This window comes from Pseudomonas soli (assembly GCF_900110655.1).
GTDB lineage: Bacteria > Pseudomonadota > Gammaproteobacteria > Pseudomonadales > Pseudomonadaceae > Aquipseudomonas > Aquipseudomonas soli.
The window spans coordinates 168,427-217,632 of sequence record NZ_FOEQ01000001.1 but is presented as its reverse complement, the minus strand read 5'-3'; the positions used below and the strand labels follow the sequence as shown (position 1 = coordinate 217,632).

At 62.8% G+C, this 49,206-nt stretch carries 41 protein-coding genes and 1 pseudogene (1 of these 42 only partly in view); 23 read left to right on the top strand and 19 right to left on the bottom strand.

The features are described 5' to 3' along the window. The 9 genes from BMY03_RS26270 to BMY03_RS00935 all read left to right on the top strand — a co-directional run. Window positions 1-11,078, top strand: an 11,078-nt coding sequence (locus tag BMY03_RS26270; RefSeq protein WP_177182871.1) for a hemagglutinin repeat-containing protein, incomplete at its 5' end; no start/stop codon positions are given. A 12-nt stretch (window positions 11,079-11,090) separates the two neighbouring features. Then, on the top strand, window positions 11,091-11,366 hold the full coding sequence (locus tag BMY03_RS00965) for a hypothetical protein (RefSeq protein ID WP_094010016.1): 276 nt from the start codon (window positions 11,091-11,093) through the stop codon (window positions 11,364-11,366). Between the two features lie 499 nt (window positions 11,367-11,865). Next, entirely contained in the window at window positions 11,866-12,300 is a 435-nt protein-coding gene (locus BMY03_RS00960; RefSeq protein ID WP_094010015.1) for a hypothetical protein, read from the top strand. Between the two features lie 338 nt (window positions 12,301-12,638). Further along, window positions 12,639-13,088 carry a DUF2247 family protein gene (locus tag BMY03_RS00955; RefSeq protein WP_094010014.1) on the top strand — a complete coding sequence of 150 codons (450 nt, stop codon included), beginning with the start codon at window positions 12,639-12,641 and terminating at the stop codon, window positions 13,086-13,088. Window positions 13,089-13,343: 255 nt separating this feature from the next. Then, a complete protein-coding gene (locus tag BMY03_RS26265) occupies window positions 13,344-13,490 on the top strand; it encodes a hypothetical protein (protein ID WP_177182870.1) in 147 nt (48 codons plus the stop codon). A gap of 465 nt (window positions 13,491-13,955) precedes the next feature. Continuing rightward, on the top strand, window positions 13,956-14,315 hold the full coding sequence (locus BMY03_RS00950) for a DUF596 domain-containing protein (protein ID WP_094010013.1): 360 nt from the start codon (window positions 13,956-13,958) through the stop codon (window positions 14,313-14,315). 453 nt (window positions 14,316-14,768) lie between these two features. Further along, window positions 14,769-15,125, top strand: coding sequence for a hypothetical protein (locus BMY03_RS00945; protein WP_094010012.1), 357 nt, complete (start codon window positions 14,769-14,771; stop codon window positions 15,123-15,125). A gap of 98 nt (window positions 15,126-15,223) precedes the next feature. Further along, complete coding sequence (locus tag BMY03_RS00940; RefSeq protein ID WP_094010011.1) at window positions 15,224-15,499, top strand: colicin immunity domain-containing protein; 276 nt, start codon at window positions 15,224-15,226, stop codon at window positions 15,497-15,499. Window positions 15,500-15,540: 41 nt separating this feature from the next. Beyond that, window positions 15,541-15,993, top strand: a complete 453-nt coding sequence (locus tag BMY03_RS00935; protein WP_143067505.1) for a hypothetical protein — start codon at window positions 15,541-15,543, stop codon at window positions 15,991-15,993. Between the two features lie 35 nt (window positions 15,994-16,028). On the opposite strand, the gene BMY03_RS00930 is transcribed toward BMY03_RS00935, so the two are convergent. The 3 genes from BMY03_RS00930 to BMY03_RS00920 all read right to left on the bottom strand — a co-directional run bounded on the left by BMY03_RS00930 (window position 16,029) and on the right by BMY03_RS00920 (window position 18,416). Next, the gene (locus BMY03_RS00930) at window positions 16,029-16,586 is read right to left on the bottom strand and encodes an RNA 2'-phosphotransferase (protein ID WP_094010009.1); all 558 of its coding nucleotides are present in this window, start codon (window positions 16,584-16,586) and stop codon (window positions 16,029-16,031) included. Between the two features lie 123 nt (window positions 16,587-16,709). Next, window positions 16,710-17,600 carry a dihydrodipicolinate synthase family protein gene (locus BMY03_RS00925; RefSeq protein ID WP_094010008.1) on the bottom strand — a complete coding sequence of 297 codons (891 nt, stop codon included), beginning with the start codon at window positions 17,598-17,600 and terminating at the stop codon, window positions 16,710-16,712. A gap of 33 nt (window positions 17,601-17,633) precedes the next feature. After that, complete coding sequence (locus BMY03_RS00920; protein WP_046855471.1) at window positions 17,634-18,416, bottom strand: aldolase; 783 nt, start codon at window positions 18,414-18,416, stop codon at window positions 17,634-17,636. Window positions 18,417-18,570: 154 nt separating this feature from the next. Here BMY03_RS00920 and BMY03_RS00915 point away from each other — a divergent pair, with 154 nt between their 5' ends. Together BMY03_RS00915 and BMY03_RS00910 are read left to right on the top strand one after the other, a co-directional pair. Beyond that, window positions 18,571-19,113, top strand: coding sequence for a helix-turn-helix domain-containing protein (locus tag BMY03_RS00915; protein ID WP_038706211.1), 543 nt, complete (start codon window positions 18,571-18,573; stop codon window positions 19,111-19,113). 10 nt (window positions 19,114-19,123) lie between these two features. Next, window positions 19,124-19,900 carry an AraC family transcriptional regulator gene (locus BMY03_RS00910; protein WP_094010007.1) on the top strand — a complete coding sequence of 259 codons (777 nt, stop codon included), beginning with the start codon at window positions 19,124-19,126 and terminating at the stop codon, window positions 19,898-19,900. A 50-nt stretch (window positions 19,901-19,950) separates the two neighbouring features. Here the strand turns inward: BMY03_RS00910 and BMY03_RS00905 are convergent, their stop codons facing one another. The 6 genes from BMY03_RS00905 to BMY03_RS00880 all read right to left on the bottom strand — a co-directional run bounded on the left by BMY03_RS00905 (window position 19,951) and on the right by BMY03_RS00880 (window position 25,113). Next, complete coding sequence (locus BMY03_RS00905; protein WP_094010006.1) at window positions 19,951-20,532, bottom strand: LysE family translocator; 582 nt, start codon at window positions 20,530-20,532, stop codon at window positions 19,951-19,953. An 86-nt stretch (window positions 20,533-20,618) separates the two neighbouring features. Further along, window positions 20,619-20,831, bottom strand: coding sequence for a DUF2790 domain-containing protein (locus tag BMY03_RS00900; RefSeq protein ID WP_094010005.1), 213 nt, complete (start codon window positions 20,829-20,831; stop codon window positions 20,619-20,621). A 98-nt stretch (window positions 20,832-20,929) separates the two neighbouring features. Further along, window positions 20,930-21,562, bottom strand: coding sequence for a hypothetical protein (locus BMY03_RS00895; RefSeq protein ID WP_023632648.1), 633 nt, complete (start codon window positions 21,560-21,562; stop codon window positions 20,930-20,932). Window positions 21,563-21,780: 218 nt separating this feature from the next. Continuing rightward, complete coding sequence (locus tag BMY03_RS00890) at window positions 21,781-22,914, bottom strand: HlyD family secretion protein (protein WP_094010004.1); 1,134 nt, start codon at window positions 22,912-22,914, stop codon at window positions 21,781-21,783. Continuing rightward, the gene (locus BMY03_RS00885; RefSeq protein ID WP_094010003.1) at window positions 22,911-24,539 is read right to left on the bottom strand and encodes an MFS transporter; all 1,629 of its coding nucleotides are present in this window, start codon (window positions 24,537-24,539) and stop codon (window positions 22,911-22,913) included. Before BMY03_RS00885 ends, BMY03_RS00890 begins: the two co-directional genes overlap by 4 nt. Window positions 24,540-24,603: 64 nt before the next feature. Beyond that, window positions 24,604-25,113: a GNAT family N-acetyltransferase gene (locus BMY03_RS00880; protein WP_094010002.1), complete on the bottom strand. Its 510-nt coding sequence runs from the start codon at window positions 25,111-25,113 to the stop codon at window positions 24,604-24,606. Between the two features lie 135 nt (window positions 25,114-25,248). On the opposite strand from BMY03_RS00880, the gene BMY03_RS00875 reads away from it, so the two are divergent. The 3 genes from BMY03_RS00875 to dksA all read left to right on the top strand — a co-directional run bounded on the left by BMY03_RS00875 (window position 25,249) and on the right by dksA (window position 27,647). Further along, entirely contained in the window at window positions 25,249-25,809 is a 561-nt protein-coding gene (locus BMY03_RS00875; RefSeq protein ID WP_046855480.1) for a gamma carbonic anhydrase family protein, read from the top strand. Between the two features lie 2 nt (window positions 25,810-25,811). Beyond that, on the top strand, window positions 25,812-27,149 hold the full coding sequence (locus BMY03_RS00870) for a dihydroorotase (RefSeq protein WP_094010001.1): 1,338 nt from the start codon (window positions 25,812-25,814) through the stop codon (window positions 27,147-27,149). A gap of 90 nt (window positions 27,150-27,239) precedes the next feature. After that, entirely contained in the window at window positions 27,240-27,647 is a 408-nt protein-coding gene (gene dksA / locus BMY03_RS00865; RefSeq protein WP_023633185.1) for an RNA polymerase-binding protein DksA, read from the top strand. On the opposite strand, the gene BMY03_RS00860 is transcribed toward dksA, so the two are convergent. Then, entirely contained in the window at window positions 27,644-28,357 is a 714-nt protein-coding gene (locus tag BMY03_RS00860; protein WP_038706204.1) for an MgtC/SapB family protein, read from the bottom strand. The two genes, dksA and BMY03_RS00860, sit on opposite strands and share 4 nt — an antisense overlap. A 456-nt stretch (window positions 28,358-28,813) precedes the next feature. On the opposite strand from BMY03_RS00860, the gene BMY03_RS00855 reads away from it, so the two are divergent. Further along, on the top strand, window positions 28,814-29,275 hold the full coding sequence (locus BMY03_RS00855) for a sterol desaturase family protein (RefSeq protein WP_094010000.1): 462 nt from the start codon (window positions 28,814-28,816) through the stop codon (window positions 29,273-29,275). A gap of 93 nt (window positions 29,276-29,368) precedes the next feature. Here BMY03_RS00855 and BMY03_RS00850 read toward each other — a convergent pair whose 3' ends face one another. Further along, on the bottom strand, window positions 29,369-30,103 hold the full coding sequence (locus tag BMY03_RS00850) for a hypothetical protein (protein WP_031315351.1): 735 nt from the start codon (window positions 30,101-30,103) through the stop codon (window positions 29,369-29,371). A 116-nt stretch (window positions 30,104-30,219) separates the two neighbouring features. Beyond that, window positions 30,220-30,918: a pirin family protein gene (locus BMY03_RS00845; protein ID WP_023631092.1), complete on the bottom strand. Its 699-nt coding sequence runs from the start codon at window positions 30,916-30,918 to the stop codon at window positions 30,220-30,222. Window positions 30,919-31,105: 187 nt separating this feature from the next. Between BMY03_RS00845 and BMY03_RS00840 the strand changes: the two genes are divergently transcribed. Next, window positions 31,106-33,610, top strand: coding sequence for a UvrD-helicase domain-containing protein (locus tag BMY03_RS00840; RefSeq protein ID WP_094009999.1), 2,505 nt, complete (start codon window positions 31,106-31,108; stop codon window positions 33,608-33,610). 2 nt (window positions 33,611-33,612) lie between these two features. Here the strand turns inward: BMY03_RS00840 and BMY03_RS00835 are convergent, their stop codons facing one another. Next, window positions 33,613-38,244, bottom strand: a complete 4,632-nt coding sequence (locus tag BMY03_RS00835; RefSeq protein ID WP_094009998.1) for a dermonecrotic toxin domain-containing protein — start codon at window positions 38,242-38,244, stop codon at window positions 33,613-33,615. A gap of 222 nt (window positions 38,245-38,466) precedes the next feature. Here BMY03_RS00835 and BMY03_RS00830 point away from each other — a divergent pair, with 222 nt between their 5' ends. Then, window positions 38,467-38,883 carry a VOC family protein gene (locus BMY03_RS00830; RefSeq protein WP_038706200.1) on the top strand — a complete coding sequence of 139 codons (417 nt, stop codon included), beginning with the start codon at window positions 38,467-38,469 and terminating at the stop codon, window positions 38,881-38,883. 3 nt (window positions 38,884-38,886) lie between these two features. Here BMY03_RS00830 and BMY03_RS00825 read toward each other — a convergent pair whose 3' ends face one another. Together BMY03_RS00825 and BMY03_RS00820 are read right to left on the bottom strand one after the other, a co-directional pair. Then, complete coding sequence (locus BMY03_RS00825; protein WP_094009997.1) at window positions 38,887-39,261, bottom strand: MmcQ/YjbR family DNA-binding protein; 375 nt, start codon at window positions 39,259-39,261, stop codon at window positions 38,887-38,889. After that, the gene (locus BMY03_RS00820; protein ID WP_038706199.1) at window positions 39,254-40,156 is read right to left on the bottom strand and encodes a LysR substrate-binding domain-containing protein; all 903 of its coding nucleotides are present in this window, start codon (window positions 40,154-40,156) and stop codon (window positions 39,254-39,256) included. Before BMY03_RS00820 ends, BMY03_RS00825 begins: the two co-directional genes overlap by 8 nt. A gap of 133 nt (window positions 40,157-40,289) precedes the next feature. On the opposite strand from BMY03_RS00820, the gene BMY03_RS00815 reads away from it, so the two are divergent. Next, window positions 40,290-40,901 (top strand): FMN-dependent NADH-azoreductase, encoded by a 612-nt coding sequence (locus tag BMY03_RS00815; RefSeq protein ID WP_023631820.1) that lies wholly within the window; start codon window positions 40,290-40,292, stop codon window positions 40,899-40,901. A gap of 148 nt (window positions 40,902-41,049) precedes the next feature. After that, window positions 41,050-42,099 carry an alpha/beta hydrolase family protein gene (locus BMY03_RS00810; protein ID WP_094009996.1) on the top strand — a complete coding sequence of 350 codons (1,050 nt, stop codon included), beginning with the start codon at window positions 41,050-41,052 and terminating at the stop codon, window positions 42,097-42,099. Here BMY03_RS00810 and BMY03_RS00805 read toward each other — a convergent pair. From BMY03_RS00805 to BMY03_RS26795, 3 genes and pseudogenes are all read right to left on the bottom strand, one after another. Then, the gene (locus tag BMY03_RS00805) at window positions 42,058-43,224 is read right to left on the bottom strand and encodes an MFS transporter (RefSeq protein WP_094009995.1); all 1,167 of its coding nucleotides are present in this window, start codon (window positions 43,222-43,224) and stop codon (window positions 42,058-42,060) included. The genes BMY03_RS00810 and BMY03_RS00805 overlap by 42 nt on opposite strands. Window positions 43,225-43,395: 171 nt before the next feature. Further along, complete coding sequence (locus tag BMY03_RS00800) at window positions 43,396-44,982, bottom strand: ABC-F family ATPase (RefSeq protein ID WP_023628643.1); 1,587 nt, start codon at window positions 44,980-44,982, stop codon at window positions 43,396-43,398. A gap of 32 nt (window positions 44,983-45,014) precedes the next feature. Beyond that, window positions 45,015-45,435, bottom strand: a pseudogene (locus BMY03_RS26795) (site-specific integrase). A gap of 255 nt (window positions 45,436-45,690) precedes the next feature. Between BMY03_RS26795 and BMY03_RS00790 the strand changes: the two are divergent. Both BMY03_RS00790 and blaOXA read left to right on the top strand, forming a co-directional pair. Beyond that, entirely contained in the window at window positions 45,691-46,350 is a 660-nt protein-coding gene (locus BMY03_RS00790) for a hypothetical protein (protein WP_094009994.1), read from the top strand. A gap of 235 nt (window positions 46,351-46,585) precedes the next feature. After that, window positions 46,586-47,404 carry a class D beta-lactamase gene (blaOXA, locus tag BMY03_RS00785; RefSeq protein WP_094009993.1) on the top strand — a complete coding sequence of 273 codons (819 nt, stop codon included), beginning with the start codon at window positions 46,586-46,588 and terminating at the stop codon, window positions 47,402-47,404. Between the two features lie 71 nt (window positions 47,405-47,475). Here blaOXA and BMY03_RS00780 read toward each other — a convergent pair whose 3' ends face one another. After that, window positions 47,476-47,682 (bottom strand): DUF6434 domain-containing protein, encoded by a 207-nt coding sequence (locus tag BMY03_RS00780; protein ID WP_094009992.1) that lies wholly within the window; start codon window positions 47,680-47,682, stop codon window positions 47,476-47,478. Between the two features lie 684 nt (window positions 47,683-48,366). On the opposite strand from BMY03_RS00780, the gene BMY03_RS00775 reads away from it, so the two are divergent. Both BMY03_RS00775 and BMY03_RS00770 read left to right on the top strand, forming a co-directional pair. Next, window positions 48,367-48,744 carry a hypothetical protein gene (locus BMY03_RS00775; RefSeq protein ID WP_094009991.1) on the top strand — a complete coding sequence of 126 codons (378 nt, stop codon included), beginning with the start codon at window positions 48,367-48,369 and terminating at the stop codon, window positions 48,742-48,744. 142 nt (window positions 48,745-48,886) lie between these two features. Then, window positions 48,887-49,206: the 5' portion of a GNAT family N-acetyltransferase gene (locus BMY03_RS00770; protein WP_094009990.1), read on the top strand. The gene runs 229 nt beyond the window's last position; 320 of the gene's 549 nt are visible here — the first part of the coding sequence; its start codon is at window positions 48,887-48,889; its stop codon lies off the right edge, out of view.

Here is a 49,206-nt window from a genome sequence, read left to right as displayed (position 1 = left end):
TGCAGGGCCAGCGCTGGGACAACCGCGGCGGCAAGATCGAGGCCGACGGCGCACTGACACTGACCATCGACCACCTCGACAACCGCGACCAGGGCCTGGTCAGCGGCCAGGCCGGGGCTCGCTACAGCGGCAGCGAGCTGCTCAACCAGCTCGGCATCCTTGGCGCCAAGGGCAACCTCGACCTGGTCGCCGCGCACCTGGACAACAGTGGCGGCGGCCTGACCAGCGGCGGCGATCTCGATGGCCAGGTCACGCGCCTGGAGCAGCTGGGCGGCAAGCTGTCCGCCGACGGCACGCTGACCCTCAAGGGCAGTACATTGGTCAACCGCCAGGGCGCCGTGGTCGGCGCCGGGCAGGGCATGCGCCTGACCGTGGACAGCGTCGACAACCGCGGCGGCGAACTGTCCGCGGCCAAGGCGCTCAGCCTCACCGGGCAGCGCCTGGACAACACCGGTGGCCAGGTCCTGGCCGATACCGACCTGGCGCTGACGGTGGCCGAGGTCATCAACCAGGCCCAGGGCCTGTTGCGCGGCAAGGGCCAACTGACCCTCGACGGCCAGACCCTGGACAACCGCGACGGGCGTGTTTCCGCCGAGCAGGGCGCACGCCTGCGCCTGAGCCAGGCGCTCGACAACGGCAAGGGGCTGCTGACCAGCGAGGGTGACCTCGACATCGGCGCCGCCAGCCTGGACAACAGCGACGCCGAGCTGAGCAGCGCCGGCAAGCTGACCCTGGCCACCACCGGCAAGGTCGACAACCAGCGCGGCTCGATCACCGCCGACGGCGCCCTCGACCTGCGCAGTGCCAGCCTCGACAACCGCGCCGGCGAGGTCGGCGCCCAGGGGGCCATCGACATCGTCACCGGCACCCTCGACAACCGCGACAGCGGCCATGTGGTCGGCAACGACCGGCTGACGCTCAAGGCCGGCCAGGTCAACAACGCGGGCAGCGACAGCCGCATCGACAGCGATGGCGCCATGCACCTGACCGCCAGCGGTTTCGACCAGCAGGCCGGACGGATGCTGAGCAAGGCCTCGATCACCCTCGACCTGGGCCAGGGCGCGCTGGTCAACCACGGCCTGATCAAGGCCCCGGTGCTGGTACTGAACAACCTCGGCCGCGTCGACAACCAGAACGGCGAAATCACCAGCCCGCAAGGCTTCACCTTTGTGGCCGATTCCCTGGACAACCGCCAGGGCAAGCTGCTCAGCGAGCAGGCGTTGACGGTGCGTATCGCCCAGGCGCTGGACAACACCAAGGGCCTGGTCTCGGCCAAGGGCCTGGACCTGCATGCCGCCAGCCTCGACAACCGCGGGGGCACCGTCAGCAGCCGCGCCGGCCTGGTGCTGACCGTCGACGGTCGCCTGGACAACCGCCAGGGCACCCTGGTGGGCGACACCGCCCTCAACCTTGTGGCCGGGACGCTGGACAACAGCAAGGGCAAGGTCTCGGGCAAAGGCCGGGGCGAGGTCCAGGCCGGCACCTTGCTCAACCACGCCGGTTCGCTGGTCAGCCTCGAGCAACTGCGGATCCAGGGCGGTGAGCTGGACAACCGCGAGGCGGGGCTGCTCGGCAGCAATGGCGCGCTGACCCTGGAAGTCGACCGCATCGACAACCGTGGCGGCGAGATCACCGGCAAGGCCGCTGTCGCGGTCACTGGCACCTCGCTGGACAACAGCGACGGCGGCCTGCTGGTCGCCGGCACCGGCATGACCCTGGCGTTGCAATCGCTGCTCAACCGCAACAAGGCGCGCCTCGAGGCCCAGACCGGCCTGACCCTGACCGGCCTGACCCTGGACAACGACGGTGGCCGCCTGACCAGCCAGCGGGACATGACCCTGACCTTGACTGGCGCGGCGCTCAACCGCCTCGGCCTGCTCAGTGCCGAGGGCCAGCTGGTGCTGGCCGCGCACAGCCTGGACAACAGCACCGGCAAACTGGACAGCGCCGGCAGCCTGAAGCTGACCACGGGCGGCGCGCTGCTCAACCAGGGCGGCGAGCTGCTCAGCGACAGCGACATCACCCTGGCCAGCGCCAGCCTGGCCAACACCGACAAGGGTGTTATTTCCAGCAAGGGCGCGCTGGCCCTCAGCACCGGCCACCTGGACAACAGCCGCCAGGGCAGCATCAGCAGCAACCGCACCCTCGACGTGCACGCGGGCCAGCTCGATAACCGCGACGGCGGCCGCGTGGGCAGCCGCGAAGCACTCACCGCCACGGTCACCGGCCTCGACCAGCAGGGCGGCAAGCTGTTCAGCGACACCTCGGTCCACCTCGACCTGGGCCATGGCCACCTGGACAACCGTGGCGGCCTGATCAATGCGCCGTCGCTGCAGCTGGACAACCTCAAGACCGTGGCCAACCAGGGCGGCGAGATTTCCAGTGCCCAGGCCTTCACCGTCGCTGCCGAGCAACTGGACAACGGCAACGGCCGCCTGCTCAGCGACCAGCGTCTGCTGCTGCGGGTCAGCCAGCGCCTGGACAACCTCAAGGGCCTGATCGGCGCCCAGTCGCTGGAGATTCATGCCGGCGCGCTGAGCAACCGCGACGGCGGCCGCATCGAAGCCAAGGACGCGCTCGCCCTCACCAGCAAGGGCCTGGACAACCACGCCGGCAAGCTGCTCGGCAGCAGCCTCGCGCTGGACCTGGGCGGCGCCGACCTGGACAACGGCGCGGGCCTGATCACCACCGCCGGGCCGCTGACCCTGGTCAACCTGGCCAAACTGCACAACCAGGGTGGCGAGATTTCCACCGCCCAGGCCCTGCAGCTGGACGTCAGCGAGCTGGACAACCGTGACGGCAAGCTGATCAGCGAACAGACGCTGGCCATCACCAGCGGCGCCATCGACAACCGCAACGGCCTGGTCTCGGGCTGGCAGGGCCTGACCGTGAGCGGCCAGAGCCTGGACAACCGCCAGCAGGGCACCCTGTCGAGCCGCTCCGGCGCCGTGCAGGCGACCGTGACCGGCGCGCTGCGCAACAGCGACGGCGGCGCGTTGGTCGCCCAGCAACGCCTGGACGTCAAGGCCGCCAGCCTGGACAACAGCGCCAAGGGCATCCTCTCCAGCGGCAGCGGCCAGCAACTGACCATCACGGCGGCACTGGACAACCATGACGGCGGCCTGATCGATGCCGGGGAAAAACTGGTCATCAGCGCCGGTGCTCTCGACAACCACGGCGGCCGCGTGGCCAGCCGCCAGGACCTGGACCTGACCGCCGCGAGCCTGAACAACACCGACGGCAGCCTCGCCGCCCAGGGCGCGCTGACCCTCGACCTGCTCGGCGAACTGCTTAACCGCCAGGGCAAGCTGTTCGCCGGCAAGGACCTGCTGATCCAGCGCGCCGGCCTGGTCGACAACCAGGCTGGCCAGATCGCCAGCCAGGGCCTGCTCAAGGTGCTGGCCGCCAGCGTCGACAACAGCCAGCGCGGCACCCTGGCCGCCAATGGCCCGCTCACGCTCGACAGCCGCGGGGCGCTCAACAACTCAGGCGATGGCCTGATCTACAGCCAGCAGGGCGACGTAGGCCTGCAGGCGGCCAGCCTGAACAACGCCAAGGGCACCGTGCAGGCCAAGGGCGCGATCACCGCGCAGACCTCCGGCGTGCTCGACAACCAGGGCGGCAAGCTGATCGCCCAGGATGGCGCTCTGACCGTGACCGCCGACACCCTCGACAACCGCGGTGGCATCCTCGCCAGCCTCAAGCAGGCGCTGGGCGTGCGCACCACCGGCGTGCTGCGCAACGGCAGCTACACCACTGGCCAGCGCGGCATCCTCCAGGCGCTGAGCCTGGACGTGCAGAGCGCCAGCCTCGACAACCACGGTGGGCGCATCGCCGCGCTCGGCGGTGATACCGTGATCCGCACCGGGCAGCTGGACAACCGCGATGGCGGCATTTCCGCCAGTGGCCTGCTCAAGGTCACCGGCGCCAGCCTGCTCAACGGCGGCGACGCGCGCGGCGAGATGGTCGGTCAGCGTATCGACCTTGGGCTGAGCGGCGCGCTGGATAACCGCTCCGGCATCATCGAAAGCGCCAGTACCCTCGCCATCACGGCCGCCACCCTGGACAACCAGGCGGGCCAACTGCGTGCACTGGGCACCAGCGGCACTACACGATTCCAGATCGGCGGGCTGCTGGACAACCGCAACGGGACCCTGGAAACCGCCAACACCGATCTTGCCCTGGTCATTAGCGATCTGCTAAATGCCGGGGGCAGCATCACTCACCTCGGCAATGGCGATTTCGGTGTCAGCAGCCAGCAGGTCATGGCGGCGGGAGGCCGCCTGTTGACGCACGGCACCCTGAATCTCAGTGCCGACGACTGGGTCAACAGCAGCGTGCTGCAAGCCGGCACCCTCAACCTCGATGTCAAAAACTTCACCCAGACTTCGAGTGGGCAACTGCTGGCGACGAAGGCGTTGCTGGGCAAGGGCGGCAACTGGCTCAATGATGGGTTGATTGCCAGCGACGGCACGCTGAGCCTGACCTTGGGTGGTACCTATTCGGGCAACGGCCGACTGACCAACCTGGGGAACATGACCCTGTCCGCGGCGCAGATGAGCCTGGGCACCGCCACAAGCATTGCCGGTGGCGACAACATCGTTGTCAACGTCGGCAACCAGCTGAGCAATCTTGGGCGCTTGTCGGCGGTCAACGACCTGACGATCCACGCCGGCAGCCTGTCCAATTACGGGGCATTGGCCGCGTCGGGCAACCTGAACCTGATTGCCCAGTCCGTCCACAACGACCAGGCCGCCGATGGCAGTCGAGGCTTGCTGTTCAGTGGCCGGGACATGTCGATCCACACGGCGGATTTCAGCAACCGTTATGCGGACGTCTACAGCCTGGGCAATCTGCTGGTCGCCGGCGTCACCGCAGGCAGTACTGCGGCAACCTTCCTGAACAGCTCCGGGACTGTCGAGGCGGCCGGCGACATCAACCTGCAGGCAGCCAGCTTCGTCAACAAACGCGATAAGTTCAGCGCCAGCCAGCAGATCACCGACGGCTACATGACCATCTACTGCGTCCAGCATTGCAAAGGGTCGCGGTGGGTGAGGGGGCCGGTGCACATCTACAAGACCCAGGAAACCGTGGTGCTGGAGGATTCGCCAACGGCAACCCTGGCTGCCGGGCGTGACCTGACCATTGGTGGGGGCAGTGTTCTCAATTCTCGCAGCGTGATCTCGGCGGGCAATGATCTCACCATCACGGCCAGCAGCATTACCAACGAGGGCGAGCGTTCCAGGTCGGGAACCGTTGGCAGAGAGGTGGGGGCTGGAACCAAGGTCCCCACGGCGTACTTCTTCCAGTTGATCAACGAGGTAAACGCCTACAACCAGGCCCACCCTCGTTCTGGACCGTTCGATGAAGCAGCCTTCAAGGCCCTGGTCGCGAAGTTCGACCCCGGGATGTTTTATGGCATCAATGAAGCACTCACGCTCAAGGACGATAATCAATTCATTGCTCCGGCGCTGATCCAGGCTGCAGGCACGGCGAAGCTCACCGCGGCAGGCAACGTCAACAATATCGTTGTGCGCAGGGCGCCGGAGGCGACCAGCAGTCGTGCGTTCGATACCCAGGTAGCCAGCGCGACGCAGGCCACGGTGGTCAACCTGAATGCGCAGTTGCCCCCCGATCTGGCCCAGCGACAGGTAGACCCGACCACCCTGCCAGGCTTCAGCCTGCCGGCGGGGCAGAATGGCCTGTTCCGCTTGAGTGGCAAAGGCAGCGATGCGGCAACCGGGCCCACTCAGGGCTGGACATTGGGCAACGCCACCGTCGGCTCTCATGAGCGTCAGGGGCTGGCCAGCTCCCGGCCGGGCGTGATCCAGGCAGTGGATGCTGTCGCATCCAGGGCGAGCGAGCAGGCAATCGATCGCATTGCCCACCAGCGCGTCGAGTCGGCGGCCAAGGCCAGTGCCATCGGGGTCAATGCGCCTGTGGCCGAGGCAGTGGATAGCGGCGTTCGATCGCCAAACCCAGGTGCGCAGGCACATGAACTGAGCGCGCAGGATGCCGGAGTCAGTGCCCCGCCACGGATACCGGGCATCACCCGCCTGCCCGACAGCCAATATACGAGCAAGCCGCACAAGTACCTGATTGAAACCAATCCGGTGCTGACCGACCTCAAGCAGTTCATGAGCTCCGACTATCTGCTCGGCAATCTGGGCTATGACCCGGACAAGAGCTGGAAGCGCCTTGGTGACGGCTTCTACGAGCAGCGCCTGATTCAGCAGGCGGTGGTGGCGCGTACCGGCCAGCAGTTCATCGATGGCCAGACCTCTGGCGAGCAGCTGTACAAGCACCTGATGGACAATGCGATCCGCAGCAAGGATGCGCTTGGCCTGAGCGTCGGCGTCGGCCTGAGCTCTGCCCAAGTGGCGGCGTTGACGCACGACATCGTCTGGCTCGAAGAGCGTGAGGTCAATGGTGAGCAGGTACTTGCACCTGTGCTGTACCTGGCCCATGCCAACGGCCGCCTGGCGCCTGACGGCGCGTTGATTGCCGGGCAGGATGTTCAGCTGATTGCCGGGGAAAACCTCAACAACATTGGTACGCTCCGTGCCTCACGCAACCTCAGTGCCACTGCAGGCAAGGACCTTACGAACAGCGGCCTGATCCAGGCAGGTGGTCGCCTGGACCTGTTGGCCGGCAACAGCCTGGTCAACAGTGCCGGCGGCATCATCAGCGGGCGCGATGTGAGCCTGACCGCCGTCAATGGTGACCTGATCAATCAACGAGACCTGACGCGCACGGACAACGACTACGGTAGCGTGCGTGAGCAGAGGGACCATCTCGACAGCATCGCCCGCATCGAAGCCAGCAACAGCCTCAGCCTCAAGGCGGGTCAGGACATCAACAACGTCGGTAGCGTGATCCAGAGCGGCGGCGACTTGTCGCTCAGTGCCGGTCGTGATGTGAGCCTGCTGTCGGTCGAAGAACGTCAAGGCTTCTACACCGAGCGCCAGCGCAGCAACACGGTGCAGCAGCACGGCGCCACGCTGACCGCCGGCCGCGACCTGAGTCTCGTCGCCGGCCGCGATCTCACCGCCGTGGCCAGCCAGATCGACGCGGGCCGCAACCTCACCCTGGCCGCAGGCGAAGACCTGAACTTGACCTCCGCCGCCAACGAAGCCCACAGCTTCAGCCGCAGCAAAAAGGTCACCCAGTCCAATGACCAGGTCACCCAGGTGTCGACCACGGTCAAGGCCGGCGGCGATGTGTCGCTGTCCGCGGGCCAGGACATGGCCATCGTCGCCAGCCAGGTCAAGGGCCAGGGCGATGTCGACATCGACGCCGAGCGCGACCTGACCATCGCCTCCGACCAGAACGAAAGCGCCTCCTACTATCAGAAGAAGAGCAAGGGCTCGTTCGGTCGCAGTAGTTCCAAGCAGCAGGAGAGCTACCACAGCACCAACGTCGCCTCGGTGATCGAGGCCGGTGGCGACCTGACCGTCAACGTCAGCAAGAAGGACGATGGCGGCATATCCCTGGACGGCGGCCGCGATGTGACCGTGATCGGCAGCCAACTCAAGGCCGGCGGCGATGTCATGCTCGGTGCCACTGGCGATGTGGCGGTACTGTCCGGTGTCGAGGAGCACGGCGAGTACAGCAAGAAGAGCAAGTCCGGTTTCCTTGGCCTGTCGAAAAGCGGCAAGAGCCAGTTGCAGACCCACGCCACGCAGGTCGGCAGTGAACTGGATGCCGGCAACGACATCGTGGTTGCGGCAGGCAGCGATGTGCGCCTGCGCGCCAGCGAGGCGAATGCCGGCAAGGACGTCGAGCTGCGCGCGGGGTTGCTGGACAAGGAGGGTGACATCAACCTGGTGTCGGCCAACGACACGGCCTACAGTCACAGCGACTCGTACAAGAAAAAGATCGGCATGTCGGTTGCCCCCGGCATCGTCGTCGTCCCGTCCGTTTCGGTAGCCTCGGCGAAGAAAGCCGGGCAGGAAGCACGCAGCAGCTCCAGCGTCGGCAGCCAGGTCCTTGCCGTGCGTGATGCCTCGCTCCAGGCCGAGCGCGATATCAACGTGCTCGGCAGCGGTGTCAATGCCGGTCGCAATGTCAGCTTGAACGCGGGACGTGATGTCAACGTCGCCGCCGCCGAGAACCAGAGCGACAGCAAGACCTGGTCGAAAACCTCGAAGATCGGTTTGAGTACCAGTGCCGACGACAACGGGATCAAGGTGTTCGCGGGCGTCGAGAAGGAATTGGCCAAGGATCGCCTGCGCGAACAGTTGGCCTCTGCCAGCCAGATCAAGGCCGGCCAGGACCTGGACGTCAAGGCGGGGCGTGATATCAATCAGACCGGCTCGGACTTGATAGCAGGCCACGATATCAGCCTGGGCGCGGGCCGCGACATCAACATCGACGCGGCGCGTGAAACCCGAATCCACGAGCAGGAGCGGGAGTATGCGACCCAGGGTGCCGGAGCTTCGATCAACCACAACTTCGGGCGCACCAAGGACGCGGTGAGCAACGCCGGCAAGGGCGAGAATGGCGTGAGCAAGGTCGCCAGCACCCTGCAGGCCATCGACGGCATCAACCAGTTCCTTGCCGGGCCAACCGGCGACCTCAAGATCGGCAACAGTTCGCAGAAGAACCAGCAGACCAGCATCGAGCAAAGCAACCGTGGCTCCAGCCTGGAGGCCGGCAACGATATCAAGCTGCAGGCCGGCAACGACGTCAATGTCAAGGGCAGCCAGGTGCAGGCCGGGCGGGACATCGACGTCAAGGGACGTGACATCAACATTGATGTCGCCCACGGCAGCAGCACCCAGAAGACCCGTGAGTCGCAGAACTGGGCCGGCATTCACGGTGGTACCAGTGGCGGCATCAAGGTCGGCATCGGCGCCAGCCATGGCGCTGCGGGTGCCGATGGCACCCAGGGCAACTCGACGCCGAGCCAGCTCGACGCGGGGCGCGATATCAAGCTCGACGCCAGCCACGACCTGAACATCGTCGGTTCGCAGGTCAAGGCCGGGCGTGACATCGACTTGGCCGCAGGCAATGACCTGAACATCCGCGCCGCGCAGAACGACTCGCACTACGAACAGAACCGTCGCAGCGGCGGTGGTGAAGTCGGGTTGGCGTTCGGCTCGGAAGGGGTGGGGATCTACGCCAGTGTCAACCTGGGCAAGGGCAAGCTGGAACGCGACGCACAGCGACACCAGGAAGCCTACGTCTACGCAGGCGACCAGCTGAAGTTCGCCAGTGGCAAGGACACCAACATCAAAGGCGCCCAGGTACGCGGCGACGAAGTCATCGGCCGTGTGGGCGGCGACCTGAATGTGGCCTCGGCCATCGATACCGGCAAGGTCAAGGGCAAAGAGTTCGACCTGAGCGCCACCGTTACGGTAGGCCCGGGCTCGGGTATCAGCGGCTCGGTCGGCAAAGGCAAGACCACGGGCGAAACCGAGTGGGTGGAAAACCAGACCCGCATCACCGCTCGGGACAAGGTCGACATCCGCACCGAAAACCACACCCAGCTCGATGGTGCCCTGATCGCCTCCGACAACGGCAACCTCAAGCTCGATACCGGCACGCTGGGCCACAGTGATATTGCCGGCAAGGACCAGGAACGCGGCTATTACCTGAACGTCGGTGGTACCTGGAAAAAAGGGACTGCAGCAACACAGCAGGACAGCAGCCAGACGGGCAAGGGTGACAAAGGCGAGAACGGCTGGAGCGTCAGTGGCTGGACGTACGAGAAGGACCGCGAGCAGATCGTCCGTGCCACCGTGGGGGCGGGTGATATCACTGTGCGCGAGGATGCGGAGACGGGGAAGGACTCCACTGTCGGGTTGAATCGGGATCTGGACAAGGCTTACGAGATCACGCGGGATCATGAGTCGCGCACCGATCTGTACTTGAGTGATTCTTCGGTTAACGGCGCAATCCATCCTGTAGAGACGCTGAGCGGATGGACAAATGAGCTGCGTAACTATGACAAGGCCGCACTCAAGAACTACGAGCAGGTTGGAAATGCTGTCAATGTCCTGGTCAACCGATTTGAACGCTTGCAAGGCCGTCAGCTGGATGCCAATGCGGTAGCCGTTGGCGGGGTGAAACTCGCAGAGGACACCTATGAAGCCTTGCTGATGGCGAACTTCAAGCCCGATGAAGCCAAGGCGCTTATGCGCACGCCGAGCTTCCAGCAAGAGGTGCTGGCACGACTGAACCAGATCGAACATGTGTTCGATAAACATCAGGAGTCCACGAAAGAACTTGTACGTGTGCTGGGGGAGCTTGACCCCTCGCATATCAGTAAGTCACGTGGTCCGGTCCAGATGGCGCTCAGCTATGCCTCGCTCATCAATGAGTATCTGGAGTCAGACCCAGAGCGAGGTCAGAAAGTGGCTTTGGCGCTGGCGATGATCCAGGGGCCCAAGGCAGTCATGCAGCTAGCGGTATCGACAGCCATTGGGCAGACGGAGCTTGGTCAAGACCTCAATGAACAGTACGACCGTGCCATGACCCGAGTCGGCACGATGCTTGCCGAGCACATGGAAGGCGGCGGTGTTGTCCTGAATGGGGAATCTGAGAGCGACAAATTCCTGGTGGGGGGCGGTAAGCTCATCAGCAGCATGATTCTGGGGGTTGCTTCGGGGCGCAAAGGGGGTGGTGGGAATGAGGCCAAAAAGCCTGCGACTACTCCTGTGGAGTTGCCAGGGGGCGGGAAGGGTGTCATAGATGGTGCAAAAGGAACTGGGGCTGTTGTAGATGACACGATCAAGGCATTACCAGCTCCAAGGCAAATAGATGCATCGTGGAGTGCGAGCACTTACAAAAAAGGCGGTCTGATGACAGGTATTGAGCATGTGTTCTATCGCCATGGACCTGACTCAGGATTTGCGAATGTTAGTAAGTTTTCGCAAGGGACATCTGTTAAAGATGTCTCCAGTTATGTTGATAGCGCATTGAGATATGGGAAGGTAACTCCCAATGGTCCTGGTGGGCACGTTATTGAGTACAACGCAGGTAAGGTAATTGGGACAAGCGTCTCAGGTGCGCCAACATCGACAATTAAAATAAATGTTCGGGATGGTGTAATCCAAACTGCATTCCCGTACTAGTTAGGAGTGGTTATGAATAGTGGGGGTACGCTAATAGAACGATTTGTCGTCCAAGAGTTGGACGACAGCGTCCGCTCTATTTTGAAAGGTGCCTTTGATGAACGGATGTGTTCAGAGAAGGTTCTGCTGAGGGAGTTCGAATTTAATTGCTTTGACGTTTCTCTGGATTTTGAAAAAGGCATTGTTACATTGCAAGATGCTCTTTCCGCTGGCGAGGGTAGCTCTCTTGATATATCTATGCGTGACTTTGCCTCTGCTTGCGGCTTGAATGTCTTTTGTCGGTTGTAGAAGCCTAGGGAGGCGCTGATTGATTAAATTTTTTGCGCTCGAAACCCCGGTAGGCCCTGATTTGTCAGGAGTGTCATAGGGATTGAGTAAAGAAAAAGGGGGCAGATTTATTTTTCTACTCTGAAAGATAAAGGGGACGGATTTATTTTCCTACTCTAATTTCTGTCTTTGCATTGCCGAGACGACGTTGAAGCCCGTTGCTTAAGGTGTCTGTGAGGAAATAACGTGCTGGAAGCCGGGGCGTCAAAATTAGAGTATGGAAAATAATTTTGTCCCCTTTTTGATGGGCTCACTGCCAGCTACGGCAGTTCTCCGGAAGCCAAAGCCTATCGGGCGAAGCAAGAGGAACTGTTGCAGGAGGGGCAGTTGAAGGATGCTATCCAGACGGATGTGGATGACCTCCGCTCTCGTTTTGGCAGCAAATATGATGCGGTGATCGAACAGATGTTAAAGTACGCGAAAACTCTGGATCCCAACGATTTCATCAAAAGGTGATGGCATGAATTTCACGTATAGTTCGAAAGATGGGCTTGATGTATTTGCTGGGGTGCGTGGGCGCGATGAAGTCCGGGCCAAGTTAAAGCTCCCCTACAAGGTGTTTGCCAAGACTGCTTTCTCCGAGAATTCGACGGATGTCTTTGGTGACGCTCTGATGAAGGCATGGTATGACCTGCACGATAGCTTGAGCGGGGTGCAACTTTACTATCCTGAAGCATCTCTGGACTTTCAGGGGCAGACACTTCTCGGGGTTTCGGCCGATTTGCTGGAGCGATTTTTCCAACGGATGCATGTAAATTATGAATTCGAGGACGATGGCTCCGGTATGAAATTGCTGACGGATGGTCTCGAGATCGGGCTCTATGCTCCAGATTTGGAAAGTGGCAAGAATGCGATAGTAGAAGCTGTCTATGTACCTATCCCAGTACCGGTATGAAAAGGGGCGAGTTGCCACTTTTACATGTAGTAGAAAAGGGGGCGGATTTATTTTTCTACTCTAATTTCTACTTTTGCATGCCAAAGCGAAGGTGAAGCCTTTAGGTATCGGTGGGGCGTCGAGTGCTGGGAACTGGGCGTGTCGAAATTAGAGTATGAAAAATAAATCTGTCCCCTTTGTGTTAGGGTGTCAGAGTTAAGGCTAATTGAAGGCAGCAATAACGGGGTTGGTGGGGTTTTTGAATGGATTGTTGATGAAGGCAACGTGACTCATCGGCGCTTTTTCCCCGCCAAGTAACTGGCCTGGCTAACCAAATTCCGAAAAATAAGGAGAAGGTAATGTCCCCGCTTGGTGTATTGATTAGTTTAGGTTTGGCTTGTTGGGCAACCATTTTTTTGGGATATAGAAAGCGCTGGATAGGGCGAGAAGATATTTTTGAATTTGCCATGAGTCAGCTTTTAAATGGTTGCGAAAGCGAGCGCGTTGCCATCATTGCTGGAGGCGAATATTTAAACGATGAAGAACTTCTTGAGGTTCTCTCAAAGCAAATGGAGATGACGGATCTTGTTGCCGAAATTGAAAAGTGGCGTTTAGCTTTTCTGCTTTGTATTGATGCGTCGAATGACAGTGACGAAGATAAAATAAATAGACTTCAGGACGTCTATGCGTACTTTAATTATCCGGAGGATATGGCTTCGTGCAGTATTTACTCTCAGGATAGTGTCGGCCCGCTTGTCGCAATGAGCCAAGTTGTGGAAAAACTAAGAGGAAGGTTTTTGCTCCGATAATTCGAAGGCGGCGGTGAAGCCTGGTGCTTTAAGGTGTCGGTAAGGGCGTAGTGAAGGTTTAGAAAAAAGGAGGACAAAAGGGGCAGCTTGTTTGTTCTGCTCTAATGTTTTACTGTCGTACGGCCGGGTGGGTGGTAAGTTTACTGGGTTTAGATAAGTGAGATTGTGACCAGTTTGGTGTTTGAGAAGGTTGGCGATGTAAATAGTAACTTTCCTTATCTGTGCGTATACAAGGAGGGGAATGAGGGGCCGTTTATGGAGATTTCCGTAAATTCAGACATGGAGTTGGAGTTTGTTTTTTACTCAAGTGCCAATGGTGTTTCACTCACGGCCGAGGAATGGCGGGAAATTTTTGTGCGCGGGGAGGAATTTCATCCAGAGGCATTAGAGAGTGGTGATTGAGTTGGTGAAGTGGAAGATAGTGACAGAAGAGTGACTGACAGAAAAGGGCAAAAAAGGGGAAATATTTATTTTCTACTCTAATTTCTGCCTTTGCATGGCCAAGACGACGAAGAAGCTTGATGCTTAATATGTCAGTGAGGACGTCTGGCGCGGGAAGCGGGGCAAGTCGAAATTAGAATAAATAATAAATCTGTTCCCTTTTTCGGTCTTTTTCGATGTAGGGGCCTCCGAATGCATGGTGAAGTCTTATTCGTGCAGCTCGGGGGTGTTGCGCAGCTGCCGGCCCCCAAATCGATAACTATTCGAGGCCAAACCGTTGAACTCTATACGTTGGTGGGGGCTGATGGCGTTCAAATGAACTTGCGCAATGGCTCAAGTTTCTACTGCAGAGTCTGGTGCTCTATGGGCGCTTGATATCATCGGACATTCAGGGGCGAAAGCTCCAAAGCTGGAGGTGAAATTAAAATGCTTTTGTGCTGTCGAGATTCCGAAGAATTCAAGGAAATCGTGGAGTGGAGTCAAGGCTTAGCAGTTGACGCGCTGTGGCTGAGCGTCTGCAAGACATTTTCTTGTGAGGGTTACAACGACCGTAAGCGTATTTTTTTGCAGGTGCTGGCTGAGCTGATTCTTGAGGGTAGGGTGTTTCTCGCTAATGGGGACCGATTGAAAGGGGATGTTGTTGAACAAATAGCTGCATTTGATTCGGCTTGGCCTGCAGAACAAGATACTGACGAAGCGCTATTTTGGATCACAAAAGATGGAGTTAGTTGGGTGCCGGGAGGCCTCGTTTGGGTTTACAAGGACGGTACGGAAGTTTGGACATGAGCAATGCCTGTAACATTGTTGCGGAAAAGTGAAGAAAAAAGGGCTGGCGGAAAGGGGACAGATTTGTTTGTCCTACTCCATTGTCTGCTGATGCATCACCAAGACGAAGAAATCTAGTGCTTAAGGCTCCGTTGAGGACGTCGAGCGCAGGAGGTGGGGCACGTCCAAATTAGAGCTATAGAAAATGAATCTGTCACCTTTAATCTGTAGCCGGAACGTAGCTGATCTAGAGCGGTATACCAATTCAGGAACGCCCGTTATTGCACGGATTTTTGACAACACGAACGGTACGCGTTTTTCCCATTTTGTTGTTGTGGACGGTGTTACCACGAGAAACGGTGTTGCGGTGGTAGCCATACGTGACCCGCATGGTGTTCAATATTTCAGTCCAGTGAGAACGTTCGAGAAGAATTTCTCTGGTGAAGTTGTCGTGCCAAGGAGCGCGTTGAAAAAATGATTTTGACGATTTGTTTTGAGCAAGACCTTATAAGTCAAAGGTTGCTGGAGCTGCGATATCTCCCCTGCCTTTGTAGAGTTTCGGAGACTTTTGAGATCGAGTTTTTCGATCCTTTGCCAGTCGTCAGCGGAACGGTAACGGAGTGGGACAGGACGGCTCTTGAACAGCGGGTTATCCCAGGGACAGGTGGAGAGTACTCTCACTATGCGCTCTCAGAAGTCAGCCTGGCGCCGCTGGAGGGAGAACGTTATCTGATAGTCGATCTGAAAATGTTTCATCGGTATTTTGGTTGGTGTGAGGTCCTAAAGGACGGCGCTTATGTAACGCCGGGAAATTTTTGGGATGAAGAATGAGTTGGGTGCGGTGCAAATGTACATCAAGTGACATTTAATCGAGGGGGTAAGTCTTGGCCTAAAATATGCACTTTAGGACCTTGGCAGAGGGAGTGAGTATGAGTGAGGTGGCGCTGCCTTATGTTAGTCTGATGGAAAAGTATTTATCGGACAAATGTACCTTGGGCCAGTTTGTTGAGGTGTTTTTTGGGCGGTTCAAGAATGAGTCGCGGGTGTTGCCCGAGGATGTCTATCTTGTGCTGGACGAACTGTTCGGCAATCTTGACGCTTTTACAGAAAATGAGGATTTATTGCGCGACGATCCCGATTATTATCTCAACGCGGAGCAGGTGGGTCATTGCATTCGGTGCGCTTGCGAATCTCTTAAGAAGTAAATATTTTGCAAATACTCCTCATAGGCCGAAAGGGGACTGTCGTGTACGAAGTCATGCTGGAACGCGTGCCGGACGTGGCGTTGCAAGCTGTCCTCAAGGTAATCGTGGCTTCGGCGAAAACGCATTCTGATCTTTCGCTGTCGGCAGACTCCGAAGTTCAAGGAGGGGAGAGCCTGGAGGCGGTGACGCAGCGATTGCACGGTAGTGGTGAGTCGGTATGTCTGAGCCTGCGGCTCTGGGAATTCAATGTATCCAATAAGGTGAGCCTGCCGTTGGTGCTGCTGCGAGTCATCAAGTGGGAAGATCGCCTCGATATTGAACTCTCCTTCAACAGTACGCCTGCTGACGACCTGAGCGATATCATGCAGGCGCTGCATGCATATGTGTCGGGCTTGGCGGGTCGTTTCTCGATACCTGTATTTTATGGCGGGATGGAGCCCGCGATTGATAAGGATACGCGGTACTTTACTAACGAAACGCTTGGCCCCCTTTAAACTGGTCGGGCGGCACAAGGCCGCTCCTTGCAGGCTTATTCTTCTGCCTGGCGTGACAGATACACCGGCGGCACCTGGTCTACCAGCCAGACACCGTTGTCCGCTTGATAGAACACTGCTCCCGCTGCGCACATGGCCTGGGTATCGACCGTGAGCAGCACCGGCTGGCCATAGCGCTTGCCCACCGCCAACGCAGTCTGTGGATCCTCGCTCAGGTGCACATGATGGCGGCTGCCCGGGATCAAGCCCTGGGCTTCGATGGAGGCCAGGAAGCGGCTGGCGGTGCCGTGATAGAGCAGGGCGGGTGGCGCCTTGGCGACGTGGCGTACTTCGACCTGGCTGCTGCTGTGGCCTTGGGCGGCGCGGATGCGGCGGCCATCGTCGGAGAGGGTGAAACGGCGCTTGTCATTGGTCTCGACCACTTCACGCAAGGCGTGCAGGTCGAAGGCGTGACCTTGCCTGCCGGCGCCGTGGATCAGCGCGTCGACATCGGCCCAGCCGTCGCGGTCGAGGGACAATTCGATGGATTCGGGGGCGTGGCGCAGTACGTAGCTGAGGAACTTGCTGAGGGTGTCGCGTTGTTTCTGGTTCACTGGAAAGATCCTTTTCCATGGCTTCTGGTCGTTTGGGTCGGGGGCATTCTCCGGATTCGGGGTCGAGTTCTCAAGTGTGTAGAGTACCTGTGGGAGCGGACTCCCACAGGTATGTCGCTGATATCAGCCCTGACGCAATGCGTCGAGCAGCGTCTTCAGTTTGTCGCGGCCTTCGGCATCCAGCCCGAACACCGGCCGCCGTGGCTCGCCTACCGGTAGCCCGGTCATCTCAAGGCCAGCCTTGATGGTCGCCGGCAAGCCGCCCTTGAGGATGAAATCGAGCAGCGGCAGCTGGCGGTAGAACAGCGCCTTGGCCTGTTCCAGCTCACCGCTCTGCACCGCCTGGTACAGCCGCAGGTTCAGTTCGGGAATCAGGTTGGCCGCCGCCGTGCACCAGCCCGTGGCACCGGCAACGAAGGCTTCCAGCGCCAGCGGGTTGCAGCCGTTGTAGAACGGCACCTGGCCCTCGCCGAGCAGTTGCAGCTTGTGCATGCGCTGGATGTCGCCGGTGCTCTCCTTGACCATGGTCACGTTGTCCACCTCGCGCACGATGCGCAGGATCAGCTCCACCGGCATGTCGGTGCCGCTGGTGGCCGGGTTGTTGTAGAGCATGATCGGCAAATCGATGGCCGCGCCGATGGCGCGGTAGTGCTGGACGATCTCGGCTTCGCTGAGTTTCCAGTAGGCCGCCGGCAGCACCATCACCGCGTCGGCGCCGTGCTGCTGGGCGAAGCGGGCGCGGCGCACGGCGCCGGCGGTGGTCAGGTCGGAGACGCTGACGATGCTTGGCACGCGCTTGGCGATGCGCTCCAGGCTGTACTGGGCGACCTGCTGCCATTCGCTGTCGCTCAGATAGGCGCCTTCGCCGGTGCTGCCCAGCGGGGCGATGGCGTGGGAGCCGTCTGCGATCAGGCGGTCGATGGACTGGCCCAGCGCGGGCAGGTCGAGCTGTTCGCCGTCGGCGCTGAACGGGGTGATGGTGTAGCCGATGATGCCGTGGAATTGATTAGTCATTGTGCAAGGCTCCGCAAGCAAGGCGTAAAGGGATCAGTTCAGGCAATCGGCGTGGCTGCGCAGGGCCTGCCGGGCGTAGTAGTTGAAGGCGGCGCCGTGGCGCTTGGGCCGGTCGATCCAGTCGTGGGCGTCGCGGCCCAGCTCCGGGGCGATCGGCTTGATGGTGCCGGCGGCCATCGCCAGCAGTTGCAGGCGCGCGGCGCGTTCGATCAGCTGGGCGTAGACGCAGGCCTGCTCGATGCTGGTACCTGTGGACAGCTGGCCGTGGTGCGAGAGCAGGATGGCGCGCTTGTCGCCCAGGGCGGCGCTGATGATCTCGCCTTCCTCGTTACCCACCGGCACGCCTGGCCAGGCTTCGAGGAATGCGCAGTCTTCGTAGAGCGGACACAGGTCCATGTGCGAGACCTGCAGCGGCACTTCCAGCATCGACAGCGCGGCGACATGGGTAGGGTGGGTGTGGATGATGCAGTTGACGTCGGGGCGGGCGCGGTACACCCAGCTGTGGAAGCGGTTGGCCGGGTTGGGCATGCCTTCGCCTTCCAGCACTTCGAGGTCTTCGTTGACCAGCAGCAGGTTGCTGGCGGTGATTTCGTCGAAACCCAGGCCCAGTTGCTGGGTGTAGAAGGTGCCCGGTTGCGCGCCACGGGCGCTGATCTGCCCGGCCAGGCCCGAGTCGTGGCCGTTATCGAAGAGAATTCGGCAGGTCAGGGCCAGCTTTTCGCGCACAGTCCACGTATTATCGGCAAGCGAGCCTTGCATCTGTGTCAGTGCCTTTTGCACCAGCTGGTCTTTGCTGAGGGTAAGGGTATTGGCCATGGGGATCTTTCCTCTGTGGCGTGATGACGGATGTCAGGGCTGGCTCGCCCCCGAGCTTTGGACGGTGAGGGGGCGAACCATCAGATGACACAAATAATCCTATATGACACAAAGTGTCATGCGCAAGTGCGTTTGTTCGGGAAACCCGCTTCACATGTCTATCCGACTGAAACTGCTGAGAAAGAAACTGGGCATCACCCTTGAGCAGCTGGCCGAGAAATCCGGCATGACCAAGAGCTACCTGTCCAAGGTCGAGCGTGGCCTCAACACGCCGTCGATCGCTGCGGCGCTGAAGCTGGCGCGGGCGTTGAACGTCAATGTCGAGGAACTGTTCGACGGCGAGCATGACGGCCAGGCGCGCTACAGCCTGGTGCGCCGCGGCGAGCGCCAGGCGCTGGTGGGCGGCGGCGAGGGGCCTGGGTATGCGGTGCTGACTTCGCAGGTTGGCCAGCGCAGCCTGTTGCCGTTTTTGATCCAGCCGCCGACCGAATTCAGTGACCCGACCTTCAAGGAACACGAGGGCGAGGAGTTCCTGTTCGTCCACGAAGGGCAGGTGGAGGTGGACTTCATGAGCGAGCGGGTGCTGCTGGAGGCCGGCGACGCCTTGCATTTCAATGCCCAGACCCCGCACCGCCTGCGTTCGGTCGGCGAGCGCCAGGCGCAGTTGCTGGTGGTGGTGCAGGGCGGCGAAGGGTGAGGGTGGGGCGATGATCGAGGTCTCGAGGTTCTGGCGTGATCCGGCATTGCCCTTCGTCGAGGCACGTCTGGTCGGGGATGGCCGCCAGGTGTGCTACACCGCGCATTCCCACGCGAGCTTTTCCATCGGCGTGATCACCGGCGGGCGCAGCACATACCTGACCGGTGATGCACGGCATGAGGTGGCCGTGGGGACCACGGTGCTCATGAACCCAGGGGTGGTGCACACCTGCAACCCCCTCCAGGGCGAGCCTTGGTCCTACCTGATGCTGTTCGTTGATTTGCCGTGGTTGCAGGCCCGAGGGTTCGAACTGCCGGCCGCGACATTGAGCACGTCGACCGCGCTGTACGGGCGGTTGCTCGACCTGTTCGCCGGGCTGCTCGACAGCGAGGCGCTGGACAAGGCCGAGCGGCTGGCGACGTTCTTCGCAGAGCTGCCAGGTTATCTCGAGGGCGGCGCGGCGCGTCACCCACAGTCGCATCCACGCCTGGAGATGGCCGCCGCGTTCATTCGCACCCACCGTCTGGATCCGCTGACACTTGAGGACATCTGCGCTGCGGCGGGCTTGTCACGGGCCTACCTGATCCGCGCATTCGGCAAGCGCTTCGGGCTATCGCCGCACGCCTACCTGCTCGACCAGCGGGTGCAGCATGCCCGGGCGCAGTTGCGCGCCGGCAGGGCCATCGCCGAGGTGGCGCTGGAAGCCGGCTTTGCCGACCAGGCGCATCTGCAGCGGGCTTTCAAGCGGCACCTGGCGACCACGCCGGGGCACTATCGCAAAGGCTGAATAGCACCTGGGAGCGGGCTTGCCCCGCGATAGGGCCCGAACCGTCAACCTCATACCATCAGGTACACCGCGCTCGCCACCAGCAACCCTGCCAGCACCCGATTGAGCAGACGCATCCGCCAAGGCTCGGCCAGGTACTGGCGGATCACGCTGCCGGCCCAGGCCCAACTGGCCACGGAGACGAAGCAGATCGGCCCGTAGATCCAGGTGAACAGCCACAACAGCTGCTGCTCGCCGCCGGTATAGGCGCCGATGCCGGCCACGGCCGCCAGCCAGGCCTTGGGGCTCAGCCACTGCATGGCCGCGCCGTGCCAGGCGCTTGGCGCCCGCTTGCCATCCTCGGCGCCCAGCGCGCCGTCGTCGCTGGCCAGCTTCCATGCCATGTACAGCAAGAACAGTACGCCGCCCCAATGCAACAGCTGCCCCAGCAGCGGCCAGCGCAGCAGCAGCTCATGCACGCCCAGCCCCACCAGCACCAGCAGCAGGCAGAAGCCCAGGGTGGCGCCCGCCGCATGCCCGATGCTGGCCCGCAGGCCATGGCGCGCGCCGCTGCCGAGGGCGACGATGTTGACCGGGCCGGGGGAGATGGAGGCGGCCAGGGCGAAGGCCGCCATGGACAGTGTCAGGCTCATCGGGCGTTTCCTTGTGGCGAGGATAGTGCGGCTATCCTGCCCGAGGCCGCGGCGCGGGTATTGAACAAAAATGCCCAAGGAGCCTATCAGCTGGAGGGTGTGTTGGCGTTGTCCTGGGTCTGCCGGGCTTGCTGCTGGGCGGGCGACTGGGCGTCACCCTTGGCGATCTGCTCGGCCTGCTGGCGTTGCAGCGCCCATTGGTCGCTGCGTTCCTTGAGGCGGTCGGCGCCGCCTTCGGCAAAGGCCGAGGTGGCCGAGATCGTTGCCAGCAGGGCGAGTGCACAGGTTAGGGTTTTCATCACTGGGGTCTCCATCGATTGACCTGAAAAACGGCCGCCAGGCGGCCGGGTTGAGGCAAGGATGGCGTGCGCAGATTTTCCCAGGATTAATAGCTTGATCAGTTGGCCAGCAGTTGCTCGTGCACCCATCCGTGGTCCGTGAGCACCATGGCGCGGGTTTCCTCCAGCGGCTTGGCAGCACTGGCGGCCGCCTGGCCGAGGCCTGCGATGCCGGCCTGGACCGCCGCGTCGCTGGCCCAGGTCGGCAGTTCGTTCACCTGGTAGCTGTAACTCACCTGCGACTGCTTGCGCCCATCCTGTTCGGTAGGCTTGCCGACGCTGTTGATGGCGGTGACCTGGGCCTTGCCGAAGCACAGCCCGCCGGTGCTGGTGCCGTTCGCTTTGCGCCTTGCATCGGCCTTGTAGTAGCGGCGGCCCTCGTCGGTGAGGTCGTAGGCGTAGTAGATGTCGGTGCGTGCCGGCTGCCACAGGCGCTCAGGGACTTCGGTACGGGCAACTTCCCGTTCGCTGACCACGCCGACCTGGGCCAGGGCGTGCAGGGCCTGGTTGGTGCCTTCGACATCGAAGTCACGGGTGCGGGTGGGGAAGGCACTGATCACGAAACAGTGCGGGTACTGGCTGTCGAGGTAGGCTTGGGCAGCCTGGCGCAGGTCGGCTTCGCGGGGCTGCTGGTTGTCCGAGCAGCCGACCAGGGTCGCCAGCAACGCCAGCGGTATGATCTTCCTGTCCATTGTAAGGCATCCTTGTATTGCCAATTGCTGGGTGGAGCGCAGGCCAGGATTAGAACCCGCGGGCCAGAGCGGCCGCAATCGTGGCACGACGACATATCGCCCGTGCTGTGCGCTGTTTGGCAAAGCCTGCCTTTGGCACCGACTGGCGGCCAACCGGCAAACGGTGGGTGTTCAGCCATACTCTGCTGGTTCCGCCCCGGCGCCGTCGGACCCGTCGCTTACTGCGCCTCCCGGGTATCGATGCTCACCACCACCGACATCCCTGGCCGCAGATGCCTGGCCTCGGGCTGGTCGCCATCGACGGTGATCCGCACCGGGATGCGCTGGGCGATCTTGACGAAGTTGCCGGTGGCGTTGTCGGCCTGCAACAAGGCGAACTCGGAGCCAGTGGCCGGCGAGATCTGCTGCACGTGACCACGCAGTTTCAGATGATTGAGCGCATCGACGGTGAAGGTCGCCGGCTGGCCGATGCGCACGTTGGCCATCTGCGTCTCCTTCAGGTTGGCGATCACCCACAGGGTGTCCGGCACCAGTGCCATCAACTGCGCACCGGGGTTGACGTAGGCGCCCAGGCGGGTGCCGATCTGCCCCAGCTGGCCGTCACGTGGCGCCTTGACCCGGGTGTTGTCCAGGTCGATGCGGGCCAGCTCCACCGCGGCCTTGGCGTTTTCCACCGAAGCTTCCAGCGCAGCGCGATTGACGACCACCGTTTCGCGGTCCTGGCGGGCGATTTCCAGTGCGGCCCTGGCCTGGGCCAGACTGGCGACGGCGGCGGCCTGACTGGCGCGGCTCAGGTCCAGTTCACGGCGTGATACCGAGCCGTCGCTTACCAGCGCCTGGTTGCGTTGCAGGTCGGCGCGGGCCTTGTCGGCCTGGGCGGCGGCGTCGGCGATCGCGGCCTGGCGCTGGGCAATGGTGGCCTCGGCGCTGTTGCGCTGCTGCAGGTTGTTGGCCAGCGCCGCCTGTTGCTGCTTGAGCTGGGCAACGGCCTGGGCCAGGCGTTGGGTGTAGATGCGGTCGTCCAGGCGCACCAGCAGGTCGCCCTGTTTGACGAACTGGAAGTCGTGCACCGGCACCTCGACGATGTAGCCGCCCAGCTGAGGGCCGATGATGGTCACCTGGCCGCGCACCAGCGCGTTCTCGGTGCTTTCGATGGCGCTGCTGAATGGCGGCAGGCGCCAGGCGTAGAGCACCAGCAGGATGCCGGCCAGGGCCACGGCGGCGAAGCTAAGCGATGACAGCAGGCGCACACGTCGGGTACGTGCCGGGCTGGTCGGCTCGCTCGGGGGCGCGCTGCCTTCCGGGGTTTCGGCGATGGCGGTGGTGGTGGTCGTTGGCGTTTCCTGGGTCATCGGTTGGAGGCACCGCTGGTGGAGTGGGTATAGCGCAGGTACAGGCTGCGGATGAAGATCCAGATCATGGTCAGGATAGCGATGGCGCCGATCAGCATGAACACATCGTTGTAGGCCAGCACATTGGCCTCGCGGGTCGCGGCGTTGGCCAGCAGGCGCATGCCCGCCTCGTTGCGCAGCGCAGGGTCGGCCAGCACCCCGGCATAACCGGCGCCACCCCCCTGGACCCGGGCGCTGACCAGGGGTTCCAGGGAACTCAGGCGGTCCATCAGCTGGCTGGAGTGGAATTTCTCCCGCACCGTCTGGAAGGTGCCCAGCAGTGCCGAGCCAATCAGCCCGCCGAGGTTGTTGCAGATGCCGAACAGCACCGAGAAGCTCACCAGGTTGCGCGGGTTGGCGCGCACATGGCTGATGCCCAGCGCCATCGACGGGCCGACGAAGAAGGTGCTGCCGAAGGCCAGCAGGAACTGGCTGAGGTACATCTGTGCCGGGCGGGTCAGGTTGGTGGAGCCGCTGTCCATGAACGCGCCGGTGGCCATTGCGGCCAGGGAGATGAACAGCGGCAGTACCAGGTGCGTGGGGTTGATGGTCAACGCGCTGGTGGCAAGGCCGGTGATCGCGCCCAGCAGCATCACCGCGTACAGCGCGCGCATCTGCTCGTTGCCCATGTTCAGCGCCTGGAGGAAGCCCACCGCGCCGGTGGACTGCTCGGAAATCACCATGCGGATCAGGATCACGCACAGTGCCAGGCGAATGATCGCGCCGCTGCCCAGCCAGCGGGTCATCAGCAACGGGTTGCTGCGGTTGTGCTCGATGGCCAGGCCCGAGAGGATCAGGGCAATGGCGCCGGCCAGGGCGACGCCGATCCACGGCGCGTCCAGCCACCAGTCGATACGCCCCAGCGACAGCGCCGCGCAGAGCAGGGCAGTGCCGCTGGCCATCAGGGTGAAGGTGAGAAAATCCAGCGGCTCGAAGGTCTTGAAGCGATCGCCCGGCGGTAGCTTGAGCAACAGCACGCAGCCCAGCGCGGCCAGGGCCAGGCCCAGCTCGAACAGGTACAGCCCGCGCCACTCGGCGATCTGCAGCAGGTCTTCGGAAAACACCCGGGCCAAGGGTACGGCCAACTGCGAGGCGCCCAGCCCGAGGACCATCGCCTTGAGCCGCCACTGCGCGGGGAAGGCCTGGATCATGTAGTAAAGCCCCAGCGAACTCAGCGCGGCACCGACCATGCCATGGGCGGCGCGCACGGCGATGGCCGAGTTGAGGTCGTTGACGAACAGGTGGGCGAGGGTGACCAGCGCGTAGAGCACCAGGAACACTTCGGTGAAGGCGCGCAGGCCGAACTCCTGGCGAAACTTCACCAGCAACAGGTTCATCGACACGTTGGTCATCACGTAGGCCGCCGGTAGCCAGGCCATCTCCGCGCTGGTGGCACCGAGGGCGCCCTGCAGAAATGGCAGGTTGGCCACCACCAGGGCGTTGCCCAGGCCGCCGGTGATGGCCACCAGCAGACCGACCACGCCGAAGGCCAGGCGCTTGGCCGGGGCGTGCAGCGGTGTCGAGGGCGAACCGGGCAGGCTGGGCTTTTCGTGTGGCAGCCACTGGCGGGGGGCGTACTTGTCCATCGTGTTGTCCGTTACCGCGGGTGTTCAGACTCTACGTGAATGGCCGGGGGGATGAAAACAGGGCTCAGGCGTCGAGCGGCAGGCGCATGGCGCACCGCTGGTCCAGGCCATGGGCCAGCTCGCTGGCGAGAATTGCGCGCAGGCGGGCGTCCAAGCGTGTCGCAGGGATGGGCTCGAAGCCGTAGCGCGCGTAGAACGGGGCATTCCAGGGGACATCGTCGAAGGTGGTCAGGGTCAGCCAGGCCAGGCCCTTGAGGCGAGCGGCATGCCGTGCCTGGTCTAGCAGGCGCCGGCCCAAGCCGCGGCCCTGGGCCTCTTGCCGCACGGACAGCTCATGGATGTGCAAGGCGTCGTCGGCAATGCTGGCGCAGAGAAAACCCAGTGCCTGGTCCTGGTCATCCACGGCGACCCAGCTGCAACCTTCGCTCACGAATGCGAGGTGTTCGGCTTCATTCATCACGTCGCTGTCGGCCAGCCAGGCGAGGTGCGGCAATTGCCGGAATGCCTGGGCGGCGGAGCGTTCCAAGGCAGGGAGCGCTGGAACATCATCGGTGAGAGTAGGGCGGACAGGCATGGGGGACACAAGACCTTCAGGCACGGGCGTTGACGCGCAGTAACGTGCAGTTTGCCAGATCGACGCGGGAAGGTGTTGCAATGTAATTGTTATAACGTAACATTTGCATTTTTCCTCCCAGGCAGGACCCTCACCGTGATCCGCAGAAACCCCTCCGGCCATCTTCCGCAAATCGCCGAATCGGCCTATATCGACCACACCGCCATCATCTGCGGCAAGGTGATCATCCACGACAACGTGTTCGTTGGCCCTTATGCGGTCATCCGCGCCGACGAGGTGGACGCCAGCGGCGACATGCAGCCAATCGTCATCGGTGCCAACTCCAATATCCAGGATGGCGTGGTGATCCATTCCAAATCCGGCGCGGCGGTGCGCATCGGCCAGTACAGCTCGATCGCCCACCGCTCCATCGTCCACGGTCCGTGCGAAGTCGGCGACCGGGTGTTCATCGGCTTCAACAGCGTGCTGTTCAACTGCAAGGTCGGTGATGGCAGCGTGGTGCGGCACAACTCGGTGGTCGACGGCCGCGACTTGCCGCCGCGCTTCTACGTGCCGCCCACCGAGCACATCGGCCCGCATACCGACCTGGAGCGCTACCCGCCGGTCAGCGTGTCTGCCTCGGAGTTCTCCGAGGATGTAGCGCGCACCAATATCGACCTGGTCCAGGGCTACAAGGCCTTGCAGAACGAGTTCTGAGCATGGACACGCTATTGGTGCGCAATGCGCGGCTGGTCAACGAGGGGCGTGAATTCGAAGCCGACCTGCTGGTGCGCCATGGGCGCATAGAACGGATCGCCGGCAGCCTCGACAACGCCCGGGCGGCACTGGAGATCGATGCCAAGGGCGCCTGGTTGCTGCCAGGGATGATCGACGACCAGGTGCATTTTCGCGAGCCGGGGGCGCCGCACAAGGGCAGTATTGCCAGCGAGTCGCGGGCGGCGGTGGCCGGGGGCATCACCAGCTACATGGACATGCCCAACACCAACCCGCCGACGTTGACCCTGGAGGCGCTGGCCGACAAGAAGCGCCGGGCGGCGGCAGGCTCACGGGCCAACTATGGTTTTCACTTCGGGGTGAGCCGCGACAACCTCGACACCATTGCCGCCCTCGACCCCCGCGAAGTGGCCGGGATCAAGGTGTTCATGGGCGCGTCCACTGGCGACATGCTGGTGGATGATCCGCAGGTGCTGGAAAAACTCTTTGTCTATGCGCCGACCATCGTCCTGGCCCATTGCGAGCACACGCCCAGCATTGTGCAGAACGAGGGGTGGTGGCGGGCGCGCCACGGCGAATTCATCCCTCCGGCCGCGCACCCGCTGATCCGCGATGCCGACGCCTGCTACCGCTCCTCGAGCCTGGCCGTGCATCTGGCCCGGCGCTTCGGCACGCGCCTGCATGTGCTGCACCTGACCACGGTGCGCGAGCTGGCGTTGTTCACGTCCGGCCCGGTGAGCGGCAAGCGCATCACCGCTGAGGTGTGCCTGCACCACCTGCTGTTCGACGACAGCGACTACGCCAGCCTCGGCCACTTGATCAAGTGCAATCCGGCGATCAAGACCGGCACCGACCGCGATGCCCTGCGCAACGCCCTGGCCCGCGACCGTATCGATGTGATCGGTACCGACCACGCGCCGCATACGCTGGAAGAAAAGCGGCGGGTGTATACCCGCGCACCGTCAGGCCTGCCGCTGGTGCAGCACGCCCTGCCGGCGGCGCTGGAGCTGGTCAGCGAAGGGGTGCTGAGCATGGCCCAGGTGGTGACCAAGACCAGCCACGCGGTGGCCGAGCTGTTCGCCATTCGCGAGCGCGGTTTCCTGCGCGAGGGATACTGGGCGGACTTCGCCATCGTCGAGCGCCTGGCCAGGCCACGGGCCGTGGCGGACGACCCGATCCTGGCGCGCTGCGGCTGGACGCCGTTCCAGCAGCGCGCCTTCCACCATGTGGTACGTAGCACGGTGGTGTCGGGGCAACTGGCCTGGCACCAGGGCCAAGTGTGCGACCCGTGCCAGGGATTGCCCTTGATGTTCGACCGTTGATTTGAGCTGGGGGCCGCTGCGCAGCCCCTGTGGGAGCTGGCTTGCCAGCGAAAGGGGCGCGGCGCGCGCCCAGCATTTCGGAACCTTGCCATGACTGAAGAGCAATTGTTGCAACAACCTGCAGCCGCCTACATGAACGAGCCGCAGCGGCAATTCTTCCGTAACCTGCTGCTGGCCCAGCGCGGCGAGCTGCAGGGCCGTATCGAACAGGAGTTCCGCGCCCTGCGTGAGCAGGAGGTGCACAGCGACCTCGCCGACATCGGCAGCGCCGAAGAAGAGCGCCACTGGCAACTGCGCTCGCTGGAGCGGGAGAAGAAACTGCTGGACAAGATCGACCAGGCGCTGGAGCGCCTGGCCCGGGGCGACTACGGCTGGTGTGAGGAAACCGGTGAGCCGATCGGTCTGCGCCGCCTGCTACTGCGGCCCACCGCGACTTTGTGCGTCGAGGCCAAGGAGCGCCAGGAACTGCGCGAGCGGCATGTGCGTGACGACGTCTAGTCAGAGGCCAGCCCCTGAACCTGCAATTGCCAGCGCACCGAGCTGACGCCTTTCTCCAGGCTTACCCGGCCGACCAGGCGCTCCAACTGGGTTGGCGCCTGCGGCGTGCCGAGCAGTTCGGCGCGTACCTCCAGCCGTGTTGGGTCGGCCAGGTCTTCGCTGTGCAGCGACTGCAAGCGCAGGCCCGGGTCGCTGAGGCTGTGCAGCATCAGGCTGCGTACCTGGATCTCGTCCTCGGCGCGGCAGACGATGCGCACCTCGTAGCGCTGCTCGACTTCGCTGGCCGGCAGCACGTCCTGGCGGTCGAGGCGCTGGGCGAGGTCGCGCAGCAGGATGTTTGCGCACAGCACCACCAGGCTGCCCAGCGACGCCTCCAGCAACAGCCCGAGGCTGCACAGCACGCCAACCGCGGCGGTGCACCAGAGGGTAGCGGCGGTATTCAGGCCCCGCACGTTGAAGCCGTCGCGCATGATCACGCCGCCGCCGAGAAAGCCGATGCCCGACACCACGTAGGCGGCGATGCGCGAGGCATCGGTGGGCGCCATGCCTGGCACGGCCTGGGTCATCAGCACGAACAGGCAGGCACCGGTGCTGACCAGGGCGTTGGTGCGCAGGCCCGTCAGGCGCTGGCGCAGTTGACGCTCGGCGCCGATCAGGGCACCGAGCAGCAGGGCCACGCTGACGCGCAGCAGGAAGATTTTCCAATCCATAGCGAACTCCGTTCTGCGGGCGATGGCCCGCATGGGCGCCGACTTGAGACGGCGCGATTGCAAACGAGGAATGCGCAGGACCACGCGCCTTGCCGGAGGCAGGGCTGGGAAACTAAGGAGGAATGTTCAGCCAGGGAGGGCCGAAGGGAACCACCGTCTACCGAGTACGGCGAGACAGTGGCAGGAACGCTGCCGGACTAGCTCGCCGTGTGGGCCTGTCGCAATCGACTGGGGCTACTGTCCAATGCAGGGGTCTCCTGGGTGAGGGATGCTTGAATGCGCGGCGGACCATACGCCTCGATCCGCGCTGGGTCAAGGCGTGGGGCATGACAATTGTGTTACGTCAAGCGCCGGCAGGTGCCGGCCTGGGTACATTCTTCATGGAAAATCCCTCTGAATGACCTGGCGGCAATGGTACGCTTGCGCCTTTCGTTGCCAACCCCCCCGGACCGATACATGTTGTTCAATCTCGCCGTGCTGTTCGGCACCCTGGTGGCCATGGAGGGCGTCGGCACGCTGGCCCACAAGTACGTCATGCACGGCTGGGGCTGGTGGCTGCACCGCTCGCATCACGAGCCGCAACTGGGCATGCTGGAAACCAACGACCTCTACCTGCTGGCGCTCGGGCTTATCGCCGCTGCCCTGGTGATGCTGGGCAAGGCCGGGCACGCGCCGCTGCAATGGGTTGGTGGCGGCGTGGCGGGCTATGAGCTGGCCTACGTGCTGGCCCATGACGGATTCTTCCACCGCCATTGGCCGAGGGCGCCGAAACCGGTCAACCGCTACCTCAAGCGTCTGTACCGGGCTCATCGCCTGCACCATGCGGTGAAGGGCCGCCAGGGCAGCGTGTCGTTCGGATTCTTCTATGCGCCGCCGTTGCGGGTGTTGAAGCAGCAGCTGAAACGGCGACGGGGTTGATTGCTTGGCGCCTCATTTGCCTGTTGGACCGGATACGGCTCAACCGTGCCGCTCGAGGGGCTGCGACGATGACGTTCTGCTGGCCGACCCGGCTCATTGCACCGGCAGGAAATTCATCAACAGCAGGCTTTGCGCGTAGTTCAGGCCGATCCGTCGATAGCGCTCGTCAAGCATCTGCGCCAGCAGGTCGAGGCGGGCGACGACCTTGCCGAACTCCACCGCGAAGCTGAGGTTGCTGCCTTGCTCGGAGATTTCGTTGGAAAACAGCAGGAGCACGCCATTGGCATCCTGGCGCTGGCCGAGCATCCAGGTGGCCTTCTCGATGTTGCGCGCGGCATTGTGGATGAACAACGGGTCGAGGGTGTCGGTCATGTAGAACTCGGTGCGCCCGCCATGGGCGGTGACCAGCATGCTGCCGATGGCATAGATGAACGCGCCTACCCGGTCGCCGCGAAACTCCGGGCTCAGGGCGTAGCTCAAGGCCGCCAGGTCGCGGCGCTCGCCCAACTGCGCCAGGGGCTGGCGCTGTTCGATGGCGATGCGGATCTGCCGTGCCGCGGTGGTGGCGTCGAGGTAGCCCGATTGCCGCCACTGGTTGGGGTTGCGCAGGTACAGCTTGTTCATCAGCAGATACAGGCTTTGCAGGTTGTCGCGCATGGCCAGGGTGGCCATGCGGTCGACGCTGGTCTGGAACAGCTCGTCGGGCTTGCCGTTGCCGAACTGGGTGAGCATGTCACGGCCCTGCTGCTGGGTGCAGGCAACCAGGCACGCCAGGCTGCCGGCCATCAGCAGTAGGCGAGGAAACGGAAAGCGTCTTCGTACGGCCATCGGCACCGGTTGGAAAAGGCGGTCCCACCGGGGATCGGTGGGACCTGGCCATGCATAGAGCGCACAAACGCGAAAAAGTGCGATATCGGCCTGCGCCGGCGGCCGGCCAAGGTCGATCAGGCTACATCGACCAGCACGATTTCGCTGTCTTCCAGCGCCGTCACCTTGAGCAGCGTTTCCTGCTCGATCGCCACCCCGTCACGGGCCTTGGCTTGCAAGCCGTTCACTTCAATCCGTCCCTTGGCAGGTACCAGGTAGCCGCGGCGGCCCTCATCGAGGCGGTACTCGGCGCTTTCACCGGCGCGCAGGGTCGCGGCCACCAGGCGCGCGTCGGTGCGGATGCGCAGGCTGTCGTCATCGCCTTCGCGGCCGCTGGCCAGGGTCACGAAGCCTTCGCCACGTTCGCCCTTGGGGAAGGGGCGGCTACCCCAGGAGGGCGCATCACCGACCTTTTCCGGGATGATCCAGATCTGGAAGATCCGCGTGTCGACCTTCTCCAGGTTGTACTCGCTGTGGACGATGCCGCTGCCAGCGCTCATGACCTGCACGTCGCCAGCTTCAGTGCGGCCCTTGTTGCCCAGGCTGTCCTGATGGGTGATGGCGCCTTCGCGAACGTAGGTGATGATCTCCATGTCACGGTGCGGGTGCGGCGGGAAGCCAGCACCGGCCGCGATCAGGTCGTCGTTCCACACGCGCAGGTTGCCCCAGTGCATGCGTGCCGGGTCATGGTACTCGGCGAAGGAGAAGTGATGATGGGCGTCGAGCCAGCCGTGGTTGGCGTGGCCAAGGCTTTCGAAGGGTCGCAGTTGCAGCATGGTGGCGCTCCTATGAGTCGGTGGAATGAGGTCATGATGCGTGTTTAAAATATCGATAAAAAGCGTAAATATCGGCTAAATACAATCGTTAAATTCGATAATTTAGTTTGCGACTCTGCATGCGCTTCATCGCCTAATCCACTGATCCATAAGCATTCGCTGGCACTTTTGCGCGGATGAGGCGAACATGCCGGCTGTTCTGATTTTCAACGGAGTGACCGTGCCGCACGAGCATCCCCGGGCCCCGGCCGACCTGACCCCTCCCGCCCAGTTGCCCTGGTTGCGTCGCCTGGTCGCGCGCCTGTTGGGCCGCGGTTTGTCGCGCCTGCAGGCGCAGCATCGCGACTCCTGGTTCCTCGGCCACGCCACGGGGCAGCGCAACGGCCATGCCGATGGCTTGCGTGAGGGCTACGAGCAAGGCCGGGTCGATGGCTATGAGGCCGGGCGCCAGGTCCTGGTGATCCGCGATACCCGCCCGGACCAGGCTGCGACGCCGGGACGTGATGACAACCTGTTCGACGACTGGCGCCTGCCGGTGACCGCCGAGCTGAAAAGGCGCTTCAAGGCTGATGTCGCCAAGCGGTTGCCTGGCGAGGCACAACCGAGCGCGGCGCAATGGAAGTTGATTTTCAGCGACACGCCCTCGACCTGCGTGGTGGCCGGCGCCGGCGCCGGCAAGTCGACGTCTTTGGTGCTGCGCATCCTGCTGCTGCGCCACTACCTGGGCTTCGAGCTCGATGCCCTGACCGTGGTGACCTTCACCCGCGAGTCGCGCCGTGACTTCATCCAGCGCCTGCTGCAGGTGTTCGCCCTGTGGCAGCTCGAATTGTCGCCTGCCCAGGGGCGAGAGCTGGTGCGTACATTCCATTCGCGCATCCTGCCGTTGGTGCGCAGCCTGCCGAGTTTTGCCCAGGTGCGGGCGTTCGAGACCCTGGGCAACGAAATGCCCGCAGGCGGCGAGGCGAACGCTGACAGCAACCCGTTCGACCTGCGCCTGAACGATGCCCAACGCCAGCAGCTCAACCAGTGCTACAGCGACCTGCTGGGCCAGAGCCCGCGTTTCGTCCAGCTGGTCGGCGCGTTGCGCCAGGAGGCGCTGCTGCTCAAGCCGCTGGACCCGGACCACCCGGATGTGCAGAAGCGTGTACAGGTAACCCAGCTGGCCGCCCAGCGCGACGAGGAATTGTGCGATGTGATCGAGGACCTGTGGTTTACCGCCGGTGCCTGGCCAATCAAGGGTATCGAGCCGTGCCGGGACACGGTGCAGATCCGCGGCAGCCGCTTTCATGTCCATGGCCGTCTGGAAGGGCTGGACGCCTGGGTGGTATTGGGCTTCGACCCGTCTGAAAGCGCCCAGTACCAGCGGCCGGGCGCCAAGCTGGCGGTGCGCGCGGAATGGGCGGTAAAGCGCACCCTATTTCAAGCTTTTTGCGATAAGCCATTGATATGGCTCGATAATTATGCGGCGGCAAAACGACTTGCGACGTCCTTGGCGGGTGATGCCGTGGCCGGTCCGGGCTTCGAGTACAAGGTGAAGGGCGAGCTGGCTCCGGCGCCCTTGCTCGACGCCTTCGTCAGCGCCGCCAGCTTCATTGAGAACCTCGGCCTGGACGTCAACACCGCCGTGGCCGCCATGAACTTCCCGTCCGGCGACAGCGACGCGGCATTCTTCGAGGCCCTCGCGCTGTTCTGGAAAGCACTGGAAGCACACCTGCTGGCGCAGTCGCCGCCGGTGATGACCTACAACCGCATGTTTGCCCTGTTTGGCGAGAACAATCCGGAGAACCTCGGGTTGCTCCCCGATCCCTTGCTACGCCCATTGGCGCATCTGATGATCGACGAGTTCCAGGACGTCTCGCCGCAGATCGTCAGTTGGCTGCGTGCCTGCCTCGCCGAAATCCGTCGCCGTGGGCCGGCCATGCACAGCGGGCGGGTGGCGCAACATTCATCGCTGATGTGCGTGGGCGATGACTGGCAGTCGATCTACGGCTGGCGCGGCAGCTCGCCGAAATACTTCATGGAGTTCACCAAGGCCTTCCCGTCACCGGCCAACACGCGGGTGATGCTGGTGGAAAACTACCGCAGCCAGCAGTACATCATCGAGGCCGCCGAGCATCTGGTCAAAGGCGCCTCGGCCATCACCGGCAAGAAGGCCAGGGCCAGTGGGCTGGCGGCCGAGCTGCCGCTGTCGCCGGTGAAGGTCTTCGACCGGGACGAGGCCGCACTGGCCGAAACGGTGATCGAGCATTACCAGCGCGGTGAAACGGTACTAATGCTGTTTCGAAAAACAAGCGATAAGTTATTGATTGAAAAGCATTTGTCGCAAATAGCTAAAGTGGATTCTAGCTTGCCGCCCAGCCAGCGCCGCCTGCGCCAGTTGACCTATCACAGTGCCAAGGGACTACAGGCTGACACGGTGTTCATGCTTGGCGATTGCCAATACCTGACCAGCTCGCCCTATAAGAACCAGGTCTATCGCCTGGCCGGCCTGGGCAAACCAGCAGACGCCCAGGCATTCGATACGGCGCAGAAAGAAGAGGTACAGCGCCTGGCCTACGTGGCGGTGACGCGGGCGGTCCGGCAATGCTATTGGCACGTGGAGAAAGCCAGCGGCGAGGCTGCCGGGCAGGCACGTGCGTCGAGCCAAGTCCTGGGGCAGGAGGCCTTTTTCGAAGACCTGCGCGGCCAGTAGGCTCAGTTGTTGGGGTCGCGGCGGCGGGTCAGGCGCAGGTAGAGAGCATCTTCTTCCTCTTCAAGGCCCAGGGCCATGCGGTTCATCCCCTCGACGTAACCCTCGCTGGCGATGGGTTCACGCAGGGGCTGGCCATCCTCGCCCAGCGGGCTGCGACCCAAGGCCTGGGTCAGCGCTTCGATCACCGGTGCTTCGAGCGCGCCGTCGAGGTCGTTGCCCTCAAGGTAGTCCATGCCGGTGTCCCAGCGTTTTCTGAGCATCTCGAACCGGGCTCTGTTCTCCTGGCGCAGCAGGCGTCGCCAACTTGGTTGCCGGGCGATCCACTGGCGGCGAGCCTCGGCGTCCCGGTCCCGGGCGTCGACTTCCTCCAACACCGCTTCCTCGGTCCACGGCGAGATTTCGGCCGTGTGGCGGTACAACATCGCCTGCTGGGGCTCGGGGAAGTCCAGGCGCCTGGCCAGGCCGGTACGCAGGGCCAAGCGTATCTCGATCAGGTCCAGGCCTTCACCGACGCCATTGTGCAGCACGTCGTCGGACAAGGTGTCAAAGCGATGCAGGGCTGGCAGCACGGGCCTGGCGCCACGCTCGGCCAGCGGCCGGGTGGCCCAGGCATCCCGAGCGCGCAGGGCATCTCGCCGAGCTACGCGGGCGTTGAACAGGTCCTGGGCCAAGGTGTTCACCTGGTCACGCCGGAACAGGCGCCGGAAGAACTGGAACAGTGGTGGGGTGGCGACTTCCGCGCCTGCGGACTCATCGTAGGCCATCACTTCGATCTGCAAGGTGCCGAAACCATCGGCGCCTGCATCGCCACAGCTCACCGGGAACTCATCGGCCACGTCGTCCAGGCGTGCACGAAGGCGAGTACTGGCGCTTGCGCGCTCGAGCAGTGCCCATACCTGGCGGGCAAATGCTCGGGGATGGCGATGGGCACTGGCCGACAGGCCCGCCTGTTCGACGACTTGGCGCAGGCTGGCATGCTCGTCTGCGTCGAATAGCGCTGCCCACATTGCCCGCTGTTGCTGGCTGGCGCTTTGCAACCAGTCGATTCGGCATGGTGACACGGTGCCGTCGATCCCCTCGACACGTTGTTCGACCGAAGCGCCGGCAATCTGCAGGCTTTCGCGGGTTGTCTCGTCCAACGGGTTGTCGTTGAACCGCCAGCGGTATGACGCACGCCTGGCCAACAGTTCACCCAGGAAGGGAGAGGACAACAGGGCGGGCAGCCCCGGTACCTGTTCGATGCCGTTATTGCTCAGGTCCACCACCCGCAGCATGCAAGGATTGCGCTGCATCAGGCTGCTCAACCCAGTAGGCCACAGGCGCAGTCGGCTGCTATCCAGGCGCAAGGTCGCGAGGTTGTCCAGGCCGGTCAGGTTGGGACTGGTGGCGAGGGGGTTGTTGCTCAGGAGCAAGTGGCGCAGTGGTCGCATCGAACTGAATAAATCCGCTGTGTCGGCATCCAGCGCAATACGATTGGCGCGTAGGTCCAGCGTTTCCAGCGGCAGTCCGGTGAGCATCCGCAGGTCAGGCAAGGTGAGCGTCAACTGGTGATGTGGCATTTCCAGGATGCGCAGGTCCTGCAAGGTGGGGAGTACCTCATGGGCCACGGCGGGCAGCGCGCCCAGGCGCGTGCCACTCAAGCGAAGCTCCTGCAACCGTGGGGCGTGTCGCAATGCCTGCAGCACCGAGCTGGCGCTCAACTGGGAGCTGTTTCGCACATCGACGCGCCTGAGTGCCGGGAAGGCCTGCAGGAAGTCGGCCGGCATCTCGATCACATTGAGATTCTCCAGCGACAGCGTGGTGATATGGTCGAAGCGTGCCGTGAGTATCGGCAGGGCGTCGAGGGCGACATTGGAAAGACTCAGCATGTCGCCGTCCAGACGTTGCCAGGCCCGCACGAGCAGGTCTGCGGTCCTGGCGTAGCCCGCACCGACTTCGTCACCCCAGTCTTGGGTGCCTCTGTCGGTCCAGGCGTGCAGCTGTTCGCGCAGCGAGGACAGCTGGATGCGCAGCGCCTGTATCTGTTCGGCCACACCTGCGCGGACGCGCAGGGTGGCCAGTAACTGGCGCACCTCGCGACCGTTGAGCCCCGGGTACAGGGCATGCAGCTCGCGCTCTGCCCGCGTGGCGAACAAACCGGGGCTCAGTGGATAGCCGTAACGCCCGTCGCTCAGGCGCAAAGGTGAGTGCCAGCCCGGTTGTGACGGTTGCTGGCCGAGCATGCGTGCGGTCGCTGGGCGGTTGGCCAGGGCTGCGTGATAGCACTGTTCGGGCGTCCATTGCGGGTGTGCGGCCAACAGGCTGTCGCTGATCAGCCGGCTGTCGGCATTGGCCAGGCTGGGGCGATACAAGCCCAGGATCGCCCTGTCCAGCCGGCACCGGGCTTGCAACAGCCGCGCCTCTTCGGCCAACCGCAGGGGGACCCGCCCGCTGAGAAGGGCTTGCCGTTCGGCGCCGTTGGCGGTGGCCACCAGCTCTTCCAGTGCTTGCATGGGCAGTCCGGAGAACACGCGCCCGATCGTCAGCGCCGCAGCGCAACCCGGCGGGGCCGGGACTTGATGGAGGCTGTCGGCCTTGAGTCGCCGCAAGGCGTCCTCCAGTAGCGCGGGGGCGCGCCGGCCGTTGACGTGCATCTGCTCGAGCACGCCGCGCTCCAGGCCGGTGCTGTCGAGTGCCGCAATCAGCTCCTCGTCGGTCAGCCCGTCGCCAAGCGGTCCCAGCCGGCGCATCAGTTTTGCCCGCCCCCAGTCTTGTGGTCGCTCGTGCGCCATGCGCCAGGCACCGCTGCCATTGCCGTACAGCGCTGGCTGATAGGCGCGAGGGTCGGCAGGGTGTACAACGCGCCATTGTCCCTCGAGGCCGCGGCGGATTTCGTGGAGCGTACCGTCCAGGTCGACGAAATGCCGGTCATCATGGTGAAAGATGCCTTGCTCGTCGGGCTCAAGGCCCGCCGGTAACTCCACCGGGCTGCGGTAATGCTCGAGTTCAGGGTGCCATAGCAGTTCCTGGCCCTCCAGCCACAGGCTTTGCATCCAATCGACGAACCCACAGGCCTGGGCCAGCTTGGTAACACCGGCGATGGCGGTCACGCTGCCCAGGTTGATCAGAAGCGACTCGACCTGGTTCACCGCTTGCGCGTTGTCACCCTCGGACCAGGCTTCGAAGCCGTGGAAAATACTTGCCATGACCTGGCCTGCGCCCACGGCCAGCATGGCGACATCCAGTCCGGGAACGAACATGGCCGCCACGCCGAGCACATTCAGGCCACGCTCGCGCCACAAAGCCAGGCGCTCACGCCGGGCCTTGGCATCGACGTCCTCCGTTGGCACCGCGATGCAGCGGGCGTCCTCCCGCAGGCGGTGTACGTGGTCATTGAACAGCTTCGGCCATACGGGGAAGCCGACAGCGACTTCATGGATCGCCAGTGCGGGGAAGCGGATGGGAGCGGGCGGATCCTGCTGCTGTAGCAAGGGGGTGGCCGGCAGGCCTTGCCAGGGATGTAGGCCTGGCTCGGTTTCGGCGAAAGCGGGAGACGGCGTTTCCAGCGGGCGCATGCCGCTCGCAGTGGCTCCGAACAGTCTGGCCCTGAGCTTGCTCGCCATGCCTGGGCGGTCCTTAAGGGCAACATGCTCCAGGAAGCGTTCGCGATAGGCGGGCGCCAGCAAGCGACGACGCAAGTACCTGCCGAAGGCCAGCAGGTTGTCGAACTCCTGCACCGGTCGCGCATGGTCAAAAGGCAAGTAGGCGATGCACGACGGCGTGGACTGGCCGCTCGATGTCAACAGCAACAGATCGTGCAACTGGGTATCGAGCATGCGCAACACCGCTACCCTGGCCGGTGCACCTCGGTAGCGCGGCATCGAACCGGTGCTACTGAGCTGTCGCACGGCCTGGAGGCCGTCGTCGGTCAGGTGTCCGCGCATCCGTGCGATCAACGCCTGTACGGTGAGCTCATGGCACCGGGCCTGACTCCACAGGGCGCACAACAGCGTTCTACGCTGACCGCCGTAGATATCCTGCAGGTGCTCCTGGTAGCGCCGGCCCAGGTCGAGCAGACGGCAATGGGTGACAAACGCGGCAGTGCTCAGGCCGGGTAGAGCACTGCTGTCGTCGGCACTGACTTGCAGGCTGCTGTAAGGGCCGACCTCGGCCACGCCCTCGAAATTGTGCAGGGCCGCTTCGAGCAGGCTGGTGAGACTGGCGGTGCCCGCCGGTTCCTCGATCGTGGCCGGAGTGCTTGGGGCATGATGGGACGCGTCCGGGTCGGGGAATTCGCCACCCAGGCTCGACGTGAACGGCTGATGCCTGAACCGGGCCTGTGTCAGCGCCACCTGACTGCCCAGTCGTGCCTGCAGCAGCGGCTCGCAGAACTCGGTGATACCGCGCAAGTCTTGCAGTGCCTTGGCCAGAGCCAAGTGGCTCGTCGCGCGCTGCTTGATGGCCTGACGCAACTCGGCCTGGCGGGCGGCCGGGGCCTGGGCGAACCAGGGGGCTGGCTGCCCGTCTTGCTGGATATGCTCGCGGTGGGCGCGCCGCAGCAGTCTGCTGACGTGGTGGGGGTGCAGGTGCCTGGTCCAGCCCGGCAGGCTGCGCAGGATCTGTTCCTGGTGGTAGGGCGGTTCGCTGTGGTGCATGGTCGCATTCCAAAAGTGGGAGCGGCCATTCAAGGGCAGTTAGCGGCGCCTGGAGCGGTACATGATTGCTGCTGCCACCAGGGCAATGGCTGACACGCCCACGGTCTTTTGCCCCACAAAGGCTGTGCTGTACCCACCGTCGGTCATTGACGCCAATGGCCTAGGGTGTCTTCGCAGGTCGGCTGCTATGGTCTAGGCAAAGCCTGATCGTGGAGCTTCGCCATGCCAGCTTTCGCCATACTACGCATCGACCATGTCGTCCTGCGCGTCAGCGACCTGACCCGCAGCCTGGCTTTCTATCACGAGCTGCTCGGCTGCCCGGTGCGCAAGCGTCGGGACACACTGGGGATGATCCACCTTGGCGCCGGTGACGGCCTGATCGACCTGGTGGCGGTCGACGGCCCGCTGGGGCGCCAGGGCGGCGAGGCGCCCGGCCAGTGTGGGCATAATGTCGATCATGTCTGCCTGCGCATCGAGCCGTTCGAGGAACAGGCGCTGAGCGCGCTGTTGCACGAGGCCGGTGTCAGGGTGGAGGCTGCCGAGAAGCGTTACGGAGCCGAAGGTGAGGGCATGTCGCTGTACTGCTTCGACCCGGACGGCAACCGGATCGAGCTCAAAGGGCCGCCATTACCGGGTTGAAGCCTAGGCGTCCGCCGTCCCCAGCAGTAACCCAACCTGCTGGCGCCTGGGCAAGCGTCGCACCACCAGTTGGTGCGAGCGGTGCAGCAGGTCGCTCAGCTCGTCGCGGCCCATGGGATAGGGCGGCAGCATGCTGATCCACTTTGCCCGTGCCAGGTACGGGGCCGGGCGGATTCCGGGGCGGTCGCAATAACCCAGGAACAGCTCGTCGGCCACCTTGAACGACAGGCCCGCGCCGCCCAGGTCCTGCACGGCGAACATCTTGTTGCCGGCCACCGAGAACACACGGATGCCACCCCACTTGTAGTCTTCCTGAGCGCCCGGCAGGGCCAGGCACAGCGCCGCCACTTGCTCCTCGGTCATCCTTTTCTCAGACATAACGCTCTCCACAGGCCTCGAACGAGGTTGCCAGGTGATCGATCCATGCGCGTACTGCTGGAAGCAGGCCGCGCCGATGCGGATAGACCGCCTGCAGGTAGCCGCCAGGCAGCGACCAGTCTGGCAGCAGGCGCACCAGTTCGCCACGGGCCAGTTCCTCCTCGCAGAACATCGACGGCAGGGCGGTAAAGCCCAGGCCGGCGCGTACCGCGGCATTGCGCACGACGAAGTCGTCGATGGCCAGGCGCGGCTCCAGGGCGACTTCCTCCTGCCGCCCGTTGGGGCCATGCAGGCGAAAATGCACCAGCCGGTCAGCCTCGGCAGCGCCCAGCACCGGCAGGGTCGCCAGTTGTGCAGGCTCGCGGATATGGTCGGCAAACCCTGGTGCGGCCACCAGTTGCATCTGCGCCTGGCGCAGGCGTCGGGTGACCAAGGCTGGGTCCTCATCGCCCAGGTCGCGCACGCGCAGGGCCACGTCGATGCCTTCGGAGATCAGGTCGACCCGGCGGTTGAGCAGCACCATGTCCAGTTGCACCAAGGGGTACTGGGCGAGGAAGCGGCTGATGATATCTGGCAGGAATGCATGGGCCAGGGCCACGGGGCACGAGACGCGCAGCCGGCCGCGGGGCTCGCTGGACATGCTGGCCACCACTTCATCGGCCATCTCCGCCTCCAGCAGCATGGCCTGGCAATGGTTCAGGTAACGCTCGCCCACGGCGGTCAGCTTGAGTTGCCGGGTGGTGCGCTGCAGCAGACGCGTGCCAAGACGCTCTTCCAGCTCGGCGATGCGCCGCGACAGGCGCGACTTGGGAATGCCCAGCTGGCGCCCGGCAGCAGCGAAGCCACCGGCTTCGACCACCCGGGCGAAGTAGAAGAGATCGTTGAGGTCTTGCATTTGATAGTCTCATTGTTCCATCAGTGGAACAAACTAACGCGTTTTTGCCGACTTATCAGCTATTCGATGTGCCGATAGGATTCTCTACATCGTGATCGCCCACCGCCGCGGTCTTCATTCACAGGAGAGTCCCATGAAACTGTTGCATATCGATTCGAGCATCCTGGGCGACAATTCCGCCTCCCGCCAGCTGAGCCGCGAAGTGGTCGAGGCCTGGAAGGCCGCCGACCCGAGCATCGAGGTGGTCTACCGTGACTTGGCCAACGATGCCATCAGCCACTTCTCCGCCGCCACCCTCGTGGCCGCCGGCACCCCCGAGGAAATGCGCGATGCCGCACAGGCTCATGAAGCCAAGCTCAGTGCGGAAACACTGGCAGAGTTCCTCGCCGCCGACGCGGTGGTGATCGGTGCGCCGATGTACAACTTCACCGTGCCGACCCAGCTCAAGGCCTGGATCGACCGCGTGGCGGTGGCCGGCCAGACCTTCCGCTACACCGAAGCCGGCCCGCAAGGCCTGTGCGGTGACAAGAAAGTGATCCTGGTGTCCACCGCCGGAGGCCTGCACCAGGGCCAGCCGACCGGTGTCGGCCATGAGGACTTCCTCAAGGTGTTCCTCGGCTTCATCGGCATCACCGACCTGGAAATCGTCCGCGCCCACGGCCTGGCCTATGGCCCTGAGCACCGCGCCAAGGCCATTGATGCCGCCCAGGCGCAGATCGCAGGTGAGCTGTTCGCCGCTGCCTGATTGTTGCCACCGATTCAAAGCCGGCTGTCGCCTCGTGCGCCAGCCGGCTTTTTTCATCCAGTTTTCATGTGCCGCCAGCGCACCGGGTTCTATGCTGGCATCCATACCCGTGTACCGCGCAGTGCCTTGAACCTGGGAGCGCCCTGCGATGAAGCGAAGCAGCCTGCTGATGGCGCTATTCCTGCTGGGCGGCCTGTTGGCCCGCGCCGATGCAGCGCCGTGGGTGGCCGGATTGCACCGGCTGACCCTGGTCGACCCGGTGGACGCAAAGCCCATGCATGCCCTGGCATTCTACCCCTCCAGCGGCGAGGCGCGCCCGGTACGCATCGAGGGCTACCAGACCCGTGTCGCCGAAGAGGCACCGGTAGCCATGGGCCAGTTCCCGCTGCTGGTGATCTCCCATGGAAACACCGGCAGCCCGATGGCCCTGCATGACCTGGCCAACGGCCTGGCCCGACAGGGCTTCGTGGTGGTGGCGGTGGTCCATCCCGGCGACAACAACCGCGACCATAGCCGCCTGGGCACCCTCAGCAACCTCTATGGCCGGCCGCTGCAGATCAGCGCCGCGATCACAGCGGCGCGAAACGACAGACTGCTCGCGCCGTACCTGAATGATGGCAAGGTCGGGGTGATTGGCTATTCCGCCGGTGGCGAGACCGCGCTGATACTTTCTGGCGCGCGGCCCGACCTTGAACGCCTGCGCCGCTACTGCGAGCAACGCCCAGGTGACGCCGACGCCTGCAAGACCCATGGCGTGCTGATCGCCGACCACAGTGAACTGGCGCCCCGCGCCGACGCCAGGGTGGGCGCGGTGATGCTGATGGCGCCGCTGAGCCTGATGTTCGGTCGCCACGCCCTGGCCGGTGTGCAGGTGCCGGCGCTGATCTACAGCGGCGACAACGACCAATTACTGGCCCTGGAGCACAACGCTGATGCCCTGGCGCGCAAGCTGCCGGTAACACCTGACTACCGCCTGCTGGCCGGTGCCGGGCACTTCGTGTTCATGGCCCCCTGCGACGACGAGCAACACCTGCGCATGCCGGTACTGTGCAAGGACGCCGAGGGTGTCGACCGTCGACATATCCATCGCTCGCTGCGCAGCGAGACTACCGCCTTCTTCAGCCAGGCACTGGGCGCACCGGAGCCCGCCGAACGTTCAGCCGCGGCGGGCCAGCAACAGGGTCAGGCCCACCCCTGACAGGGCGAGCAGGGCGGCGACGGCGAAGATCGAGGCATACCCCAGGTGTACTGCCACCGCGCCCATCACCGGGCCGGCGACGGCCAGCGCCAGGTCGAAGAACACCGCGTAGGCGCCCAGCCCGGCGCCACGGCTGCTGCTGGGTACCTGGCGGATTGCCTCGACTCCCAGGGCCGGGTACACCAGCGACAGGCCGAAGCCAGTCAGCCCGGCGCCGAGCATCGCCCACAGCGGCGAGGGCGCCAGCCACAGCATGGTCAAGCCCAGGACCTCGGTGGCCATGCAGGCGATGGCCACGTTGTAGCCGCCGAAGCGGTTGACCGCGTTGACGAACAGCAGCCGCGACAGGATGAAGCACAGGCCGAAGGCGCTCAAGCACCAGGCTGCGCCGACCCAGCCGCGCTCCAGATAGTACAGGGTGACGAAGGTGGTCAGGGTGCCGTAGCCGATCGATGCCAGGGTCAGCCCCAGGCCGCAAGGCGCCACCCGCCCGAACGCCGACCAGAACGGCAACCGTTCCCCGCCGGCTACCACGACCTCGGGGCGCGTGCGCAGCACCAGCAGGGCCGATAGCGCCAGCAGCAACAGCGCCGGGCCGAGCACGGCGAAGCTCAGGCTTTCCACCAGCAGCACGCCGGCCGGCGCTCCTACCGCGATGGCGCCATAGGAGGCGATGCCGTTCCAGGAAATGACCCGGGCGGTATGTTCCGGCCCCACCTGGCCGATCCCCCAGCTCAAGGTCGCGACGCCGATCAGCCCCTGGGCGATCCCCAGCAGCAGTCGGCCGCCCAACAGCAGCGCCAGGCTCAGCCAGGGCAGGGCGAGGGTCCAGGCTGAAAGCAGGGTCAGCACGCCGCAACCGGCGATGCCGTACAGGCCATAGCGGATGGCGCGCTTGCCGCCCAGGGTGTCCGCTACCCGCCCTGCAAAAGGCCGGCTGAGCAGGGTGGACAGGTACTGCAGGCCGATGGTCAGGCCGGCGATCACCGCGCCGAAGCCCAGTTGATCGTGCACATGGCCAGGCAGCACCGCGATCGGCAGGCCGATGCAGAGGAAGGCGATGAAGGTGTAGAAGACGATCGAGAGGATCTGCAGGGTGACACTGGAAGCGTGAGGGGCTGTCATGGGCTCGTTCGCGGGCGGGCGGTGGGGCTGTGCCCATCATGGCTGCGGCGCGAGGGAAAAGAAAGCAGGCTAACTAATTAAACGCAGCGCGGGGCAAGCCCGCTCCTGCGAATGCCGCGAAGGCATTGCAGGAGCGGGCTTGCCCCGCGATGTAGATGACTCAGAGCTGGATCAGACCACCACACCCTGGCTGCGCAGGTAGTCGTCATAGGTGCCGCTGAAGTCCACCACGCCCTCGGGCGTCAGCTCGATGATGCGGGTGGCCAGCGACGACACGAATTCACGGTCGTGGCTGACGAACAGCAGGGTGCCCGGGTAGTTTTCCAGCGCCAGGTTCAGCGCCTCGATCGATTCCATGTCCAGGTGGTTGGTCGGTTCGTCCATCACCAGTACGTTGGGCTTTTGCAGGATCAGCTTGCCGAACAGCATGCGGCCCTGTTCACCACCGGAGATCACCTTCACCGACTTGAGGATCTCGTCGTTGGAGAACAGCATGCGCCCCAGGGTGCCGCGGATCACTTGCTCGCCGCTGGTCCACTGGCCCATCCAGTCGAACAGCGTCACGTCGTCCTCGAAATCGTGGGCGTGGTCCTGGGCGTAGTAGCCCACTTCGGCGCTGTCGGTCCACTTCACCGCGCCAGCGTCCGGCTTCATCTCGCCGACCAGGGTGCGCAGCAGGGTGGTCTTGCCGATACCGTTTGGGCCGATGATCGCCACGCGCTCGCCGGCTTCGATGGTGAAGCTGAAGTCCTTGAACAGCACCTTGTCGTCGAAGGCCTTGGCCATTTTCTCGACGATCACCGCCTGGCGGTGCAGCTTTTTCGTCTGCTCGAAGCGGATGAACGGGCTGACACGGCTCGATGGCTTGACCTCGGCCAGCTGGATCTTGTCGATCTGCTTGGCGCGCGAGGTGGCCTGCTTGGCCTTGGAGGCGTTGGCCGAGAAGCGGCTGACGAAGGTCTGCAGCTCGGCGATCTGGGCTTTCTTCTTGGCGTTGTCCGACAGCAGTTGCTCGCGCGACTGGGTGGCCGCGGTCATGTATTCGTCGTAGTTGCCCGGGAACAGGCGCAGTTCACCGTAGTCCAGGTCGGCCATGTGGGTGCAGACGCTGTTGAGGAAGTGACGGTCGTGGGAAATGATGATCATGGTGCTGTTACGCGCCGTGAGGATCGTTTCCAGCCAGCGAATGGTGTTGATGTCCAGGTGGTTGGTCGGCTCGTCGAGCAGCAGCACGTCCGGGTCGGAGAACAGCGCCTGGGCCAGCAGCACGCGCAGTTTCCAGCCTGGCGCCACTTCGCTCATCGGGCCGAAGTGCTGTTCCAGGGGAATGCCCAGGCCCAGCAGCAGTTCGCCGGCGCGGGATTCGGCGGTGTAGCCGTCCATCTCGGCGAACTCGGTTTCCAGCTCGGCGACGGCCATGCCGTCTTCCTCGGTCATTTCCGGCAGCGAGTAGATGCGATCGCGCTCGGCCTTGACCTTCCACAGCTGCTCGTGGCCCATGATCACGGTGTCGATCACGGTGAATTCTTCATAGGCGAACTGGTCCTGGCGCAGCTTGCCCAGGCGGGTGTTGGGCTCGAGCATCACCTGGCCGCCGGACGGCTCAAGGTCGCCGCCGAGGATCTTCATGAAGGTCGACTTGCCGCAACCGTTGGCGCCGATCAGGCCATAGCGGTTGCCGTTGTTGAATTTGACCGAGACGTTTTCGAACAGGGGCTTGGAGCCGAACTGCATGGTGATATTGGCGGTAGAAATCAAGTGCTTGTCCTGCGGGGGTTCCAGAGGTGTATTTAGGCCCTGTCATCAGTCTTGGGCCAATCTTGGGCCAGTTCGACTCGGGGCAGCAGCTTCTCCAGCTCCCTCCAGTCCGAGGAGGAGCTGATCCATTTCGCGTAGGTAGAGGGCAACATCTCGACGCCATGGCCGAGCTGGTTCGCGATGAACGCATAGGTCCATCCCAGCCATCAGGCACAGGGTTGCGTAGGTGTGGCGGGTGTCGTACTGCCGGCGCTCACGGATATCCAGCGCCATGAGCGCTGATTTGAATCGGCGGATTGTAACACTTGGCTCGTTGATCCACAGCCCACCTTTGCTTGGCTGGAACATAAATGGGCATAAAGGGTAGGCCGACTTAGAAGCCATTCGCCTCAAGTTGGCCAAGCACCGCGCCTGTCTCAAGGCGTTGAGCGCTCGGTCAATCAGCAACACCACCCGGTGATACTTTGTCTTCGTCCGGTCTGCAGGCGGGTGGTCTGCGATGATTCGCTGGATCGTTGCGGTGCGCTCCAGGAGGCTGCGCCGGGACCAGTGCGCGGCAAGCTGTTCCGCGATTGCAGGCTGGATGCCGAGCGCTTCGCCGCGCTGGACCAGCTCAAGGGTCTGGAGCCTTTGGCGGTTGAGCGAGTGGGTTTGGATTGATCAATCACGCAGGTACGGTATCGTATGACTCCCCGCAAGGAGACGCGCATGCTGACTGTAACAAGATCCAGGGAATACTTGACCGATAGCTTTGTTGGCACGCACGAAGGGTGCGGAATCTTCATCCCTGCAAATCGTATGCTGTATCAATTCGTGAGCGATAACCCCAGCAACACTGACCGAGACCAGATTGCATCCAAGGCGTTGATCATTGGCAGGAGCCTCGCAGCTTCCGCTGAACGTCGAACCATCAAAGGCGAGCGTTTGTCGTCTGCAGACTTCTTCCATGGATTGGCAGATGCTATTTCCAAGTCAGGCTTGGAGGAGGTGCTGGATTTTCTTCCTCAAGACGGTACCATTTCGCGCTCGACCTCCACAGAAGTACACAAGGCGCACGCTTTCCTCTGCAGCGCGATTACCGGTTACACCCAGAGAGATTGCAGCAGCTTCGCTTCAAAGTACCTTCACTTTCACAGGCCTAACCACTTTCCAATGATGGATTCTCGAGCACGTACTGCGCTGAAGTGGGTGGCGGAAGAGGAAGGATGGGTATTTGCGTTCACCACCTCCAGATCCGCGAAAAATTATCCTGAGTACGTACGCATCTATCTCAACGCAAAGGATGTGTTCGAAGCCGATCTGGGAAGACCTCTAAGTCTCCGTCAGATGGATAACATTCTGTTGAATAGATACGACAACTACATCTAGGCTCTGCGCTACAAGCCTTGATCCGTGTTCATGCTGCATTGAAAATCAGGTAGCAGCGGTCGCTGGATGTGTGTCTATCGACACGGATAGAGAGCTGGCGTCGGCCTGCGATCAGGCCCGAACAGGTGGCCTGATTTACAAGGTACTCAGGGAGCTCGGGGCGACCATATTTTAAAAAACCTTTATAAATCAATGGCTGTGTGGTTTCATTTTCTGTTTTGAGGAATGAAGCCGCATGTTGAATCGTATGGGAGCTCTAGCTGGGATTGCACTGCTCTCCATCTGCATGGGGACAGCAGTCGCTGCTTCCTCCTCTGACCTGGTTGAAAAGCCAGAGTGGAAAGATTTCTTCGACGCGCAAGACACCGTTGGAACCATGGTGGTGAAAGATATGCGGGGGCGAGGGGCTGTAACCTATGTTTATAACCCGGATCGCTCTGATGTTAGGTTCACACCGGCCTCGACATTCAAGATTCCCCACACCCTCTTTGCGCTTGATGCCGGCGCCGTTTCGGACGAGTTTCAGGTTTTCAAGTGGGACGGAACGGTAAATGAGATTCCTACCCACAATGCTGATCAGAATCTAAGATCGGCAATGAGAAACTCAGCGGTCTGGGTTTATAGAGGATTTGCGGAAAAAATAGGTTCGAGAGAAGCGGCGCGATATCTCAGCCTCATTCACTACGGCAATGCGGATCCTACTGTCAAACAGCGCGACTATTGGATCAATGGCGGTCTCAAGGTTTCGGCTCGGGAGCAAGTCCACTTCCTGGAAAGCCTTTATCGAAACCAACTGCCGTTCAAGTTGGAACATCAGTTGCTGACAAAGGATGTCCTTATCGTGGGTGCCGGTCGAGACTGGATCATGCGGGCGAAAACCGGGCTGGGAGGCCAGATCGGATGGTGGGTAGGCTGGGTTGAGTTCCCTGACGGCCCTGTAATCTTTGCCCTGAACATCGATACCCCGAAGAGGATGGCCGATGCTCCCAAGAGAGAGGCGATAGGCAGGCAGGTTCTGGAGTCAATGGGGGCGCTGCCCGAGCACAGAAACTAAGCCAAACTGAAACCGCAGGGCGACCTTTTTCGTCTGAAAGACATCCCCCGGGGAGTACAGTCGTCCGGCGGTCAACTGCGCGTACGCATCCATTCATCCGCGACATCCCCCATGGTGGAGGGTGCTCCGCTCTTGATCCAGGCCATGAAGGTCCGATCGAACTTGAACGCCGCGCCGCATTCACCGAGCAGGAACTGCCGGACCTTCTGCGTATTACGGTAGTTCTTGTCGAGCAGGGTCGTGCGGGTGATAGGTCCAGCGTGCCAGTCGAAGCTCATTTCCACTACCTTGGGTGGCCAGGTTCGCTGGAGCCTAGCATCACTTATTGTTTGGCGCTTTTGCGGCGGCCGTGCCGGTTTCGCAATTCTGGATCCATCGTCACAACTCGACGCATTCAATTCGCTGGGCGGCAGGTGTACATGCAACTGCCGACGGCGCTGCTGGACGATTTTCTGGATGCGTCTCATCGGGGCACACCTCGATTGGCATCCTTGCGTAGAGCCGGAGTAAGTGATCAGTAAGCGCCTTTTTGCGCGATAGACCCTCCACGTCTGACCAATGGACATGGTCTTGAAGCGGGCAGGCTGGAATGGGAGTTGCTTGAGTCAAGCAAACCCACCAGGCGGGAGTGCAGACATGTTCCAGGATGACCTCTATTTCATGAGCTTCGTGGTGGCCGCCGTGCTGGCCTTGGATGTGGTGGCGGTTTTCGTATTCTTACAGGCCAGTGCCTGATCCCACGCTTGGGGACACGTCCCCAGAATCGGGGCCGGGCACAGAGTGCTCGGGAATTCGTCTGGGCGGGAGATCGGGCATCTGTGAGGATTGCATTCGTTCGGGGGGCTATTTTTGTTTGCGTGCTCGTTCGCGTGCTCCGCTTGTCCGCCAGCAGCGCCGACTTGCCGGGCGCTTGTAGACTCACCAGTGCTGTACGTAAATCTTACTCATAAGGAGCATGAGTCATGACACAGCAACAGGCTTTCAAAGAGGAACTGGCCGCCGATGTCCAGGTACCCCCAGGCTATACCTACCTGAGCAGCGGTCGTTGCGATGTTAAGGGCAAGGAAGGTGAGCGGGCCGGCGCTAACTTCGTCGAAGCGCAGATCCAGCAGTACAAATCCTTCATCCTCAGGACCACTGTCGGCGCGGGCACCTTCATGGTTCGCCTGGACTATTCCGGTGGCAGTGACAAGAACCTGCAGTACGTCAGCATCGATGACAGCTACTCCACCCAGGAGACCTTCAACATTCGCAGCGTTTCGATGAACAATCTGCGCGGTTTGTTCGCCGCGGGCAAGAGCTCGGCCAACCTGAGCTTCTATGTGTTCGGCAAACCTTGATCGCGATTGATTGACCTGTCCGGGCTCCGGTCGATTGAGGGCCGGAGTTCCGCGGTCATGCGCATGTGCTAGATTCCCATGCCTCACTGGCATCGCAAGGCGATGTCGGTCATGTCTGGTAGAAGGGAGCTGCGCCTTACCCATGTTCATCGAGACTCCTCGTCTTGTCCTGCGCCCTTGGGCAGAGCGGGACATCGAAGCCTTTGCCCTCGTCAACGCCGACCCCGAAGTCAGGCGCTACTACTACCCGGCAATACTGACGCCCGCTGAAACCTGCACGATGCTTGCCGAGTGCGATCGGCACCTGCAAACGCACGGTTTCGGCTTTGTCGCGGTCGAGCGCAAGGAGGATGGCGCGTTTATCGGCGGGCTTGGCTTGTCCTCGACCGGGGACGAGATACCGGGCGGCCCGCATGTCGAAATCGGCTGGATCCTCGGGCGTGAACACTGGCGCAAGGGCTA

Excerpts from the sequence above, each read along its gene's own strand:
- BMY03_RS00965 (WP_094010016.1), top strand. The coding sequence starts at position 11,091 with ATGAATAGTGGGGGTACGCTAATAGAACGATTTGTCGTCCAAGAGTTG.
- BMY03_RS00960 (WP_094010015.1), top strand. The coding sequence starts at position 11,866 with ATGAATTTCACGTATAGTTCGAAAGATGGGCTTGATGTATTTGCTGGG.
- BMY03_RS00955 (WP_094010014.1), top strand. The coding sequence starts at position 12,639 with ATGTCCCCGCTTGGTGTATTGATTAGTTTAGGTTTGGCTTGTTGGGCA.
- BMY03_RS26265 (WP_177182870.1), top strand. The coding sequence starts at position 13,344 with ATGGAGATTTCCGTAAATTCAGACATGGAGTTGGAGTTTGTTTTTTAC.
- BMY03_RS00950 (WP_094010013.1), top strand. The coding sequence starts at position 13,956 with ATGCTTTTGTGCTGTCGAGATTCCGAAGAATTCAAGGAAATCGTGGAG.
- BMY03_RS00945 (WP_094010012.1), top strand. The coding sequence starts at position 14,769 with ATGATTTTGACGATTTGTTTTGAGCAAGACCTTATAAGTCAAAGGTTG.
- BMY03_RS00940 (WP_094010011.1), top strand. The coding sequence starts at position 15,224 with ATGAGTGAGGTGGCGCTGCCTTATGTTAGTCTGATGGAAAAGTATTTA.
- BMY03_RS00925 (WP_094010008.1), bottom strand. The coding sequence starts at position 17,600 with ATGACTAATCAATTCCACGGCATCATCGGCTACACCATCACCCCGTTC.
- BMY03_RS00920 (WP_046855471.1), bottom strand. The coding sequence starts at position 18,416 with ATGGCCAATACCCTTACCCTCAGCAAAGACCAGCTGGTGCAAAAGGCA.
- BMY03_RS00915 (WP_038706211.1), top strand. The coding sequence starts at position 18,571 with ATGTCTATCCGACTGAAACTGCTGAGAAAGAAACTGGGCATCACCCTT.
- BMY03_RS00910 (WP_094010007.1), top strand. The coding sequence starts at position 19,124 with ATGATCGAGGTCTCGAGGTTCTGGCGTGATCCGGCATTGCCCTTCGTC.
- BMY03_RS00905 (WP_094010006.1), bottom strand. The coding sequence starts at position 20,532 with ATGAGCCTGACACTGTCCATGGCGGCCTTCGCCCTGGCCGCCTCCATC.
- BMY03_RS00900 (WP_094010005.1), bottom strand. The coding sequence starts at position 20,831 with ATGAAAACCCTAACCTGTGCACTCGCCCTGCTGGCAACGATCTCGGCC.
- BMY03_RS00895 (WP_023632648.1), bottom strand. The coding sequence starts at position 21,562 with ATGGACAGGAAGATCATACCGCTGGCGTTGCTGGCGACCCTGGTCGGC.
- BMY03_RS00890 (WP_094010004.1), bottom strand. The coding sequence starts at position 22,914 with ATGACCCAGGAAACGCCAACGACCACCACCACCGCCATCGCCGAAACC.
- BMY03_RS00885 (WP_094010003.1), bottom strand. The coding sequence starts at position 24,539 with ATGGACAAGTACGCCCCCCGCCAGTGGCTGCCACACGAAAAGCCCAGC.
- BMY03_RS00880 (WP_094010002.1), bottom strand. The coding sequence starts at position 25,113 with ATGCCTGTCCGCCCTACTCTCACCGATGATGTTCCAGCGCTCCCTGCC.
- BMY03_RS00870 (WP_094010001.1), top strand. The coding sequence starts at position 25,812 with ATGGACACGCTATTGGTGCGCAATGCGCGGCTGGTCAACGAGGGGCGT.
- dksA (WP_023633185.1), top strand. The coding sequence starts at position 27,240 with ATGACTGAAGAGCAATTGTTGCAACAACCTGCAGCCGCCTACATGAAC.
- BMY03_RS00860 (WP_038706204.1), bottom strand. The coding sequence starts at position 28,357 with ATGGATTGGAAAATCTTCCTGCTGCGCGTCAGCGTGGCCCTGCTGCTC.
- BMY03_RS00855 (WP_094010000.1), top strand. The coding sequence starts at position 28,814 with ATGTTGTTCAATCTCGCCGTGCTGTTCGGCACCCTGGTGGCCATGGAG.
- BMY03_RS00850 (WP_031315351.1), bottom strand. The coding sequence starts at position 30,103 with ATGGCCGTACGAAGACGCTTTCCGTTTCCTCGCCTACTGCTGATGGCC.
- BMY03_RS00845 (WP_023631092.1), bottom strand. The coding sequence starts at position 30,918 with ATGCTGCAACTGCGACCCTTCGAAAGCCTTGGCCACGCCAACCACGGC.
- BMY03_RS00840 (WP_094009999.1), top strand. The coding sequence starts at position 31,106 with ATGCCGGCTGTTCTGATTTTCAACGGAGTGACCGTGCCGCACGAGCAT.
- BMY03_RS00835 (WP_094009998.1), bottom strand. The coding sequence starts at position 38,244 with ATGCACCACAGCGAACCGCCCTACCACCAGGAACAGATCCTGCGCAGC.
- BMY03_RS00830 (WP_038706200.1), top strand. The coding sequence starts at position 38,467 with ATGCCAGCTTTCGCCATACTACGCATCGACCATGTCGTCCTGCGCGTC.
- BMY03_RS00825 (WP_094009997.1), bottom strand. The coding sequence starts at position 39,261 with ATGTCTGAGAAAAGGATGACCGAGGAGCAAGTGGCGGCGCTGTGCCTG.
- BMY03_RS00820 (WP_038706199.1), bottom strand. The coding sequence starts at position 40,156 with ATGCAAGACCTCAACGATCTCTTCTACTTCGCCCGGGTGGTCGAAGCC.
- BMY03_RS00815 (WP_023631820.1), top strand. The coding sequence starts at position 40,290 with ATGAAACTGTTGCATATCGATTCGAGCATCCTGGGCGACAATTCCGCC.
- BMY03_RS00810 (WP_094009996.1), top strand. The coding sequence starts at position 41,050 with ATGAAGCGAAGCAGCCTGCTGATGGCGCTATTCCTGCTGGGCGGCCTG.
- BMY03_RS00805 (WP_094009995.1), bottom strand. The coding sequence starts at position 43,224 with ATGACAGCCCCTCACGCTTCCAGTGTCACCCTGCAGATCCTCTCGATC.
- BMY03_RS00790 (WP_094009994.1), top strand. The coding sequence starts at position 45,691 with ATGCTGACTGTAACAAGATCCAGGGAATACTTGACCGATAGCTTTGTT.
- blaOXA (WP_094009993.1), top strand. The coding sequence starts at position 46,586 with ATGTTGAATCGTATGGGAGCTCTAGCTGGGATTGCACTGCTCTCCATC.
- BMY03_RS00780 (WP_094009992.1), bottom strand. The coding sequence starts at position 47,682 with ATGAGCTTCGACTGGCACGCTGGACCTATCACCCGCACGACCCTGCTC.
- BMY03_RS00775 (WP_094009991.1), top strand. The coding sequence starts at position 48,367 with ATGACACAGCAACAGGCTTTCAAAGAGGAACTGGCCGCCGATGTCCAG.